Here is a 57471-nt window from a genome sequence, read left to right as displayed (position 1 = left end):
CAGCGCCGCCACCGCTTTCATGGTGGGGGAGTCCTCTTGCCTCGAGGCGAACCGCGCGAACAGCGACGCGGCGATCACCGGCATCGGCACACGGTGGTGGATCGCCTCTTCGACAGTCCACCGGCCTTCGCCGGAATCCTCTGTGTAGCCGGTGATCTCGTCGAAACCGGGGTCTTCCTTGAGCGCCTTGGCCAGGAGTTCCTGCAGCCACGACCGCACCACCGTACCGTTGGACCAGGCCTGGATCACCGCCTGCGGGCTCTTGATCAGGTCCTCGGCCGCCAGCAACTCGTAGCCCTCGGCGTAGGCGTGCATCAAGCCGTACTCGATGCCGTTGTGCACCATCTTGGCGTAGTGCCCGGCACCCACCGGCCCGGCGTGCACGAATCCGTCGGCGAGTTCACCGGCCGGGCGCAGGGTGTCGAAGATCGGCATGGCCCTGGCCACATCCTCATCGCTGCCGCCGACCATCAGGCCGTAGCCTTCGGTCAGGCCCCACACGCCACCGGACACCCCGGCGTCGATGTAAGCAATACCCTTCTCGCCCAACAGCTTTGCGTGCGGGCCATCCTCGGTGTAGCGGGAGTTGCCGCCATCGATCACCAGGTCACCCGGGCTGAGCACGTCGGCCAGCGACACGATGGTCTGGTCGGTAATGGTGCCCGACGGGACCATCACCCAGACCACTCGAGGCGCGGTGAGCTCCGCCGCCAGGTCCGCCAGGCTGGCCACATCGCTGACCTCGGGGCGCGGGTCGTAGCCGATGACCTCGTGACCGCCCTTGCGGAGTCGCTCACGCATGTTGTAGCCCATCTTGCCCAGGCCGATCAGCCCCAGTTGCATGTGGGTTCCTCTTTCGCCGGGCCGGTCAGCCAGGAAGGCGCACCGGCATCAACAAGTACACGTAATCGGTGTGCGCAGCCGGGAACGGCAAACAGCGCCACGCTGGATACTGTTACCTCACAAGCTCTTGCGATGAGTGATCGAATCGTATCGCGTGTCCCATTTTGTCGCGCTTGGTCATCAGATACCGTGCATTCTCCATAGTGGGCACACAGGGCACTGACACAACTTCGACATCAAATCCACGCTGCCTCAGTGTATTTACCTTCTGCGGGTTGTTGGTCATGAGCCTCACCTTGGACACACCCAAATCCTCCAGGATGTGAGCGGCCACTTCGTATGACCGCGAATCGGTCGGAAGTCCCTGGACGAGGTTCGCTTCGATCGTGTCCAGCCCCGTCTCTTGCAGTGCATAGGACCGGATCTTGTTCGCCAATCCGATGCCTCGGCCCTCATGCCCACGCATGTAGATGATGACACCCGACCCTTCTTCGAAAATCTGCTTGGCCGCATGGTCGAGCTGCGTTCCACAGTCACAGCGTCTCGATCCCAGTATGTCTCCCGTCAAGCACTCACTGTGCAGCCTGACCAATGTCGGAGAAGATGTGGTGAGGCTGCCCGATTGATCGTGAGCGACCAGAGCAAGATGCTCGATGTCGTCTTCGGGGTCTACGTAGACGATCGCTTCGAACGTGCCGTATCGAGTCGGAATATGCGCTGCTGCAATGGAAGTCACAGAAGTGACCACAGATTCGGTTTGTCGTCTGTACTCGATGAGCTCATCGACGGAGATCGTCGGAAGGTCATGCTCCGTCGCGAATTCGGCGACCGCGTGACCGGTCAACATCGCACCGTTGCGATTCACCAATTCGGAGATGACGGCGACCGGCCTCTTGCCAGCCAACTTTATGAGATCCACCGCGGCCTCCGTGTGGCCGGCTCGCTCGAGGGTGCCCCCACGTCGCGCCCGCAAGGGAAAGATGTGTCCAGGCCGGCGGAGTTGCTGGGCTTGAGTGTTCGGATCTGCCAGGGCCCGTGCTGTCAGCGCCCGAGCAGCCGCCGACACCCCGGTCCCCGCCTCAACATGGTCAACGCTCACCGTGAAAGCGGTGCCGTGAGCATCGGTGTTCGTTTCGACCATTTGAGGCAGGAGTAATTCCTCACACCGCTTTGCCTGCATCGGCACGCAGATAATCCCTGACGTGTGCTCGACGAAGAACGCCATGGTCTCCGTATTGACGTCCTCCGCAGAGCAGACGAGATCTGCCTCGTTCTCCCGATTCGCATTGTCAGTGACAATGACTACGCCTCCTTCTGCCAGACGTTCCACGGCACGCTCGACAGCGTGCGCATTGGGAATCGCGTCGTCCATCGCCATCTCAAACCTCCACTCTCGCGGTGACATCGGTACCTTCATGATCTGAAATCGTTGTGCTGCAACTATTCAGTTGTGTTCGTCTAGAAAATGCTCCGTAGGCCCCGCATCGCCGCAACTCCCATCAACGGACCGGCTAAGAGCACAAGGAATGCGTACCGCCAGCCAACGGCGTCGGCGATGATAGGCACGATCTGTATCGTCACCACCGTCAGCAAAAAGCCAATCGCAGTCTGCGCCGTCAGCGCAGTGCCCACGTAGCGGCTGTCCACAGTCTCGGACAACATGGTCGAGAACACTCCGGAATCCGCAATCACCGCGGCACCCCAGATCGCGAGAAACAGCACAAGTACTGCCCATGCTGCGTCAAATGCCAACGGCGACAACAGACAACACGTCCCACTGATCGCCAGCGCCATGCCCGCAGTCATCGCCCGCCCGATCTTGTCCGCAAGCCAACCGCCGACGAGACACCCGAGAAGTCCAAAAATTCCGATCGTCACGAATATCGTGGCGCTGGACGCGCTCGACGATATCGCCCGCTGGTGCTCATTCACCGAGGAGACCAGGAACGTTCCAACCCAGGCCCACAGGGCATAGAGCTCCCACATATGACCGAAATAGCCGATATTGGCTAGCCTGGATTCCCGGTTTTTGAACATCTGCCATATGTATCGGGGATTCGCCTGCACGCGTCCCGACCCGGCGCCCGGGCCCGGCCTGAGGAACAGCACGGACAGCAGCCCGCCGGCTGCCGCGACACATGCAGCCACGGTCATGACGGATTTCCACGGCAACGTCTCGATACCATTGATGAGATGCGGCAGAATCGATCCCACTGTCAGCGCGCCGATCAACAATCCGAAGGATGTGCCACGATTCGCGCTTGTTGACCATGACGCCATGAGCTTCATACCGACGGGATACACACCGGCGAGGAGCACACCGGTGAAGAACCGCAGGATCATCGCCGTGGTGAGGCCCTCCGCGAACCATGCGAACGCCAACGTCAGCCCCGCCGTGCCGCAGGCACTCACTCCCAGCAGAACCTGGGGACGGATACGGTCTGCCAGGTTGGCGACTGCCGACACAATCGCCCCGATGGCGAAGCCGATCTGGACGGATGCCGTGAGCCAAACTGCCGCCGCGCTGGAGATCCGCCATTCGATCGTCAGGCTCGGCACCACGGACGTCGCCGAGAACCAGACGCTGAGAGCCATGACCTGAACCGCAGCAATGAGAAGCCACTGCCGTCGGGCGGCCCACCCCAAAGCCGGGGTCTGGACGGGCGCCCCGATGGGGCGCCGATCACTGTCCACACTTGATTCCATGGTTGATTCACCAATCACTCGTGGAGAAGACCGCGGCGGCCACCACACCAGTACGGTCTGATGGCCGCCGCATCGGTCGCATCTCGCAGATCCGGCTACCTAGGAGCGCTTCACTGCCAGCAGGTCCACCATCTGGATGCTCGGAGGCGTCTCCAGAAGCTCCGGCGTGATCTTTGCCAGCAGCTCGGGAATCTCACCGTGCAGGTGTTCATCGCGGCCGCTCTGCGTCAGGAAGGTGTCATAGATCCCGTAGGTCGATTCATCGATCTTGAAGGCGTACCAACTGCTGGTGTCGGGTTCGCCCTGCACGATCTTCTTGCCGTCGCGCAGCCACTGGGCCAGCTCGTTCTCATTGCCCGCCTTGGCAGTCAAGGTGACCAACAGGCCAACCTGCCGAGGCGACCGCTGGATTCCTGCTGCCGTCGATTCCAGCGTGAAGGGACGTTCGCGAGCCGGTGTCTTATCCGCACCCTGCCGATACTGCGCGGCGGTGTGCTCGGCGGGCACCCGCGGCTGTCCGGTGAACCGCTCCCGCAGCGTCATGGCCCCAGCAGGAACCTCGGGGATATGTCCCCGGCGGCGCAACTCGGGAACGACGAGGTCCACGAAGTCCTCCATGGTCCCCGGGGCCAGCACGCGGGCGAAGTTGAACCCGTCGACGTCGGCGATCTCCGTCCACCGCTCGAGTTCGTCGACCACCGTCGTCGGTGAACCGATGACAGCTGCGCTCATGCCGCCGACGCAGACCCATTCGGCGAGCTTCTGCGTCGTCCAGATCACCTCACTGTCGACCCGGGTGAGCATGTCGTTCATCGCCTGCATGGCATTGCCCTTGACCTTCGCCAGGGGTTCGTCCGGTGCGGTCGTCGACAGGTCCATGCCGGTCCAACCGCCCATCAGGGTCAGCCCGCCCTCGGGACTCGCGTACTTGTAGACGTCGGCGAGTTTGGCTTGTGCCTCTTCGTCTGTGGGCGCGGTGACCGTCGTCATCATCATGATGATCTTGATGCTGCGGGGATCGCGGCCCTCTTCGGCCGCCGCCATACGAATTTGATCGACCACGGGGCGCACCTCGTGCGGATCGGTGCCGATCAAAAAGACCGCCTCGGCGTGCTTGGCGGCGAAGCTCCGGCCCCGCGAGGACGCCCCCGCCTGGAACAGGAACGGCGTGCGCTGCGGGCTCGGTTCGCTGAGATGCGACCCCGGAACGGTGAAGTACTTGCCCTTGTGCTCGATGTCGTGCACCTTGGCCGGATCGGTGAAGACGCCCTTCTCTCGGTCCCTGACGACCGCGTCGTCCTCCCAAGACCCTTCCCAGAGCTTGTAGCAGACCTCCATGAACTCGTCGGCCACGTTGTACCGCTCATCGTGCGGGATCTGGTCATCCAAGCCCAGGTTCTTCGCGGCGCTGGATTGGTAGGACGTCACGATGTTCCACGCCACCCGCCCCTTGGTCAGATGGTCCAGGGTGGTCATGCGCCGGGCAAAGGAATACGGCAGTTCATAGGTCAGCGATGCCGTGCACCCAAAGCCCAGCCGCTCCGTCGCCGCCGCCATCGCCGAGACGGTCAGCAGCGGATCGCCGACCGGTACCTGAATCGCGTTGCGCAACGCGGAGTCGTTCGAACTCCCGTACACGTCGTAATACCCGAGCACATCGGCCATGAACAGGCAGTCGAATCCACCGCGCTCGAGCAGTTTCGCCAGGTCCACCCAGTAATCGAGATCCTTGTAGCGCCAGGACTCATCTTCTGGATGCCTCCACATCCCCGGAGCCTGGTGCCCAACGCAGTTCATGTCGAACGCGCTGAGCAACATGTGCTTCTTGGCGTCGCCTGCAGCCATGGTCGCTGACCTTTCCTTAAGTCTGAATAGTGTTGTGCTTCAATGTCTTTAAGCACCTGTCCGAGGACAGGCGCCGTGATGTCACTTGGAGGCGAGAACTTCCAGGGGCTGGATCTTGGGCGGCGAGGCCAGGAGCCCCTCGGCCCGCGTGCCGAGCGTCTCGGCTACCTTCCCGACAAGCTGGGCCTGGCGACCGGACTCATGCGCGAAGGTGTCATAGATCCCGAACTGGGACTGATTGATGCGAAATGCATACCAGGATGACGAACCCTGTTCTTCCACAACAGATTCCAAAGAATCGGACAAGAAACTCGACAGTTCCTGCTCTTTACCCCTGATTGCCTCGAGAAGCACCAGCAGCCCGACTGAACTCGACACAGATCAATCTCCTTCTCATGCGATAGCCACTCCCACCAGCTGGAGATGGCGTGATGCAGACCATATTGACAACGCCGGCACGAGCACATCCGTGGTCACCACGGAACTTCCTACGGTCTTGCCACTGAAATGTCATGAAACGGCCCCCGGGCACCTGCGTGCACCGCCGATCACGAACGCGCACCGGCGCACCGGAGGCCTCGCCAGCGGCATGCGGTTGTCGCTGCAGATCTTCGAATCTGAACTCTTGCACGGGATTCCGTCGGCCGAGGGCGCGCGCCCCGGGCGTCGGTGGAATTTGCATGCCAATTCGAGTAAGTCTCACGATGAATGCTTGACCGGCGGCGCGCGCTGTAGCACCATCTCCTCAGGCGCCCAAGAATGCACATCCCGAGACGCGCGAGCTACGCGGCCCGGAGCGCTTCCAAACCAATTCAGGTTGACCGGCGTCTTCTCACCGACGGGCGCAACACGCTCATTCGTTGGTCCCTCGGCCCCTTTGAGAGTTCAAGACAATTGCAGGAGGTCCCAGTGAAAGCCCGTGTGATGACAGAAGAAAGCTCTTCAGTCACAACAATGGATCCGTCGGTGCCCTTCGGCAGCGGCCTGGACAGGTTACAACCGGCTGAGGCTCACTCTGATGAGATGCGAATGGTCTTCAGCAGATTTCCGGCCGCAGTAGCCGCCTTGTGCGCGACAATCGACGGTCAGCCCTACGGCCTGGTCGCGACGTCCCTATCTGTCGGCACCTCGTATGCCCCACCCATGACGTCGTTCTCGGTGCGCAACCAGTCCACCACGTGGCCCGTCTTGCGGTCCTCGCCTCGGATCGGGATCTCGATTCTCGCCCACGGGCAACACGAGGTCTGCCGCCAGATCAGCTCGAGGACAGGAGAACGGTTCGGCGGCGTGAACACCATAGCGACCGAGCAGGGCGCGCTGTTCATCGATTCAGCAGTGACGTGGCTTGACTGCGAGGTGGTGGCCGAACTTCCCGCCGGGGATCACACGGTCGTGATATTCGAAATCCACGGGGCCAGTCATGACCGGGCGGTGGCTCCGCTGGTCTTCCACGATGGCTCATTTCCGTCGTTGGCCGTCGAACCGATGCAGTGAAATCTGGCTCCTGTCGCTCCGGCAAAATCGTGGAGGGTTTCCTATGTCGCTTCTCACCCTGGCTCCCGACAATGTGCGCAACATCTCCTACCCAACACCCAACGCACGTCAGATCCGGCACAACAACGAGACGCTGCCGCCCCACGTCATCGTGCTGTTCGGGGCGGCGGGTGACCTGGCGAAACGCAAACTCCTGCCGGGTCTGGCCTATCTGGACCAGTCGGCGTTCTCCCCGGAGATTCGGGTAGTCGCCACGTCCCTAGAGGATTTCCGCGACGAGGAGTTCCTCCAGCACGCCAAAGCGGCCATCGACGAGTTCGGCCATCGTCACCCCACCGATGAGCAGTGGGCCAACTTCGCCGCCAAAGTGCACTACGTCCCGCAGAGCGCGGGCCCGGCAGCACTGGCAGCGGCTGTGGCGGCCGCCGAAGTGGAACTCGGCAGCGAAGCCCGTCGGCTGCACTATCTATCGGTGCCGCCCAAGGCCGCCCAGGCCGTCATCAGCATGCTCGAGGATGCCGATCTGGTGAAGCGCTCCAAGGTGGTGATGGAAAAGCCGTTCGGCACCGACCTGGACAGTGCAGTCGCGCTGAATGCGTTCGTGCACAGGACATTCAAGGAATCTCAGATCTTCCGCATCGACCACTTTCTGGGCAAGGAGGCCGCGCAGAACATTCTGGCGTTCCGGTTCGCCAACGGCCTGTTCGAGCCCATTTGGAATCGCAACTTCATCGACCATATCCAGATCGACATTCCAGAGAAGCTCGGGCTGGACAAGCGGGCCAATTTTTACGAGAGCACCGGGGCTTTCAAGGACATGGTGGTCACGCACCTGTTCCAGGTGATGGCGTTCGTGGTGATGGAGCCGCCGACAGCGTTGGAGCCACGCGCCATCAGTGAAGAGAAGGACAAGGTGTTCCGATCGATGCTGCCGCTCAACCCCGACGATGTAGTGCGGGGCCAGTATCAGGGCTATCGCGACGAGCCGGGGGTATCGGCCGAGTCCGAGACTGAGACGTTCATCGCGCTCAAGGTGGGCATCGACAACTGGCGCTGGGCCGGGGTGCCGATCTACCTGCGCACCGGCAAGAAAATGGCCGAGGGCCAACGCATCATCTCGGTCGCGTTCAAAGAAGCACCACGGACCATGTTCCCGGCCGGTGCCGGAGTCGGCTCGCAAGGGCCCAACCACTTGACCTTCGACCTCGCCGACGACTCGAAGGTGTCGTTGTCGTTCTACGGCAAGCGGCCCGGGCCCGGAATGCGCCTGGAGAAGCTGTCGATGCAGTTCTCCACCGAGCAGAGCGGGGCGGTGGCTGATGTGCTGGAAGCCTACGAGCGGTTGTTCCTCGACGCCATGCGTGGCGACCACACCTTGTTCACCACGGCTGAGGGCATCGAGGCGCTGTGGGAGCGGTCGACGCCACTGCTGCGGGATCCGCCCGCGGTCAAGATGTATCCGGCAGGGACGTGGGGACCGAACGCGATTCACCAGCTGATCGCGCCGAACGCCTGGCGGCTGCCGTTCGAGCGGATGTGGCGGGAGTAGGACCGCGCCAAGGCGAGCCCACACTCAGCGCCGGCGCGCTACGCAGCCGCCACTGATTCCACGGCACATTCCAGCCGCCGTTAGCGGTGCAAAGGAGATCGCACCCTGGGATCGGCTCTCGGACCAGACTTTTCGGATTTCAACGGCACTACCCAAGGCGCGGTCGAACAACAATGACGAGAAAGTAACTGACCCGAGCCATCGAGTCGGCTACATCATTGGCAGCCCTTTCACAGCCCGGTGGCCTCGGTGATCTTGGCATCAGCCAGGGTGTCGTCGGTGCGGTCGCCGGGGACTGACCGAGCTCGGTATCGGCAGGACCAACTGCTCTGTTCGCACTACAGCCGCGACTACCACGCCGACTATCCGCCTGCAGGGACGGAACTCAAAGAAGCGATCGCTTCTGTCGACACGATTGCGCCAGTATGGCCTATCCTTTGCGCGCACCCTCGTCGTTGACCTCGAAACGATGGTGCTGTGACCACAGAGGTGTTGTAGCCCAACATAGTGACCGCTCGCTCGCCATCGCTCGTTGGCGCCATGCCGTTTCAGGAGCCACGCAATCAATCCAACAGGTGCCGGTCGTGGTCCCATCGTTCCAGCCAACGCTGCAGGTCGTAGACGCCGAGTGCGGCAACTACCACCGGCACTGCTGCCAGCCAGACGATCACAGCTGTGCCATCTCACGAAACATCCGCGCCGATTCCAGGTGATCGCGAACACTCGAATAGCTGCACCTGGGCGGGGACACCTGGCTGGCCGACGGCCAGACGGCGACGGAAATCGAGAACATTGTTTCATTCTCGACGTGCAACAAGCGTTTCTTGGCTTCGTCTGCACCCATGGTTCCTGACCATTCTGTGAATCTCAATAGTGCTGTGTGTCAATGGTTTTAGGGACTGTCAGCCGACGGGGCATCGTCATGTCACTTGAAGGCGAGAACTTCCAGGGGCTGGATCTTGGGCGGCGAGGCCAGGAGCCCCTCGGCCCGCGTGCCGAGCGTCTCGGCTACCTTCCCGACAAGCTGGGCCTGGCGACCGGACTCATGCGCGAAGGTGTCATAGATCCCGAACTGGGACTGATTGATGCGAAATGCATACCAGGATGACGAACCCTGTTCTTCCACAACAGATTCCAAAGAATCGGACAAGAAACTCGACAGTTCCTGCTCTTTACCCCTGATTGCCTCGAGAAGCACCAGCAGCCCGACTGAACTCGACACAGATCAATCTCCTTCTCCTGCGACAGCCACTCCCACCAGCTGGAGATGGCGTGATGAAGACCATATTGACAACGCCGGCACGAGCACATCCGTGGTCACCACGGAACTTCCTACGGTCTTGCCACTGAAATGTCATGAAACGGCCCCCGGGCACCTGCGTACACCGCCGATCACGAACGCGCACCGGCGCACCGGAGGCCTCGTGGGTTTCCGTTTCAGCACTGTGATATCAACTCCTGCAACGTATTCCACTTCGAGAAAGTCTCCCGATCATTGCTTGACCGATGGCGCGCCGAACGCTTGGCGACTGCCGTGCGAACGGGTGTGGCGGGAATAGCGCCGGTGCCAACGCGAGCTGATCTGCTACTCCGGCCAGCCGTTGTCGAGGATGATCTGGACGAAGTCGTCGCGGACGAACGAAGGGTCGTAGTGCTCGAGCACGTCGGCGTTGACGTTGCCGAATGTGCTGCGCGGACGATGCTTGTTGCCGTCGGTGAAGGCCTGCAGGATCTGGCGTTTGAAGTCGGGCCGCGGGTGGGCTGCGGTGACTGCGGCCAGCGCCTCCGCCGACAGGTCGTCACGGCCGATCCCCAGCACGTCGGTCTCGACACCCGCTGTGACCAAGGCGATTTCCGGCTCGAGGAACTCGGGCACACTCGGCGTCGTGTGTAATGCGATGCCCAGCCACACCTTTCGCGCGTCGGCCTCGTCGACACCACGCGCCAACAGGAACTCCCGCGCCGCGTTGGCGCCGTCGACCTCGAACCGCAGCTGAGAGTCGCGGTAGCGCTCGGTCAGCCCGATGTCGTGGAACATGGCGCCGACGTAGAGCAGTTCCAGGTCGGGCTGCAGCCCGCGGCGACGGCCTTGCAGTGCACCGAACAGGAATACTCGGCGCGAGTGATCGAACAGCAGATCACTCTCCGCGTCGCGGATGTACTCGGTGACATCCCGCACCAGCTGGGTGTCGGGAATGACGATGTCGGCAACGGATTCGATCGATGTATTGGTCATGAAGCAAGTGTGCGGAGAAGACCGGTGATCGAGCCGTGTCCTTTCGGCCATGAATCACACAGTTTGCGACATGGTTTCAGCCGGGAATGGCACCGGATAAGGCTCGCTGAAGTCGGCGGACCGGCTGACCTCACGCCACTTGCGGTCATCGCTGAGCAGTCGCTGATCGAGGGCGATCGAACCTTCCGCGGCGTTGACTCCGAGCGGAAGATGATACGGAATATCTTGGCGCCGAGTCATTTTCACCAGAATCTCGGCAGCGCGCTGCGGATCGCCCGCCATGATGGCTCCGCTCTGGCTCGCGGCGGCGCGCATGGCCCCGACAGTCTCGGCATACGCGTCGGGCGCCTCGTGGACGGTCATCGACGCCCCGGCCCAGTCGGTGCGGAATCCGCTGGGCTCGACGACCAGCGCCCGCACGCCGAACGGAGCCGTCTCGACCTGCAGCACCCGGGAGAATCCGTCGATCGCGAACTTGGCGGCCTGATACGACGCGAGCCCGGGTGAGCCGCCGACCCGACCGCCCATCGAGGAGAACTGGATGACCAGGCCGCCCCGCTGCTCGCGCAGGATCGGGATGGCCGCCTTGGACACGTTGTAGACGCCCCAGAAGTTGGTCTCGAACTGCTCGCGGAAATCGGCGTCGTCGGTGGTCTCGATGGGCGACACGTTGGCGTATCCGGCGTTGTTGACGATCACGTCGAGGCGGCCGAACCGCTCGCGGGACGCGGCCAGCGCCGCAGCGGCGGCGGCGGGGTCGGTGACGTCGAGCGCGAGCGAATAGATCCGCTCGCCGAACTCGTCGGCGAGGTCGGCGAGCTGCTCGGGCCGGCGTGCGGTGGCTGCCACACGATCACCCGCCTCCAGGGCCGCACGAACCAGGGCACGGCCCAAGCCGCGGGACGAACCGGTGACGAACCAAACTTTGCTCATGAAGTTAGTAAAACATCGTTGCGTTAATAACGCAACGATGTTGCGCTAGACTCGTCCCGTGTCGAGCCCCGACTTCCAGCGCGCCCGCAGTTCGGCGGCCAAACAGGCCCGCGAAGCGGCGATTCTCGAGTCCGCACGTCGGTTGGGCGCCGAACAGGGCATTCGGCAGATCACCCTCACCGACATCGCCATGGCCGTCGGCATGCACAAGTCCGCAATGCTGCGGTACTTCGAGACGCGCGAGGAGATCTTCCTGCGGCTGACCGCCGACGGCTGGCGGGAATGGTCGGCCGCGCTGCGCGCACGGCTGGACGCCGCCGAAGAGATGTCGCCCGCCGCGGTCGGTACCACCTTCGCCGCAACCCTCGCCGAGCGTGGGATGTTCTGCGATCTGCTCGCCCAGGCGCCGATGAACCTCGAGCGCAACGTATCCGTCGAGGCGGTGCGCACATTCAAGCTCGCGACGCTCACGGAGGTCGACGCGATCGTCACCGCCACGCACAGGTTGCTGCCAACCCTCACCGAGGAGGACGGCGTCGACCTGGTGGCCGCCGCGACGTCGCTGTCAGGCGCGTTCTGGCAGATGGCCACGCCCGGCCCCGAGATCGCCGCGCTCTACCGCAGCGAACCCGGCCTCGCGCATGCAGTTGTCGACGTCGAATCACGGGTCGCGCGAATACTTTCCGCGATGCTGACCGGAATCCTCGGCCGGCGCTGAGGCGATACCGCCCGCTACCTGACGCGGTGCTACGAAGCTCTGGCCTGAGAACGCGAGGTCAGCAGGCGCTGCACGTCGACGCCGACGGCCCGCAGATCCTGGCCCGGCGCGGCCGCGACGAGCGTCACCCCGTCGGCCACACCGGCCGCCTCGATGTCGGCGACCAGACCCGCCAGCCCGAGCACCGTACCGACGTAACGCACGTTGGCGTCGTCCGTCGCCACCTGCAGCGCGCGGCGGGCTGACCGGAAATCAGCGCCGACCGCGACCGTGACGTCGAGGATCACCGCCACGTCCCCGTCGACACCGGCCCGGATCCGCCGGGCCCGCGCCAGGTCAGGCGCGGTGATCCGCACCACCGGCGCGCCGCCGTCGGTCAACTCGGTCCAGTCATCCGCATCCGCATCCGCCACGAAGATCCGCACAGGCTCGACGTTACGGACGCCGGACGCGCCGCCGAAGGGTTGTACTCAAGGCGAATACAAGGAAATGACCAACGCCAGGTGTGAGTGGGTGCCGTTCTGGGTATGCAGGGCGCGGCGGCGGCGATGCCGCTTGTCCTTGTACTGTCGCCATAGGCGCACGAACACGTCGGAGGTGACCCTATGACCAGCCAGCCAATCCCCACCGAGGGCCCGAGCAGTGCCGCAGCGGCGGTCAGCTGCGCAGTCGAAGAACACCGCGACGGTGAGATCAGCGTGGTGGCGGTCTCGGGAACGGTGGACATGCTGACTGCGCCTCGACTCGAGGAGGCCATTCGTTCCGCCACGAAGAGTTCACCGACGGCAGTGGTGGTCGATCTGACTGGAGTTGATTTCCTCGCGTCCGCAGGCATGGGCGTGCTCGTCGCCTCACACAACGCGATGCAGCCCGCGGTGCGGTTCGCAGTGGTGGCGGACGGTCCGGCCACCAGCCGGCCTCTCAAACTCGTCGGCATCGACGACGTCGTGGAGTTGTTCGCGACTCTCGACGACGCACTGGCTGCGGTGAGGAATTAAACGGGACTCAACCGGGTAGCCAAACAACGCCATGTCGGACCAACAACAGCCAGCGTGCTTCGCGAAGGTCGGTGTCACTGCCGTACCAGAATCGGCGGCCCGGGTTCGGCATGAGTTCTCGGACTGGTTGCACAGCCATCTGATGCTCGACTCGGTCAAGGCCAGTGACGTGCTGTTGGCGGTGAACGAGGCATTGGCCAATGCGGCGGAATTCGCTTATCTGAGCTCCTCACGGCCCGGCGTCATGCATCTGCGTGCCGACTACGATCCGACCGCGGCGGTGCTCACCGTCACCGTTGCCGACCAAGGCATCTGGCGGTCCGCCCGACCGCCGACGAACGATCCCGCGCGTGGCCGCGGCATACCTCTCATGCGGGCACTCAGCGACCACGCGATCATCGATTCGTCACCGGTCGGCACGGAGGTGCGGTTGCAGTGGGACCACATCTCCGGCTCCCTGTGACCGGTCAGGACTGAGGCAACCGCACGACCTGCACAAAGAACTCGTCGATCTGTCGCACCGCATTCATGAACTGGTCCAGGTCAACCGGTTTGGTGACGTAGGCGTTGGCGTGCAGCTTGTAGCTGCGGAGAATGTCTTCTTCGGCCGACGAGGTGGTGAGCACGACGACGGGAATGTGGCAGAGGTCCGCGTCAGACTTGACCTTCTCCAGGAGCTGGCGGCCGTCGTACTTGGGCAGATTGAGGTCGAGCAGGATGAGGTCGGGGGTCGGCGCGTGCTCGAACGCACCCCGGCGGTACAGAAAGTCCAGCCCTTCCTCGCCGTCGCGGGCGACGTAGAGATTGTTCTCGATCTTGTTGTGCTCGAACGCTTCCCGGGTGATGAGTTCGTCACCGGGATCGTCCTCGACCAGCAGGATGTCGATCGCGCGGCCTTCGGAGCCTGATGTCATTCAGAGTTTCCTTCCATTCGGGGCAGAGTGAAATTGATCCGGGTCCCGCCCGAGTACGTCGTGTCTATCCAGATGTTGCCACCGTGGTGTTCGACGATCTTCTTGCACAGCGCAAGCCCGATACCCGTTCCGCCGTAAGCATCCCGCCCATGCAAGCGCTGGAAGATGACAAAGACCTTCTCGGCGAATTCTGCACCGATACCGATGCCGTTGTCCGACACGGTGAACAGCCAGGCATCCTCGTCGGGCCGACATTCGATCGCGACGTGGGGCACGAAGCCGTCCCGTCGGAACTTCACCGCGTTTCCGATCAGGTTCTGCCACACCATCGTCAGCAGTGTCGGGTCACCGTCGACGTGCGGCAACGGTTCCGACGGAAGCACGATCTCCGCTCCCGAATCCTCCACAGCGGCCGACAGATTGCTCAACGCGGACGCCAGCGCCGCTCCGAGATCCACTTCTGCGCGCGTGGCGCCCAGCCGTCCCACCCGGGAGAACGTCAACAGGTCGTTGATGAGTACCTGCATGCGTTTGGCGCCGTCGACCGCGAAACCGACGTACTCGATTCCGCGCTCATCAAGCTTGTCGCCGTACCGCTTCTCCAGCAACTGGCAGAACGAGGCAACCTTTCTCAGCGGCTCCTGCAAGTCATGCGAAGCCACATAGGCGAACTGCTCGAGCTCGGCGTTCGACCGGCGCAGCTCGTCGGCCTGCTCATCCAGCGACGCCTGCGCGGACCGCGAGGCTTCGAGCTCATCCACGATGCGTTGCCGCATGTCCTCGACGTCGACGGAGATGGCCCGAATGTCCTTGGGGCCCTTCGGGGTGATGCGGTCACCGAAGTTGCCCTGGGTGATTCTGCGGCACGCTGCCGCGAGTGCGTCCAACGGGCGTATCACCGCGCCACGTACCCAGACCGCGAGCAGCAGCGCGGTGACGACGAATGCGGCGATCACGGCAATCAGCATCCCGTCACGCCAAGCCCGGCTGCGGTTCAGCTCATCGCGCGCCGTGTTCCTGACCTGCTCGAGGTGCGAATTCTGGGCATCGAAAAGGGCCCGCATACTGTCGAATTCGATCTTTCCGCGCTCGGCGGTCCGCTCGTCGACGACGGTGGGCCGGCCCGGTGTGACACTGACGATGAGCGGAGCGGCGTAGGTGCTGCGCCACCTGTCCGCCGCCCGCTGAATCGCATCGAGATCGGCCAGTTGCTCCTTGCGGTCGCCCACCAGCGACCGGATGTCCGCGGCGGCCGCGGTAGCGACGCTCTGTCCGTCGTCATAGGGCTGCAGGAACTGGCGGTCTGCCGCGATGGCGTACCCGCGGACGGCCGTTTCCTGATCGCGTAGCGCCGCCTGCAGCCGGTAGGCAGCCACCCGGGCGGGTTGAAGATGGTTGATCAGATCATCGGAGACCTGGTCGGTCCACCGGATCATGAGGACTCCGGCCACCGCGCCCGCGAGCACGATGCCGCCCATGGTCGCCAAGACCACGTTGAGCCAGCCCTGGACGGTGAGCTTCATCGTGGAGACCGCTCCACCCGGATCACGGCGATGTCGTCGGTGAGGCCTCCGTGTGGTTGGGCGTAGGTCTCGGCCTGGCTGATCAGTGCATCGACGAACTCCCGCCCGGGCAACTCGGCCAAGGTGCGCGCCACCTTGAGCAGACCGGCTTCGCCGAGCCGTTCGTCACCGCTGCCCACATGGCCCTCGAACAACCCGTCGGTGAGCAACAGCAGGCCCTGCCCTTCCGGCAGCTGCAGTTCGTTGACCGGCCACTCCTCGGCGCCGAGGCCGAGCGCGGGGCCGGCCGGGGGCTCGATCCATTCGACGGAGTTTCTGCCATGGCCGAGCATCCCCGGATGCCCTGCGCGCACGGCCGCGTAACGGCCGCTGTCAGGATCGATCGCCAAGCTCAGCAGCGTTGCGAACACTCCGGTCCCGGGACGTTCGGTGGTCAGTATCCGGTCCAGCTGGCGCATCCGCTCGTTACCCCGCAGCCCTGCGAATGTCAGTGCGCGCCAGCCGATACGCAGGGCCACTCCCAATGCTGCGGCATCCGGGCCGTGGCCGGCGACATCCCCGATCATCACGTGGACGGTCCGATCGGAGGTCTGGACCACATCGTAGAAATCGCCGCCGATCAGGGCGTCTTGGCGGCTGGGCAAGGATTGCGTGATGATTTCGACGCCCGGGTCACCGAGGAGCAGCGGAGAAGGGAGCAGCCCGCGCTCGAGCCGCGCGTTCTCCTGTGCGCGCAGGTGGCTGGCGTGCAGGGCCACCGCGGTGAGTTCGGCACGTTTGCGCTCGATGGCGTAGCGCACCGCGCGCACCAGCACCTCGGGCTCCACCCGACCCTTGACCAGGTAATCCTGTGCACCCGACGCAACCGCCGAAACACCGAAATGCTCGTCGTGCAGACCCGTAAGCACCACGATCGGAATGGTGCTGTCCAGCTTGCCCAACCGGTGCAAGGCGTCGATCCCGATGGCGTCGGGCAGGTTCAGATCGAGCAGCACACAGTGCGGCCGGGTAGCGGACAGTGCCTCTTCGGCGTCGGAAAGCGACTGCGCCCAACGAAACTCGATGTCATCGTCGGCGTCGGCGATCAACTCCTCGACCAGCAGCGCATCGGCTCGGTCGTCCTCGACGAGCAGCAGCGACAACCGCTGCTCACTACCTGCAGGCACCGATGGTGCGCGCATGGGCCATCACATCCTTAATGTAATGAGGTCACCCAGGTCGCGCTGACCATTTGCTTTAGTGACAACTCCTCGACACTACCGGGCGTCACGCACCCGGGTCTTGTAGAGGCTCGCCACCGTGGTGATCGCCAGCGTGGCGATGATCACGCCGAGACTGACCAGTGTGGGAATGTCCGGGACCGGCACGGGCTCACCGCCGTTGATGAACGGCAGCTCGTTCTCGTGCAATGCGTGCAGCACAAGCTTGACGCCGATGAAGAACAGGATGACGGCCAAGCCCTGGGACAAGTACACCAGCCGCTTGAGCAGATCGCCGAGCAGGAAGTACAGCTGGCGCAAGCCCATCAGCGCGAACACGTTGGCGGTGAACACCAGGTAGGGCTGTTGGGTGAGGCCGTAGATCGCCGGAATCGAATCCAGCGCGAACAGCAGGTCGGTGGTGCCCAGCGCGACGATCACCAGGAACATCGGCGTCATCAGCCTCGCCGCGTTCGCGCTGTCGTCTTTGACCCACAGCCGCAGACCGTCCCAGCGATCCGTCGTCCGCAGGTGCCGCCGCGCGAACCGCACCACGAAGTTGTCGGCGTCGTCGTCGTGTTCGGTGTCGCGCACCAGATTGATCGCGGTGTACAGCAGGAACGCCCCGAAGATGTAGAAGACCCAGGAGAACTGCTCGATGGCCACCGCACCGAGCGCGATGAAGATGCCGCGGAAGATCAACGCCAAGATGATGCCGACCAGCAGGGCCTGCTGCTGGTAGATCCTCGGCACTTTGAAGCTCGCCATGATGATCAGGAAGATGAACAGGTTGTCCACCGACAGGCTGTATTCGGTGAGCCACCCGGCGAAGAACTCCAACCCGAACTGGCTGCCGTGGAAAAACCACACGAACACCCCGAAAGCCACGGCCAGACCGACGTAAACCGACAAGGCGATCGCGGTTTCGCGGGTCGTCGGCTCGTGGGGCCTGCGGCCGATCACCACGACGTCGAACAGGAGCACAGCGATCGTCACGGTCAACGTGATGATCCACTCGAGCTGGGTTACATGCATAGGAATCCTCCGGCCGTCACAAAACGCCGGAGGTCTCTTCCACCCGCCTTACGGCCGGGCCCGCAGCACCGATCGGCTTCATGTCAGCCGATGTGATGACGACACTGTGGCGAAGGAATACTCCCCTCCAGGGACAAGTGTGCCACGCCGTGCGCTTGATCCGGCCACCGGGACCGCGGCTTAGTAGTTTGTACTCGTGACAGCTGCGGATGAAGCACCGGCCGAGCACGCGATCCCTGCCCAATACGTGCTTTCCTCTGCGGCGCCCGAGCCACGGACGCTGGTGGACATCCTGCGCGACACCGCGCGCCGGTTCCCCGACGCGCCCGCGCTGGACGACGGGTCGGTGCAGCTCACCTACTCCGAACTGCTCACCGACATCGAAGACAGCGTGGCCTGGCTCGCGGCGCGCGGCATCGGCCGCGGCGACCGGATCGGGATCCGGATGCCCTCGGGGACCTACGCGCTCTACGTCGCGATCCTGGCCACCCTGGCGGCCGGCGCGGCCTACGTCCCGGTGGACGCCGACGACCCCGACGAACGCGCCCAGTTGGTGTTCGGCGAGGCCAATGTCGTGGGCGTGATCACCGAGGCCGGCCTGGTGCGGGGCCCCGGATCATCGCGGGGCTGGCGCGCGGCGGCACCGCTGGTGCGTGACGACGCCTGGATCATCTTCACCTCCGGATCGACGGGAACACCCAAGGGCGTGGCGGTGACGCACCGCAGCGCAGCCGCCTTCGTCGACGCCGAGGCGCGAATGTTCCTTCAGGAGAACCCGATCGGCCCCGGTGACCGGGTGTTGGCCGGTTTGTCGGTGGCGTTCGACGCATCGTGCGAGGAGATGTGGCTGGCTTGGCGGCACGGGGCCTGCCTCGTGCCTGCACCCCGATCGCTCGTGCGCAGCGGCATGGATCTGGGTCCGTGGTTGGTGAGCCGCGACATCACGGTGGTGTCGACGGTGCCGACGCTGGCCGCGCTATGGCCCGCCGAGGCGCTGGAAGCCGTACGACTCCTCATCTTCGGTGGCGAGGCATGCCCGCCCGACCTCGCGCAGCGCCTCGCGGTGGACGGCCGCGAGCTGTGGAACACCTACGGGCCCACCGAGGCCACCGTCGTGGCGTGCGGAGCCAAGCTGGACGGGCAGGGGCCGGTGAGCATCGGTCTGCCGCTGCCCGGCTGGGATCTGGCGGTCGTGGACGCGAACGGCCGGCAGGTCGCCTTCGGTGAGGTCGGCGAGTTGGTGATCGGCGGCGTGGGACTGGCCCGGTACCTGGACCCGGAGAAAGACGCCGAGAAATACGCGGCGATGCCGACGCTGGGCTGGAGCCGCGCCTACCGCAGCGGTGACCTGGTGCGCCTGGAGGCAGACGGCCTGTACTTCCAGGGCCGTGCCGACGATCAGGTCAAGGTCGGCGGCAGGCGCATCGAGTTGGGCGAGGTGGACAACGCGCTGGTCAACCTGCCCGGCGTCAGCGGCGGCGCGGCGGCGGTCCGCAAGACCACCAGCGGTACCCCGCTGCTGGTCGGCTACGTCGCCAGCGCTGATCCGGACTTCGACCTCGCCGCGGCCCGGGCCTCGCTGTCGGAGGCACTGCCCGCCGCACTGGTGCCCCGGCTGGTGCTGCTCGACGAGTTGCCGACCCGCACGTCGGGCAAGGTGGACCGCAACGCACTGCCCTGGCCGCCACCCGGCGAGACCGAACAGGACGCTCCCGACCTCGGCGGCACCCTCGGGTGGCTCGCCGGGCTGTGGCGAGATGTCCTGGGCACCGCCGTCGACGGTCCGGAGGCCGATTTCATCGCGCTCGGCGGCGGCTCACTGTCGGCGGCGCAGCTGGTGGCCGCACTGCGGCAGCGGTATCCGCAGGTGACCGTCGCCGACCTGTACGACCACCCGCGGCTCGGTTCGCTCGCCGGATACCTCGACGAACTCAAGCCGCCGCCACAGGTGGAGACCCGCGTGGTGAAACCGACGCCGTGGCTCGCCCAGGCCGCTCAGGTGGCGTTGTCGCTGCCGTTGGCCACCCTGACCGGCGTGCAATGGGTGGTGTGGCTGGCGCTGCTGAACAACATCGCCGCGGCAGCGGGAATCGTGCCTTGGGCGACGCCGGTGAACTGGTGGTGGCTGCTGGCCGGGTTCCTCGTCTTCATCACGCCCGTGGGCCGCATGGGCATCGCGGTGCTGTTCGCGCGGATGCTGCTGACCGGGCTGGAGCCGGGCACATATCGCCGGGGCGGGGCCGTGCACCTGCGGGTCTGGATCGCCGAGCGGCTGGCCGACGCCAGCGGCGCGGAGAACCTGGCCGGCGCGCCGTGGATGGTCTACTACGCCCGGGCGCTGGGCAACAGCGTCGGCAAGGGTGTCGACCTGCACTCGGCGCCGCCGGTGACGGGGATGCTCAAGATCGGTCACCGGGCTTCCGTCGAACCCGAGGTTGACCTGACCGGGCACTGGATCGACGGGGACCTGTTCCACGTCGGGCCCGTGTCGATCGGCAACGACGCCACCATCGGCGCGCGCACCACGCTGCTGCCAGGCGCGACGGTCGGCAAGAACGCCGACGTGGCCCCCGGTTCCGCAGTGGTCGGCAAGGTGAAGAACGGCCAGTTCTGGAAGGGCTCGCCTGCGGTCAAGTCCGGCAAGGCCCGTCATCCATGGCCCGATCACCGGCCCGGCCGGGCCCCGGTGTGGGTGGGGGTCTACGGCGTGACCTCGATATTGCTGGGCAGCCTCCCGCTGGCCGCACTCGGCGTCGGGCTCGCCGTGGTCGGCTGCGGTGTGCGCGGCACCGCGTCCCCCAAGGACGCGATCCTGCCGGCCCTGGCGTGGACGCCGGTCGCCGCGCTGGCCGCGATGGTCGTCTATGCCGCGCTGACCGTGATCGGGGTGCGGCTGCTGTCGCTGCGCCTGTCCGAGGGCTACCACCCGGTGCGCAGCCGCGTGGGTTGGCAGCTGTGGGCCACCGAACGGCTGATGGACGCGGCCCGCAACTACCTGTTCCCCATTTACGCCAGCCTGCTGACGCCGTGGTGGTTGCGACTGCTCGGCGCGAAAGTCGGCAAGGGCACGGAGATCTCCACGGCGCTGTTCACCCCGAAATTCACCGAAGTCCAGGACGGCGCGTTCCTGGCCGACGACACCATGGTGGCCTCCTACGAACTCGGCGGCGGCTGGATCCATGTCGCGAAGGCCACCATCGGCAAGCGGGCATTCCTCGGCAACTCGGGCATCACCCAGCCCGGCCGCAAGGTGCCCGACGGCGGCTTGGTCGCGGTGCTCTCCGCGGCGCCGCACAAGGCGAAGGCCGGGTCGTCCTGGCTGGGCAGTCCCCCGGTCCGGTTGCGGCGCAGCCCGACCGCGGCCGACGCGCTGCGCACGTTCCACCCGTCGAACCGCCTCAAGATCATGCGCGGCACCGTCGAGACCTGCCGCATCATCCCGGTGATCGTCACGTTCGCGATCGGTGTCGCGGTGCTCGGCGCCCTGCAGGCCTCGGCCATTCGCATCGGGTATCTGTGGACCGCGCTGGCCAGCGGCGTGGTGCTGTTGGCCGCGGGCGCTGTCGCGGGCGCCATCGCGGTGGTGGCGAAGTGGCTGGTGATCGGGCGGATTCGCGCCGTCGAGCACCCGTTGTGGTCGTCGTTCGTGTGGCGCAATGAGGTGTCGGACACCTTCGTCGAGACCGTGGCGGCGCCGTGGTTCGCCCGCGCTGCCAGCGGCACCCCGGTGATGAACCTGTGGCTGCGCGGGCTCGGCGCCTCGATCGGGCGCGGCGTGTGGTGCGAAACCTATTGGCTGCCCGAGGCCGATCTGGTCACGCTGGGCACCGCGGCCACCGTGAACCGCGGCTGCGTGGTGCAGACCCACCTGTTCCACGACCGCATCATGCGGTTGGACAGCGTGGTGCTGGAGGACGGCGCGACGCTCGGGCCGCACTGCGTCGCGCTGCCCGCGGCCCGGCTGGGCGCCGGGGCAACGGTGGGCCCCGGCTCGCTGGTGATGCGCGGCGACGAAGTCCCGGCGTCGACGCGCTGGCAGGGCAACCCCATCGCGCCGTGGAACCTGTTCGGCAAGAAGCGCGGCGGCTCGGGTCCGGACAAGGGCTCCAAGAACCCCGAGGACACCGCCGCGTGACGCGATCCGACAAGGCGGTCAGCAAGGCGGCCAAGAAAGCCGCGAAGAAGGCGTCCCCCGCTCCCGTCATCGACCCGTACCTGCCGGGAAACGGCAACTTCGGCTACCGGGTGTCGCGCTATGAACTCGAGCTCGAATACAAGGTGTCGGCCAATCGGCTGGCCGGGTCGGCCACCATCACGGCGGTAACGCTGGCTCAGTTGCGCACGTTCACCCTCGACCTCGCGCACACCTTGTCAGTGTCGCGGGTTTCGGTGAACGGCCGCAGACCCGCCCAATTCCGATGTTCCAACGGAAAACTGCTCATCACGTTGGCAGCACCGCTGCCGGCGGGCGCCGCGATGACCGTGCTGGTCCGCTACAGCGGCAACCCCCGGCCCATCGACACCTATTGGGGCGAAGTCGGATTCGAGGAGCTCTCGAACGGCGCCCTGGTCGCCGGGCAGCCCAACGGCGCGGCCACCTGGTTCCCTTGCGATGACCACCCCAGCGCCAAGGCCAGCTACCGCGTCGAGATCAGCACCGACAGCCCGTACTACGCAATCGCCAACGGCGACTTGGTTTCCCGCAGGGTCCGGGCCGGGCACACCGTGTGGACCTACGAGCAGGCCGAGCCCACCTCCAGTTATCTGATGACCCTGCAGATCGGCATGTACGAGCGGCACCGGCTGGCCAAGTCCCCGGTACCGATGCACGCGGTGCTGCCGCCCCGGCTCAAGCGCGACTTCGACCACGATTTCGACCGGCAGCCGCAAATGATGAAGTTGTTCGTCAAACTGTTCGGGCCGTACCCGCTCGCGACCGGTTACATCGTGGTGGTGACCGATGACGACCTGGAAATACCCCTTGAGGCCCAAGGCATTTCGATCTTCGGCGCCAACCACTGCGACGGACACCGCGGCGCCGAGCGGCTCATCGCCCACGAACTCGCCCACCAGTGGTTCGGCAATTCGGTGACGGCCAGGCACTGGCGCGACATCTGGCTGCACGAGGGCTTCGCGTGCTACGCCGAATGGTTGTGGTCGGAGAACAGCGGCGGGCCCAGCGCCGCGGAGTGGGCCGGTCGCTACCACCACAAACTCGCGGACCTGCCGCAGGATCTGCTGTTGTCCGACCCCGGCCCCAAAGACATGTTCGACGACCGCGTGTACAAACGCGGCGCATTGACGCTGCATGTGTTGCGCAACCGCATCGGTGACAAGAATTTCTTTGCGCTGCTGCAGGATTGGACGACCAAGTACCGGCACAGCACCGCGTTCACCGACGACTTCACCGGGCTGGCCGCGCGCTACACCGACGAGTCGCTGCAGCCACTGTGGCAGGCCTGGCTGTATTCGAAAGCCCTGCCACCGCTGTGACCGACGGCGGCGGTACCGGCTCATCGCCAGGCCCCGTGACGCGCAGCAGCGTCGCCACTGTCGGGGCGGCGACCGCGATCACCGCGCTGTGCGGCTACGCCGTGCTGTACCTGGCCGCCAGGGCTCTCGAACCGGCGGGCTTCTCGGTGTTCAGCGTGTTCTGGGGCGCGTTCGGCCTGGTCACCGGAGCCGCCAACGGCCTTTTGCAAGAGGCCACCCGCGAGGTGCGTGCCGTATCGGTTAACCCCTACGTCGGACCGGGGCCCCGCACCCACCCGCTGCGGGTGGCCGCGTTGGTCGGGCTGGTCGCGGCGCTGGTGATCGCGGGTACCTCACCGCTGTGGGCTCGGCATGTGTTCGTCGAATCGCCCGTGCTCAGCGTCGTGTTGCTCAGCGCGGGCCTCGCCGGGTTCTGCATGCACGCGACGCTGCTGGGCATGCTGGCCGGGGTGAACCGCTGGTCGCAGTACGGCGAGCTGATGGTGACCGACGCCGTCATCCGCGTCGCCGTCGCGGCGGGCACCGTGGTGCTCGGCTGGGAACTCGTCGGGTTTCTGTGGGCCACCGTGGCCGGTGCGGTGGCATGGCTGATCCTGCTGATCGCCTCGCCGGCGACCCGGCTCGCGGCCGAACTGGTCACCGCAGGCGGCCCCGGGACCTTTCTGCGTGGCGCCGCGCATTCCATCGCCGCCGCGGGCGCCAGCGCGATCCTGGTGATGGGCTTCCCGGTGCTGCTCAAGGCCACCTCGGCGGACCTCGGTGCCGCCGGCGGTGTGGTGATCCTGGCGGTGACGCTGACCCGGGCCCCGCTGCTGGTGCCGCTGACGGCGATGCAGGGCAACCTGATCGCGCACTTCGTGGACCAGCGCAGCGCACGGCTGCGGGCCCTGGTTGCGCCGGCCGCCGTGGTCGCGGGGCTGGGCGCGGTCGGGGTGCTGGCCGCCGGGCTGCTCGGGCCCTGGCTGCTGCAGGTGGCGTTCGGCCCCGAGTACCGCGCCGACGGCGCACTGCTGGCCTGGTTGACCGCAGGCGCCGTGGCGATCGCGATGCTCACGCTGACCGGCGCGGCGGCCGTCGCGGCGGCGCTGCACCGGGCCTACGCGGCGGGCTGGATCATCGCAACCGTGGCGGCGGTGGCCCTGTTGCTGCTGCCGGTCGGTCTGGATACCCGCACGGTGATCGCCCTGCTCTGTGCACCGTTGGTCGGAATCGCCGTGCATCTGGTGGCGCTGGGCCGGGCATCGGCAGGACAGGAGTAGTAGTTTGGTGCCCATCGACACGAGCTACCACGACGTCTGGATCGTCATCCCCGCCTTCAACGAGGCGACCATCATCGGCGACGTCATCTCCGACGTTCGCTCCGTTTTCCCTCACGTGGTCTGTGTGGACGACGGCAGCCGTGACGACACCGCTCAGCAGGCCTTCGCCGCGGGCGCGCACGTCGTACCGCACCCGGTGAACCTGGGCCAGGGGGCCGCCATCCAGACCGGGGTGGAGTACGCCCGCCGCCAGCCCGGTGCCGCGGTGTTCGTGACGTTCGACGCCGACGGTCAGCACCAGGTCAAGGACGTGGTGCGGATGATCGACCGGCTCAGTGCCGACGACGTCGACCTGGTCATCGGAACCCGCTTCGCCGGTGCGGTCACCCACACCCCGCCGCTCAAGCGGATCATCCTGCGGGCCGCGGCATTTCTGAGCCCCCAGAGCCGGGCGCTCGGCCTGACCGACGCGCACAACGGTTTGCGGGTGTTCGATCGCAAGGTGGCCGATTCGCTCAACCTCACGATGAGCGGCATGAGCCACGCAGGCGAATTCATCGCGTTGGCCTACGAAAACCAGTGGCGGGTGGCCGAAGAGCCGGTCGAGATTCTCTACACCGACTACTCGAAGTCGAAGGGGCAGCCGTTGCTCAACGGCGTCAACATCGTCTTCGACGGGCTGTTACGCAGGAGGTTGTCCCGGTGAACTGGATTCAGGCACTGCTGATCGTCGCGGTGCTGGCACTGTTGATGTACCTGTTGAACTCGCGCCGCAGTGCCCGGTCCAAGGCGTGGGTGAAGGTCGGTTTCGTGCTGTTCGTGGTGGCGGGCATCTACGCGATCCTGCGGCCCGACGACACCACGGTCGTCGCGAATTGGCTTGGCGTCAAACGCGGTACGGACCTGATGGAGTACGTGCTGATCATCGCGTTCGTGTTCGTCACGCTCTCGGCGTACCTGCGCTTCAAGGATCTCGAACTCAAGTACGCCAGGCTGGCCCGCTCCGTGGCCCTGCAGAACGCGCGCGTGCCTACCGACGACTGAACAGCTCGGCCAAAAGATCGATCCGGGCATCCTCGAGCTCGGGCTGTGGCAGCACCCGCCGCACGATGGCCGCACCGTCGAAGGTGTTGAGCACGACGGCGAGCACCACGGCCAACGCGTCGTCGGGGATCTGCTCGGCGCCCGGGGCGCTCTTGGCGGTTTCGTAGATGTTCTCGACGTACTCGGCAAGCACCGTTTGCAGTGTGCCCCGCAGCTTTTCGTCAGTGCGGGCGGCCACCAACAGCTCGTGCCACACGGTGTTGGTGTCGCTGCCCGCGATGTCCCGCAGAATCGTCAGCACCGCATGCAGCGGCGGCTGTTCGGCCGGGATCTGTGCGACGAGCTTGCTGCCCAACTCCAACTGACGGCGCGCCACCTCATGTGCGGTCGCCGCCATGAAGTCACTCATGGTCGGAAAGTGCCGGAACAGCGCGCCGTCGGAGACCTTGGCGCGCCGCGCGATCACCGACGCCGACGCGCGGGCATACCCCACCTCGACGATGGTGTCGATGCCGGCGTCGAGCAGCCGGGCAACGGTCTCCTCACGACGTTGCTGCTGGGTTCTCGCCATCTCAAACCGCGTGTGCCACAGGGCGTTCGGCGCTGCGAGCGCGCAGATAGCGACCAGACTTCACAGTGGCGCCGTAGCCGTCACGGAATTGTCCGTTGCGGTACACCACGGCACCGCCCACCGCCGTCGCGACGACAGCGTCGTCGTTGCGGTTCACCATCCGGCTCAGCCCGCCGTAGAACGGCACGGACTCCTCGTGGTATTCGTCGACCTGATCGCCCAGCCCAGCCGGGTCGATCACCACGAAGTCAGCACGCTCACCTTGCCGCAGAGTGCCCGCGTCCACACCGAACCAGTCGGCCACCTCGGCGGTCAGCCGGTGCACGGCGTGCGTCGTGGTGAGGAACGGCCGGCCCGCCAGCTGGGCATCACGAACCCGCTTGAGCAGTCGCAGCGGATAGTTGTAGAACGCCATGTTGCGCAGGTGCGCACCGGCATCCGAGAAGCCCATGTGCACCGAGGGCTCCTTGGCCAGCTTGTCGAGCTGCTTGGGCCGGGCGTTGGCGACGATGGTGGTCCACCGGACATTGCGTTCGCCATTCTCGACGAGCACGTCGAGGAACGCGTCGAGCGGGTGGATGCCCCGCTCATCGGCGATCTGCCCGAACGACTTGCCGATCAGCGTCTTGTCGGGGCATTCGACGATCCTCGCGTCGTGGAAATCGCGGTGCCACAACGTCGGACCGAGCTTGCGGCGGTCGAACGACCTGCGGAACCGGCGGCGGTACTCCGGGTCTGCCAGCAGCTTGTTGCGGTCCAGCTGATCACGCAGGTGCAGGGCGGCGGTGCCGGCACCGAACTCCTCGAACACGGGTAGATCGATTCCGTCCGAATACAGCACGAACGGCACCGGCAGGTGCTGGAACCGCACCTTGGCGTCGAGGATCCGGTTGAGCAGGCGCGTTCCCGGCCCCAGGACGTGCACTGCGCCGGGCGAAGACTTCGCGTCGGCCGAGACCAGCAGGCTCACCCGCACGCCGCGGCGGCGGCCGAACCAGCTGCTGCTCTCCAGGAAGAAGTTCAGCGCCTCCTGCGCCTTGGCGACGTTGGGCGCGCTCTGCAGCACCCGGCCACGCTTGCGCAGCACCTTGATGAGCCTGCGGCGTTCCCGCCAGGTGGCGAAGGTCGAGGGCAACGCGCGGGACCGGAACCGGTCGCCGTCGAGCTTGTCGATCGCGGCGTCCATCCCCGACATGCCGAGCATGCCCGCGGCGAGTGCGTCGTCGAGCTTGGCCGCCATGGCCTCGAGCTCGGCATCGGTCGGGGTGACGTTTCTGGTGGTGGCGCGGTCCAGACCGAGCACGGAAGCCCGCAGATCGGAATGGCCCAGCATGGAGGCGATGTTGGGGCCCAGCGGCAGGTCATCGAGGGCGTCGATGTACTCGCTCGGATTGGTCCACGTGCGGTGCTGTTCGAGCGCACCCAGGACGAACTTGCGCGGCACCGCCTCGACACGGCTGAACAGGTCGGCGGCGTCCTCGGTGTCCGCGTAGACGGTCGAGAGCGAGCACATGCCCAGCAGCACCGTCGTGACCCCGTGCCGCACCGATTCGCGCAGGCCCGGGTCCAGCAGAACCTCGGCGTCGTAGTGCGTGTGCACATCGATGAAGCCGGGGACGACCCACTTACCGGCCGCGTCGATCACGTCGGGACAACCCGTCTCGTCGAGCGCCTTCACCGAGACCGTCGCGACGATGCCGTCGCGGATACCCAGCGTGCGGACCTGCGGGGGCGCGCCCGTGCCGTCGAACCACAGACCGTTGCGAACGATGACGTCGTAGGACATGACGTCACGCTAGCTTAGAAAGTGAGCGCTCACAATCTTTTTGTGGACTCGTTCTGGCGCACCCGGAAAAAGTCCACGGTCCGCTCCACCCCGGTCGCAAGCTCGACCTGCGGTTCCCACCCGAGCACAGTCTTCGCCCGGTTGATGTCGAGCTTGGACCGGCGCAGGTCGCCCAGTCGCGGCGGATGCATCTCCGGCTCGTCGGGCACCCCGACGGCTTTCGCGATCACCGTGTGCAACTGCCGCGTCGAGGTCTCGATGCCCGTGCCGACGTTGAACCGCAACCCGCCACCGTCGACGCCGGACGCCCTGACGAAGGCGTCGACCACATCGTCGACGTACACGTAGTCGCGCGTGTCGGTGCCGTCACCGAAGATCTTGGTGGGCCTGCCCGCCAACATGGCCTGCGCGAAGATCGCCACCACGCCGGCCTCACCGTGCGGATCCTGCCGCGGGCCGTAGACGTTGGCCGGCGCGATGTGCGAGCAGTCCAAGTTGTACAGATTGCGGAAGGTATTGAGGTACACCTCGCCGGCGACCTTGCTGGCCGCGTACGGCGAGGCCGGGTTGGTCGGAATCTCCTCGCTGGTGGGGTACGTCGGCGGGGTGCCGTAGATGGAACCACCAGACGAGGTGTGCACCACCTTGCGGACGCGCGCCTTGCGGGCGGCCTCGGCGAGCCGGACGGTGCCGACCACGTTGACGGTCGAATCGAGCTGCGGATCGTCAACCGACCGTTTCACCGAGATCTGCGCGGCCAGGTGGAAAACCACCTCCGGCTGGAACTCGGCCAGCAGAGCGCCCAGATCGGCGTCGACGATGTCGGCCTTCACGAATTCGAAGTCGTCGCTCGTCTCCGCACCCTGCAGGTTCTCGACCCGCCCGCTGCTCAGATCGTCGAGACCGATGACGCTGTGGCCGTCGGCCAGCAGCCGGTCCACCAGCGTCGATCCGATAAAGCCCGCAGCGCCCGTCACCAGTGTTCGCACGATGACACCGTACAGTCGGCAAGAGTGAACTGGGTCGCGCGCACCGCAGCCGCACTGATCGTTGCGCAGCTCGTCGTCCGTTGCGTACTGGCCTTCGGGGGCTATTTCTACTGGGACGATCTCATCCTGGTCGGCCGCGCAGGCACCCAGAACCTGCTGTCCGCCGGCTACCTTTTCGACGATCACGACGGCCATGTCATGCCGGGCGCGTTCCTGGTCTCCGGCGTGATCACCCGGGTGGCACCGCTCAATTGGATTCTTCCCGCGATCAGCCTGGTGGTGCTGCAACTGCTGGCCTCGCTGGCGCTGTTGCGGGCGCTGTGGGTCATTCTCGGCTGGCGGCCGGTGCTGCTGGTGCCGCTGACGTTCGCGCTGTTCACCCCGCTGGGCGTGCCGGGGTTCGCCTGGTGGGCCGCCGCACTCAACTCGCTGCCGATGCTGGCCGCGCTGGCCTGGGTGTGTGGTGAAGCGGTGCTGCTGGTGCGCACCAGGAAGCCCCGGCACGCGGTGATCGGGACGCTGGTCTACTTCGGCGGGCTGCTGTTCTTCGAGAAGGCCGCCGTGATCCCGTTTGTCGCCTTCGCCATCGTCGCCCTGCTCGGGTACGCGACGTCGACCTTCGGGCTCCGGGATGCCTGGCGGCGCGGGTTCCGGTTGTGGACGGCATGCCTGGCGCTGACCGTCGCGTGGATCGGCGTCTACCTGCTGGTCGTCAACCAGAAGCGCTGGAGCTTCGACCTGTCGATGACGTGGGACCTGCTGAGCCGGTCGTTCACCCACGGCATCGTGCCGGGCCTGGCCGGCGGACCGTGGGCGTGGCAGCGCTGGGCACCCGCGTCACCGTGGGCGACGCCCCCGGTCACCGTGATGGTGCTCGGCTGGCTGGTACTTGTCGCCGCGGTGGCCGTGGTGCTGCGTCGCAAGACCCGTATCTGGCCCGTGCTGGTGGTGGCCCTGGGCTACGCGGTCGCCTGTCAGATACCCATCTATCTGATGCGCTCGTCGCGGTTCACCGCGCTCGAGCTCGCGCAGACGCTGCGCTACCTGCCGGACCTCGTGGTGGTGCTGGCCCTGTTGGCGGCGGTGGGTTTCCGTGCGCCCAACCGCGAGTCCCCTCGGCTGGACGCCTCCCGGGCGCGAACGGCCGTATGTGTCGGTGTGGCAATTGCTTTCGTGGGCAGCAGCCTGTACTCGACCGTCACGTTCCTACGGGTCTGGCGCGACAGCCCGGTGCCGGCCTACCTGGCCAATGCTCAGGCCGGGCTCGCGATGGCGTCGTCCGCACCGCAGCTGGACCAGGAGGTCGACCCGCTGATCCTGCAACGGGTGGCCTATCCGGAAAACCTGGCCAGCCACATGTTCGCCCTCGTCCGCGCTCGTCCCGAATTCGCCTCGGCAACAACGGAACTCCGCATGTTCGACCGCTCCGGCAAGCTCCTGCCCGCGCTCGTGACCTGGGTGCGCAGCATCGCCGAAGGCCCTGCGCCGCATTGCGGCTTCCTGGTCCAACCCGACGCACCCGTACGCATGCCGCTGGATGGCCCACTGCTGCCTGCGGATTGGACCGCCGAGATCAACTACCTCGCCAACAGCGACGGCTCACTGACGATGTCCCTGCCCGAAGGGCCTGAGGTCAAAGTGCCCGTGCGGCCCGGGCTCAACCGCGTCTTCGTCCGCCTGCCCGGTGCCGGCGACGCAATTCTCGTGCAAGCCAACACCGCTGCGCTGTCGGTCTGTATCTCCCCCGGGCCGGTCGGATTCCTGGCACCGAGGTAACACGCGCGAACTTGTCGGTGGCCGTTGGTAGCATCAGGAACGTGTTCGAAAGTTTGTTCGAAATCGATCCGGAGGCCAGCGAGGCTGAGCTGCGCGCCCAGGTCGAGAAGCTCGAACAGGTCAAATCCGCCGCGGCCGCCGCCCAAGCCCGCGCCACCGCATTGTGGGCCGCCAAACGCCGCGCCGCCGAAGCCGCCGCCGCCATACCGGCCAGCCGCCGCGGCCGCGGTCTGCCCACCGAAGTAGCCCTGGCCCGCCACGACGCCCCCGTCTGCGGCGGCACCCACCTCGGCATGGCCCATGCCCTCGTCCACGAGATGCCCCACACCCTGGCCGCTCTGGAGTGCGGCGCACTCTCGGAATGGCGGGCCACCCTGATCGTGCGCGAATCGGCCTGCCTCAGCGTCGAACACCGACGCCAGCTGGACGCCGAAATATGCGCGGACGTATCCCGCCTGCAGGGTTGGGGCAATTCCCGGATCACCGCCGAGGCCAAGAAGATCGCCGCCAAACTCGACGTCGCCGCGGTCGTGCAGCGCTGCGCCAAAGCCGCCGAAGACCGGTGTGTGACGATAAGGCCGGCTCCGGACACCATGACATACGTGACGGTGTTGCTGCCGGTCCACCAAGGCGTCGCGGTGTATGCCGCCGCCAAACACGCCGCCGACACCACCTTCGACGAACGCACGCGTGGGCAAGTCATGGCCGACACCATCTACGAACGCGTGACCGGCAGGCCGGCTGATCAGCCGGTGCCGATCGAGCTGAACCTGGTCATGGCCGACACCACATTGGCCGGTGACGACGACGCCCCTGCATGGGTCGGCACCTACGGACCCATCCCCGCCGGGTTCGCACGCACCCTCATCACCGACGCCGTCACCGCCGCCGACGTGAAAGCCACCCTGCGGCGCTTGTATCGCCATCCCCGCAGCGGACGGCTAGTCGCGATGGAATCCCAGGCCCGGCTCTTCCCGAAAGGCCTGGCCACCCTGCTCGAACTGCGCGACCAGCTATGCCGGACCCCCTACTGCAACGCACCCATCCGCCACCACGACCACGCCGTACCGCACCACCGAGGCGGCCCCACCAGCGCACTCAACGGACTCGGCACCTGCGAAGCCTGCAACTACGCCAAAGAAGCACCCGGCTGGTCCGTCAGCACCCAAGACATCGACGGCGTCCACACGGCCGAATACACCACCCCCACCGGAGCGGTCTACCAATCGACCGCCCCACCCCTACCCGGACCACCAGTGCGAACCATCAGCATCGTCGAAGGCCAGTTCAGCATCGACCTGGTCACCTTCGACGCTGCCTGACATGTGCCATGAGCCGCGACCCGTCAGACGTTGATGTCGAAGCCCAGATCAATGTCACAAGCTGCCTGACCGCCCCGCACACCCCAGTTCTCAAGCGCACTCTCACGCAGCAGTATCGTGATGTGGTCGGCAGGAATTCCAAAGGCACCCAAGCGATTGACGATCTCGCCGTAGAGATTGCGCTTCGCCTGCACCGAGCGGCCCACGAAGCAGTCGATGGTGACGAGCGTGTACAGATCGGGAGCCGCGAGCTTCGGTGAATACGCGAACCGATGCGGCTCGTGGCATACCAGCCGCACGTGCTTGTCTTCCTCGGGAATCTGGAAGGCAGCGACGAGCGCGGCATGCACCGCATCGATGAGAGCCACCTCTTCGGCTGCGGTGTAGCCCTTGCGGACCTCGATCAGAGCGCTCGGCACGGCGAAATCGTCACACACTCTGGGCCGGGCAGTCATCCGAATATTCGACGCGCACTGGCCGGCGGTAGGAGCAGGCTTGGCGCCATGGACCTCGAATGCTCCCCACGTCCGCCGACCCCGAGGATCAGTCGCATCAACCCCGACCAACTGCACAAGCCACCGGGTTATCACCACATCACGATCGTCGAGTCCGGGCGAACCGCCTTCCTGGCGGGGCAGTGCCCGCTCGATGTCTCCGGCGCACTGGTCGGCGCTGGTGACATCGCCCTTCAAATCGACCAAGTGGTGGCCAACTCGGCGATCGCATTGGCGGCCGTGGGGGCCCAGCCGAGCCACGTCGTTCGCTCCGTGGTCTACGTGGTGAGCGACGACACCGCAGTTCTCGCCGCCGCCTGGCGACGGCTCACCCGCTCGGTCATCGCGCCGGCGTTCACCACCGCGAGCACCCTCCTCGGCGTTTCACGGCTCGGATTCCCGGGGCAGCTCATCGAAATCGACCTGACGGCAGCCCTTTTGGACAAACCGATGGACTCAGGCGGAGACGAGCACGATAGGTAAAGGAACCACACATCGGTCCGGGATGGAGCCACCTAGGAGAATCGAACTCCTGACCTATTCATTACGAGTGAATCGCTCTACCGACTGAGCTAAGGTGGCGTGCCCTACGGGCGGCATGAGTCTACGACAGGCCGGCGCTAGCTCCAAAGTCGATCCCCGACTCGCTGCATCCCGCCGGCCGTCAGCCGCGCAGCGCCTGCCCGACCGTGGCGACCATAGCGTCGACCGCAAATTTCGGCTTGACGTTGACGGCCAGGGCCTCACGGCATTCCAGCACCGCCTCGATGCAGCGCAGCAACCTGTCCGGTGACGCGTGCGCAGCCATCGCCGCCACCTTGTCGGCCATATCCGGGTGGTTGGCCGTCACACCGGTCGCCCCCGACGACACCAGCAGCGCATCGCGGAAGTACGTCGCGAGGTCGATCAACGCTCGATCCAGCGCGTCGCGCGACGCCCGGGTCTGCCGAGATTTCTGGCGTTTCTCCAGCTCTTTGAGCGCACCCGCGGCACCTCGCATGGTGCCCGCGGTGCCCTTGCCGGTACCGCCGGCTCCGAGCGCCGTCTTGAGCTCCTCGGCCTCGGTCTCGTTGCGGCCCGCGGTCAGAGCCAGCGCCTCGGCCTCGGCGACTGCGACCATCTCTTCGGCGGCCGCATAGGCGCGTGCCGGGGTGGCCGCGTCGCGGGCCAGCCCGAGTGCCCGCTTCCGGCGCTCCCTGGCTTCGGGATCGGTCGCGAGCCGCCGGGCCCGCCCGACGTGCCCGCCGCTGACCGAGGCGGCCCAGCGAGCGTCTTCCTCGGGCAGGCCGTCGCCGCTCATCAGCACGTCGGCGATGGCGTCCGCGCCCGGCGTCGTCAATGCCACGTGCCGGCAACGCGACCGCAGGGTGATCGCGATGTCCTCGGGATCAACCGAGGGCGCACAGAGCAGGAACACGGTCGACGGCGGCGGTTCCTCCACCACCTTGAGCAGCGCATTGGCGGCGCCCTCGGTGAGCCGGTCCGCGTCCTCGATGACGACGATCTGCCAGCGTCCGGTCCCGGGCCGCCGCGAGGCGATCTGGACGATGTCGCGCATCTCCCTGACCGCGATGGACAACCCCTCGGGGATGATGCGGCGCACATCGGCGTGCGTACCGGCCATCGTCGTCGTACAGGCGCGACACTGCCCGCATCCGGGGGTCCCGTCCGACGTGCACTGCAACGCGGCAGCAAAACACAGTGCCGCCACCGAGCGGCCCGAGCCCGGAGGCCCTGTGATCAGCCACGCATGTGTCATGGATCCTGTCGCGGTGCCGTTGTGCGCGGAATCACCCCGCGCCGCCGCGGCGGCCGCCACCAGCTCCTGTTCAACCGCGTCCTGGCCCACCAGCCGCGAAAACACACCGCTCATCACGGCCAACAGTAGTGGTCCAGGCCGACACAACCTGCGTACAGCGGCGCTGAACGTCCCCCGGGACCGATACGGTGAACGGGTGAGCACGGGGGCAGACCCGATCGGGCGAATCAGCGCATTCGTCCGATGGGTCGCGCGTACCCCCTGGCCGGTCTTCACGCTGGGCATGCTGCAGTCCGACATCATCGGCGCGCTGTTCGTTCTCGGCTTCCTGCGATTCGGTCTGCCGCCCGAGGATCGCATCCAGCTGCAAGACCTACCGGCCGCCAACTTGGCGGTCTTTCTCGGCTACCTGTTCATCGCGTTCACGGTCGGCGCCTACCTGAGCCTGCGCCTGCTGCTGCCGGTCATCCGCTGGCAACGCCGCGACACCCTGATGACCGACGGCGACCCGGCCATCACCGAGCTGGCCCGCACCCGCGCACTGCGGATGCCGTTCTACCGAACGCTGATCAGCGTTACCAACTGGTGCCTGGGTTCGGTCGTGTTCATCGTGGCGAGCTGGCCGGTGGCCAGCCGGTCGGCACCCGTGGTCGCGGTGGCCACCGCACTGGGTGCCACCGCCACCGCCATCATCGGCTACCTGCAGTCCGAGCGCGTGCTGCGCCCCGTGGCGGTCGCCGCGCTGCGCGGCGGCGTGCCGGAGAACTTCCACGCACCCGGCGTCATCCTGCGTCAGGTGCTGACGTGGGTGCTGTCCACCGGCGTGCCGCTGCTGTCGATCGTGCTGGCCCTGGTCGCCAGCAAGTTCTCGATCTTGACGGCGACGGCGGATCAGCTGACCACCCCATTGCTGCTGCTCGCTGTCGCTGCGCTGGTGATCGGCTTGGCCGGCACCGTGCTGGTGGCCATGTCGATCGCCGACCCGCTGCGCCAGCTGCGCTGGGCGCTCGGCGAGGTGCAGCGCGGCAACTACAACGCCCACATGCAGATCTACGACGCCAGTGAGCTGGGCCTGCTGCAGGCCGGGTTCAACGACATGGTGCGCGACCTGGCCGAACGGCAGCGCCTACGCGATCTGTTCGGTCGCTACGTCGGCGAGGACGTCGCCCGCAGGGCGCTCGAACGCGGCACCGAGCTCGGCGGCCAGGAACGCGACGTGGCGGTGCTGTTCGTCGACCTGGTGGGCTCCACCCATCTGGCATCGACCATTCCGGCCGCCGAAGTCGTGAACCTGCTCAACGAGTTCTTCCGGGTGATCGTCGACACCGTCAACCGCCACGGCGGTTTCGTCAACAAGTTCCAGGGTGACGCCGCGCTGGCCATCTTCGGTGCCCCCATCGAACATCCCGATGCCTCGGGCGCTGCGCTGGCGGCCTCTCGCGAGCTACACGACGAACTGCTCACGGTCCTCGGCAGCGACACCGAATTCGGTATCGGCGTCTCTGCCGGTCGCGCGATCGCCGGGCACATCGGCGCGCAGGCCCGGTTCGAGTACACCGTGATCGGCGACCCGGTCAACGAAGCAGCCCGCCTGACCGGGCTGGCCAAGATGGAAGAGGGCCACGTGCTGGCCTCGGCCATCGCCGTCAGCGGTGCACTCGACGCCGAAGCGCTGTGCTGGGACGTGTGCGAGATCGTCGAACTACGCGGCCGCACCGCACCCACTCAGCTGGCCCGCCCGGTGAACCTGGTCACGCCTGCCGAACTCGACGCCGAACGCCAACTCGTATCGGAGAATTCGCCCGAATCTGGGGCGTGAGCCCGCGGGTTTGCTCAGGCCTTCTTGGCCGCAGCCTTTTTCGCAGGTGCCTTCTTGGCCGCGGCCTTCTTGGCGGGTGCCTTCTTGACCGGGCCGCGGGCCCGGCGGTCGGCCAGCAGTTCCGAAGCCCGCTCGTCGGTGATGGATGCGACCTCGTCGCCCTTGCGCAGGCTCGCGTTGGTCTCGCCGTCGGTGACGTACGGACCGAACCGGCCGTCCTTGATCACCATTGGCTTGCCAGATGCCGGGTCATTACCCAGTTCTCGCAGCGGTGGAGCCGACGCGGCCTGGCGGCCACGGCGTTTGGGCTCGGCATAGATCTTGAGTGCCTCATCGAGGGTGATGGTGAACATCTGCTCCTCGTTGGCCAACGAGCGAGAGTCGGTGCCGCGCTTGAGGTACGGCCCGTAGCGGCCGTTCTGCGCGGTGATCTCCTCATTGTTCGACGGGTCGACGCCCACCACACGTGGCAGCGACAGCAGCTTCAGCGCGTCGTCGAGCGTCACCGTCTCCAGGTCCATCGAGCGCAGCAGCGACCCGGTGCGCGGCTTGGGGCCGGTCGGCTTCTTGCCCTTCTTCGCCGTCGCGCCTGCGGCGCCGTCGTCGGGTTCCTCCGGCTCGGGCAGGATCTCGGTGACGTACGGGCCGAACCGGCCGTCCTTGGCCACGATCTCGTGCCCGGTAGCCGGGTCGACACCCAGCACGCGGCCCTCTTGCGGTGTGGCGAACAGCTTTTCGGCGAGCTCCAGGGTCAGCTCGTCGGGCGTCAGCTCGTCCTTGAGGTTGGCGCGCTGCGGCTTGAGCTCACCCGGATTGTCGGGATCCTCGACCATGCGCTCCAGGTACGCCCCGTTGCGGCCCACCCGGACATTGATGGCACGCCCCTCGGAATCGTCAAAGAGCTTGATGGAGTTGACTTCCCGAGCGTCGATGCCCTCGAGGTTGACACCGACGAGCTTCTTGAGCCCACCCGCGCGGGCCACCGAGCCCTCGACACCGTGATCGCCGCCGAAGTAGAAGTTGTTGAGCCAGTTGGTGCGTCGCTCCTGGCCGTTGGCGATCTCGTCGAGCTCGTCCTCCATGGCCGCGGTGAAGTCGTAATCCACCAGCCGGCCGAAGTGCTGCTCGAGCAGGCCGACGACGGCGAACGCCACCCACGACGGCACCAGGGCGCTGCCCTTCTTCTGCACGTAGCCGCGGTCCTGGATGGTCTTGATGATCGAGCTGTACGTCGACGGGCGGCCGATGCCCAGCTCTTCGAGCACCTTGATCAACGAGGCTTCGGTGAAGCGCGCCGGTGGCGACGTGGTGTGACCGTCGGCCGTCAGATCGGCGGCGTCGACGCGCTGGCCCTGCGTCAGGTTGGGCAACCGGCTCTCGGCGTCGTCGGACTCGCCGCCGGCAAGCTCGTCGATGCTCTCCACATAAGCCTTGAGGAAGCCCGGGAAGGTGATGGTGCGGCCGCTGGCGTTGAACACCACCTGCTCGCCGGTGCTGGCCGCTCCGGAGATGCGCAGCGACAGCGTCGTACCGCGGGCGTCGGCCATCTGCGAGGCGACGGTGCGCTGCCAGATCAGCTCGTAGAGCCGGAACTCGTCGGTGTCGAGCTGCGCATGCAGCTGACCGGGGGTCTGGAACACGTCACCGGCCGGACGGATGGCCTCGTGGGCCTCCTGGGCGTTCTTCACCTTGCGGGTGTACTGCCGGGGCGTCGGGTGCACGTATTCGTCGCCGTAAAGCTGGCGGGCCTGGTTCCGTGCGGCGTTGATGGCCGACTCCGACAACGTCGTCGAGTCGGTACGCATGTAGGTGATGTAGCCGTTCTCGTACAGCCGCTGCGCGATGCTCATGGTGCGCTCGGAGGAGAACCGCAGCTTGCGCCCCGCCTCCTGCTGCAGCGTCGAGGTCATGAACGGCGCGTACGGGCGGCGGGTGTACGGCTTCTGCTCGACCGAGCTGACGGCCAGCTGGGCCCCGCGCAGGCCGGCCGCAAGACCGGACGCAGCGGCCTCGTCGAGCACCAGCACCTCGTCGGGCTTCTTGACCTGGCCCAGCGAGTCGAAGTCGCGGCCGGTCGCCACCCGGCGGCCGTCGACGGTGTTGAGCTTGGCAGTGAACTTGGGGGGCGACGCCTCCGGATCGGACACGCTGGCGTCCAGCTCGGCGGTGACGTCCCAGTACCCCGCGCTGCGGAACGCCATGCGCTCACGCTCGCGGTTGACGATGATGCGGGTCGCCACGGACTGCACGCGGCCTGCCGAGAGCTTCGGAGCGACCTTCTTCCACAGCACCGGGCTGACCTCGTAGCCGTACAGCCGGTCGAGGATACGGCGGGTCTCCTGGGCGTCGACGAGGGAGATGTCCAGGTCACGCGGGTTTTCGGCGGCAGCGCGGATGGCGGGCTCGGTGATCTCGTGGAACACCATCCGCCGGACCGGGACGCGCGGCTTCAGCGTCTCCAGCAGGTGCCAGGCGATCGCCTCTCCCTCGCGGTCACCGTCCGTCGCCAGATAGAGCTCGTCGACGTCCTTGAGCAGGCCTTTGAGCTCGGCGACCGTGGTCTTCTTGTCGGGGCTGACGATGTAGAGCGGCTCGAAGTTGTCGTCGACATTGACCCCGAGACGGGCCCACGGCTCGGATTTGTACTTCGCCGGTACGTCCGCGGCGTTGCGCGGCAGGTCCCGAATATGGCCGCGCGAGGACTCCACAACGTAGTTGGAGCCCAGGTAGCTGGCTATTTTGCGCGCTTTGGTCGGCGACTCGACAATGACGAGTCGCCGGACATTACCGGTCCTACCGCTACTGGCCCTTTTCGGGTCGTCGCCAGCCAACTGTGCCTACGCTCCACTTCTGTCAACGCCCCGACGTGCAGGGCAACTGACAATTTCGCATTCTGCGCGAGCCTACGCAAACTGGCTCCCCCATGGGCAACCATTAAATACGTGGCCAGTGCGCTAACGCAGCAGGCTCCCGCGGTGGTTCCCCCACGTTTTCTACCAGGCGCGATAGTCGGCGCCTGCCGCTGACCCGCAACGCCGGGTGCGAGCCGCGGGTCCCGATGAGCGTCGGGGCGATGCCGACCCGCATCATCGCCGCAGCCAGGACAGCGTGCGTATCGGGTGCGTGCGGGTCCAGGCCCAGCAGGTAGCGGTCGTCGGCCTCGGGCGTCCCGGCCGCGAGCGTCCAGGCCCGCAGCTCCCGCGCACCGGGCAGCCAGACCGCCGGAACGGTCTTGACGGCGCCCCTGGTCCAGTCCCGGGCGATCGGCAGCAGCTGAGGATCCACCGCGGTGCGCACCAGCGGCGTGTTCTCGTCAGTGCGCGCGATCTCCGGCGCCAGCCCAGCCTGGCGCATCATCTCGGCCAGCGCGGTGGCCCGCCAGAGTTCGTCGACCACCACGGAGATGCGGGCCGCCTGCTGCCCGTCGACGTTCACCAGCACGATCTGTCCCGGGCCGGCGAGCAACCCCGTGAGATCGGTGACCGTAGGGGGCACCGACTCCGCCGAGAAAAAGGACAGCTGGCTCACAAATCGACAGTAGGCCAGCCGACGTCAGAAAGCAGAACACCCCCGCGGGTGTCCGGTGTGGGACTGTCGCGGGGGTGTCCTTTCAGGTTTGGGTTGGCTCAGACTGCCCGAACACCCGTGGCCTGCGGCCCCTTGGGGCTCTGGCCGACCTCGAACTCAACCTTCTGGTTTTCCTCCAGGGTGCGGAAGCCGCTGCCCTGGATTTCCGTGTAGTGGACAAACACGTCGGCGGAGCCGTCCTCGGGGGCGATGAAGCCGAAGCCCTTCTCCGCGTTGAACCACTTCACAGTTCCCTGTGGCATCTCTCGTTCTTTCCTTCTCTTCTTACCGGGTGCGGTCCACCGACTTCCGGCGTACCGGGCCCGTTCCGACCGCCATACCTTCGTGGAGTCGTCGGAACTGACCCGACCTACAACCCTCGCAGGAACCGCGATCGCAACGACGATCCTGCGAGTGCGAGTGACAAACACAGAAGCTGCGACCGTCGTTAGTCAATCACGTTCTCCGCTGGTGCGACAGTCTCGACGTGCACTGTGTGGTGAACAATTCGTTTACAGAGCCGGGTGGGTAGCCCCGGGGGACGTTTCAGGAGGTCACGGAGTGTCGGATCGCGGGTCGGATTTCGGCCGCGGACGTGAGGAGCAATCGGGCAGAGGACGTGAGGAGCAATCGGGCAGAGGACGTGAGGAGCAATCGGGTAACGGGTTCGGCCGGGAGCTGCTGGCCTGCGCGGTCGACGGCACGCCCGCCGACGAGCATCCGCTGCGGCACGTCGCCGACTTGCCCCCGCGTCAGGGACACCCGGCCGAATGGCCGGCGTGGGCTCATCCAGATGTGGTGCGGGCGTTCCATGATCAGGGCATCACCGCACCCTGGGCACATCAGCTGGCTGCCGCTCAACTCGCTCACGAGGGCAGGCACGTGGTCATCTCGACCGGCACCGCGTCGGGCAAGTCGCTGGCCTACCAGCTGCCGATCCTGTCGGCCTTGGCCACCGATCCACGCGCCCGGGTGCTGTACTTGTCCCCCACCAAGGCCCTCGGACACGATCAGCTGCGCACAGCTCATGTGCTGACCGAAAGCATCACCGCGCTACGGGATGTCGCGCCGGTGTCCTATGACGGCGACAGCCCCACCGAGGTACGCCGCTTCGCGCGCGAGCGGTCGCGGTGGATCTTCTCCAATCCCGACATGATCCATCTGTCGCTGCTGCGCAACCATGCCCGCTGGGCGGTGTTCCTGCGCAATCTGAAGTTCGTCGTCGTCGACGAATGCCATTATTACCGCGGTATTTTCGGATCGAACGTGGCGATGGTGCTGCGGCGGCTGCTGCGGTTGTGCGAGCGCTACGCGCCGGGTGGTGTCAGTCCGACGGTTATTTTCGCCAGCGCCACCACCTCTGCCCCCGCCGACACCGCCGCCGAGTTGATCGGTCAAACGGTCACCGCTGTCACCGACGACGCGTCGCCCCAGGGCGCCCGCACCATCGCACTCTGGGAGCCGGCACTGCTACCGGAACTGACGGGTGAGAACGGCGCTCCGGTACGACGCTCGGCAGGTGCCGAGGCCGCCCGGGTGATGGCCGATCTGGTCGAGGAGGGCGCCCGCACCCTGACATTCGTGCGGTCGCGCCGCGGCGCCGAGCTCACCGCCCTTGGCGCCAGGACCCGATTGGCCGACACCGCACCGGAGCTGGCCGAGCGGGTGGCGTCCTACCGCGCCGGATACCTCGCCGAGGACCGCCGCGAACTCGAGCGGGCACTGGCCGACGGACAGCTGCGCGGCCTGGCCACCACCAACGCGCTCGAACTCGGCATCGACATCGCCGGCCTGGACGCGGTGGTACTGGCCGGCTTCCCCGGCACGGTCACGTCCTTCTGGCAGCAGGCCGGACGCTCCGGACGACGCGGGCAGGGCGCATTGATCGTGTTGATCGCGCGCGACGATCCGCTCGACACCTACCTCGTGCACCATCCCGCCGCGCTGTTGGACAAGCCAATCGAGCGGGTCGTCATCGATCCCACCAACCCGTACGTACTGGGACCCCAACTGCTCTGCGCCGCAGTCGAACTCCCGCTGACCGACGCCGAGGTACGCCGGTGGGACGCCGAAGCGGTGGCCGCGACGCTCGTCGACGACGGTCTGCTGCGGCGACGGGCAGGCGGCTACTTCCCCACTCCCGGCGCCGATCCGCATCCCGCAGTGGACATTCGCGGCTCCATCGGCGGGCAGATCGCCATCCTCGAGTCCGACACGGGCCGGATGCTGGGCAATACCAGTGCGGGCCAGGCGGCCACATCGATACATCCGGGCGCGGTCTATCTGCACCAGGGCGAGAGTTATCTGGTCGACTCACTGGAATTCGAGGACGGCATCGCGTTCGTGCACGCCGCTGATCCCGATTACCGCACCTACGCCCGCGAGATCACCGACATCAACGTCACCGGAGAGGGCGAACGGGTCACCTACGGACCCGTCACCGTGGGCCTGGTGCCGGTTTCGGTGAGCAACAGCGTGGTCGGCTATCTCCGCCGGGGCCTCGACGGCGAGGTCATCGATTTCGTCGAACTCGACATGCCGACCAGCACCCTGGAAACCATGGCCGTGATGTGCACCATCACTCCGGAGGCATTGCAGGACAACGGGATTGACATGCTGGCGACTCCGGGTGCTTTGCATGCCGCCGAGCACGCCTCGATCGGCCTGCTGCCACTGGTCGCCAGTTGCGACCGCGGCGACATCGGCGGAGTGTCAACGGCGGTGGGCCCTTCCGGCGTCGGCGGACTGCCCGCCATCTTCGTCTACGACGGCTATCCGGGCGGGGCGGGATTCGCCGACCGCGGATTCCGCCAGCTGAGCACATGGTGGGGCGCGACGGCCGCGGCGATCGAGGCATGCGAGTGCCCGCACGGCTGCCCCTCGTGCGTCCAATCGCCGAAGTGCGGCAACGGTAACGATCCACTCGACAAAGCGGGCGCGGTGCGGGTACTCCGTCTGGTGCTCGGCGCGCTGAATGATGCCTGAGCGTGACCCCCGACCGCGACGACGACCGACCCCTCGACGGTCGACTGCACGGATCGACATCTCTTTGCCACGTTCGGGCACGCCGAACACACAGACGTTGCAATGAACGGTCGGACAACGCGATCCGTTCTCAATCCCGGAGGCCGGGTGCAGTGGCAAAGTACTTGAATCCACTCATGTTTGCAACTCACTTGCCCGCCGGAAGAGCGCCCATAGCGGTATCCGGGCGCCGACCGCTACGGATTTCGTTGCCGCTGGGGCGATAACCGGCCCCGAAACCACCGGTAAAATGCCCGCCATGACCCACGACTGGCTGCTCGTGGAGACACTGGGTGGCGAGCCCGCCGTGGTCGCCCGAGGTTCTCAGACGAAGAACCTCGTTCCGATCAGTGTTTTTCTGCGCCGCAACCCCAATTTGATGGCCATCCAGAGTGCCATCGGGGCGACCGTGCGGGCTGGTCAGGGCCTTAGCAGCATCACGCCGAAGAACGACCGCGTGATCCGCACCGAAGTGGTGCAGATGTCCGACGGACGGATTCACGGCGTGCACGTCTGGATCGGTCCACCCGACGTCGAGCCACCTCAACGCCCCATTCCGGGCCCGCTGAAATGGGACCTGACCAATGGCGTCGCGACCGATACTGCGGAATCCATACGTAACAGCGGCATGGATCCCGAAACCGAGGCCACGCACGGGCGGGCGTTCGCCGACGACCTGCCGACCCGCGATCTCAACGCCGGGGAAACCAAAGTGTTGTCGATGGCAATAAAACCGGAACCGGGCAACACCCTTTGCACCACGTGGGATGTCACCGATTTCCGGGGCGAGCCGATCACCGTCGGATTCGTGGCCCGCGTCGCGTACGAGCCGGATGACGACGGCACCGAGAACCTGATCTGCCGGGCGATGAACTGGCGCAGCGAGCGCGACGGGACCGTGGTCGCCGCGGACTATCTGGCGCAACGCATCCTCGACGGCCTCGCGCGGCCCGGTGTGCATCGTGCGCTGATCGACCTCAAGAACTGGAAGTTGTTGAAATGGCTCGATGAACCGGCGCCTTTCTTCGACTGGCGCAGCAGCGACGGTGGACCCGCACGCGTACATCCCACCGACACGCGCCACATGGCCAGGATGACAACGGAATTCGCCAGCGGCATGACGGCTGCGGTACTTCGGATGCGCGCGACCGACGGCAGCTGGCATCCGATCCACCTGACGATCAACCGGATCGAACTCGAGCCAGGCACCTTCGCCGGCCTGGTGGCTCTGCGGGCGCCGACCGAAGCCGAGATCGCCGCCGCCGACCTGGACGACATCGAATAACTAAGCAGCCGAGGCTGTTTCACTCGGTCCCGCTCGCGCTGCGGCTGTCGCCGGACCGACGCCCCACCGACCGAGCCGTACCTCGGCGTGCACCGTGAGCACCACGTCGAGGCCGTCCACCCGGCACTGCGCCACCGTCGCGCGCATCGCCGACGCGACCGCGGCCGCCCGGGCGCACGCCGCATCGGGTCCCGCGATCAGCGCGCCCGCCGCCGCGAGCGCACCCAGATCCGCTGCCGCCTGGGCCCGATGCCGCGCGATCACCGCCGCACCGAGACTCGCACCCGCCGCCGCGAACGTGACGAGCACACCGATCATCGCGGCAGCCAGCACGCTGGCCGACCCGGTGTCACCGCACACCTGGCTCGATCGCTGCGGCGGCCTCGGCGGCGATGGTGAGCCCCGGCATCTCAGCGGCCACGCTGACCCGCGCCACCACCAGGGAGCCGTCGCGTCGCAACTGCACCACGGCTTCTCGGGGAGCGATGCGCTGAGCCACCTCGGTGGCCGAGCGATCGTCGCCGCGGGCTGCCAGCCGAGCCGCTTCCCGTGCTGCGTCGACACAGCGCACCTGCATCGACACCGCACTGAGGCCGGCCAGGCACAACGCAAGAACCACCACCAGGGCCGCGATCGCGAAAGCCGCCTCGACAGTGACCGCACCACGGTCGCCTAGACCTTGGTACTCAACGCGCGGCTGATGATATTGGTCAACGCCGTGACGATCGAGTCGCCGGTGACCACCGTGTAGAGAATGGCTCCGAAGGCTGCCGCGGCGATCGTGCCGATGGCATATTCGACCGTCGACATGCCATCGTCGTCGACCGCCAGCACCGCCAACCGCGTCTGGATCTGCGCAATCATCTTTCCCGCCATGATGTTTCCTCCCGATGTGTGCCGATGTCACCACAAACCTGAACTCAGAACGTCTCCCGCGAGCCCTGCCACGACAGGAATGATTCCCAGGCACAGAAAGGCCGGGAGGTAGCACAGACCGAGCGGCCCGGCGATGAGCACACCGGCCCGCTCGGCGGCAGCCTCGGCTGCCGCCGCGGCTTCGTGGCGTGACTGGTCGGCCAACTCTGCGACTCCACGGGCCAGCGCCGAACCCGACGATGCCGACCTGCGCGCGAGCCGCAGCAGCGCTTCGGCATTGCGGTCTTTCAAGCCGACATCATTCGGCCACGCCGTCACGGGATCCGCTCCCAGAGCGAGGAGATCGGCGGAACGGGTGAGCAACCCGGCGAGCGGTTCGGGTGCCGACGGCGCCGCGGCGGCCGCAGCACTCGCCACCGCCATGCCCGCGGACAGGCAGGCGGCGAACAACTCGAACGTCGATGCCGCGGCCAGCGGGTCCTCGGCCGACGGTCGCGGCGGCAGCCGGCGCTCCCCGACCGTCGGGTGCACCCGCAGCCGCGTCACGGGCCGATCCGCCGACACCAGCAGCGCGGCCGCCAGAAGTATTGCTGCCCAGCTCATCTCAGCACTCCGGCCACGATCCGGTCCGACCACAACAGGCCGCCGCACGCCAGCAGCACTCCGATGACCAACAGCCACCCGCCCGCGCCGGGAGCGAGCAAGAACGCCACAGGCTCCGCACCGATCAACTGTCCGAGCGCGATACCGATCACCGGCAGTCCGCCCAGCATGGCCGCGGTGGTGCGGGCACCGGCCAGGGCGGCGGTGACCCGTGCGGAAAAGCGCTCCCGCTCAACGATGTCCTGCGCAGCGGTCTGCATCAGGGTGGCGACGGCCAAACCGCGGGCCTCTGCCAGTCGCCAACACACCGCGAGCCGGTGCCAGTGCGTCGGCAGCGGCGACACCACGGCGACATCGTCGAGCCCGGCGGCGACATCGGCACCCAGCCGCGCCCGCGCCGCCACGGCACGCATACCGTCGGCCACCGGGCCGGAAACCTCCTGCGCTGCGACGGTGAACGCGGCGACCGGGTGCGCCCCGACGCGCAGTTCACCGACCAACACCTCCAGCGCTGATTGCAGGGCAACGGATTCGGCCGCTCGGCGTCCCTGCACGGTTCGGCGATGACGGCGCAGCGTCACAGTGCCCACCATCGCGCCTGTCGCCACCGCGACCGGGATCGGCACCAGCCACGCCAGCACGATCAGCACCGGGACGAGTAATGCCCACGGACGTCGCCGCGGCGGGCGGGGCAGCGCGCGTATCCGCCGGGGCGCCGCGGGCCACACCAGCAGCGCCGCAGCGAGGGCCAGCGCTGCGGCGGTCACGCCACACCCCGTTCGGTGATCATCCGATGCAGAATGCCTGCGCCGGTGGCCAGCCCGGCGTCCGCGTGCCATGCGGTGCGCACGTCGAGAACCCCGTCGACGCCGCGTTGCAGCACGGCGATCTCCGCGAGCCGGCGCCGCCCTTCGCGATCCCGGCCGACGTGCAGCAGTACCTGGCGCGGTTATCAGTAGTTAAGTACATATTGTGAGCACAATATGCGTGTTGAACTGCATATTTATCGTCGGGTACATGTACCCTAAGATGGTGCGTAGCAATATCAACCCTCTCGCCACGCCGGTGCGGCGTGTTGCTTGCGCTCTCTGTTTTTGTGTGCGAAATTCGCCGTGTGAACCTACAGGAGCGGTTGCGCAAGGCGGTGTCGGATCATGGGCCGTCGTTGGCGACTCTGCGTTACGACTTGGAGGTGGTGATCCCCAAGGTTGGCCAGATGTGGCAGCCGTTGTTCGAGGATCCGTTGGATATTCACGGTCAGGCGTTTTGTACGTGTGTGCGCCAGATGGTGTTGAGGATGCGCGAGCTTCGCAAGCCGATTCCGGGGGACACGTTGTTGACTTCTCGTGGCAGTGGGTTGTCGGTGCAGATCGCCGATTCGCGGGGGATGGATTTTCGTGCGCGACGGTGGCCGTCGAAGGTGTTGCACGGGGAGCGAGTTCGGGTGGTGACGCATCCAACGGGGGGCGATCTTCGGGTGCTGCGGCCGCCGAAGGCTCAGGTCGACGAGCAGATGTTGTTGGACGAGGACGAGCCGGCGCAGTTGTTTCCGTCGCCGATTGTGACTCCGGCCGGTACACCGGATATCTTCGCCCTGTGGTGGCCGACCGACGATGGGTGGGGATTGTCGGAGGCGGTGTTGGCGTTCGTGGTGGATGTGGACAATGCGTCGCGGGTGCAGATTTTGGCAACCGAGCCGCTGCCTCCGGTCACGGACTCTCCGCTGGTGACTCCGTCGGCGCAGGGTCAGGGGCCCAGGGACGACTTCGGCGAGTACGAGCCGCCGGCGCTGGGTACGGGCGAGGATCCCGAGGAGCCGGCTTAAGGGGTCGTGGTGTCGGGGGTCGATGCGAATGTCGGCGGGTGGCTGTTGAATCGAGGTCGCAATGACGACGACCGTGGACGTGTATGGGTTGCGGGTCAACCAGGCCCGGGTCATGCGCGCGATGACTGCCACTGCGGTGATGGAAGCGTTGGGCTGGAAGCATTCTCGGCTGAACCGGTTGGAGAAGTCGACCACGACGGCGTTGCCGATCGAGGATTTCGACCGGCTGGTGGCGGTGTTGCGGTTCCCGGCGAAATTTTTCACCACCGCTCCGACGTCGCGGGTGCACCAGTCGGATCTGTTGTTCCGTGCGCCGCGGTCGATCACGGCGACCGAGCGGGAGTATTTGGCGCAGTTCGCGGCATTGGCTGGGGAGTTTCTCGACGAGCTCAATGGCCGCACTCAGTTACCTGCGGTGAAGTTGCCGATACTTCCGATCGACACCGCGGTGACCCAGGCCGCTGCGGCGGTGCGTGCCAGTTGGGGGTTGGAGCACGATCAGCCGATCGAGTACCTGACGCATGAGATTGAGCGCAGCGGTGTGGTGGTCGTGGTGCGCCGGTTGCTGACCTCCTCGTCACGGCGGATCCTGGGTGACGGGGATTCCACCGGCAAGATCGACAAGCATTTGGGTTATTCGGTGCGTGTCGGGGAGTTCAATACCCGGCCGTTGATCGTTGTGCGGCAATCGAATTCGTGGGAACGGACCCGCTGGACGCTGGCTCATGAGGTGGGTCATCTGGTGTTGCATGCCTCGGGCAGCGTCACCGAGGCCTGCGAGGAGCAGGCGTCGCAGTTCGCGTCGGAGTTGTTGGCGCCGGCGGCGGTTCTGGCCAAGGAAGTGTCGCGGGCCCCGTCGCTGGCGGAGTTGTTGCCGGTGAAAGCCAAGTGGGGTGTGTCGCTGGGGGCGTTGATCAAGCACCTGCATACCTCGCAGTTGTTGACTGGGGCGCGGTTTGAGGCGTTGCGCCGCCAGCTCTACACCCGGGTCAATCCGGATACCGATACGACGTGGGGTCGGGTGGAGCCGGGCTGGAATGACCGTGAGGTGGAGCGGCCACGATTGATCAGCAAGTGGCTGGAGATGGCGTTTTCGGCGCGGTCGGCGGCGATGCTGGCCCCCTATGACTTGGTGTGGCCGCAGGATCTGCTGGAGGACTTCATGGCCGGGCAGCGGGCCGCCCCGGGCGCGGCGGCGGTGCGGGTGGCGGCCGGCAGCGGCAGAGCGACGGTCGGACCCGCGACAGCGGCGCCCAGTACGGGCAGCAATGTGATTCCGTTGCGGCAGCGAAGCCGGCGCGGCTAAAACACAAGGGGGTCGGGGGCCGGTGGCGCGAGTGCAGCGGGTGATCTTTGCCGACCAGCCTGTCACCTACACGATCGTCGGCGCCGATCATCTGCCGGTGGCCCCGGCTGCGGAGTATCTGAGGTTTCTGCGTGAGGGGGGCGCGTCCCCGCACACGGTGCGTGGCTACGCCGCGGGGTTGGCGCGGTGGTTCACGCTGCTCGAGCACACCGGCCATCGTTGGGATGACTTCCCCACCACCCTGTTCGGGCAGTACTTGCAGTATCTGCGGACTGGTGATCTGCCCGGGACACCGCGCCTGGGTGCCCCCGAGACCAAGATGGTGACCAGTTCTTTGCAGCCACGGGCGGCTGCGGTGTTGTCGATGTATCGCTATCACGCTGATGCCGGCACCACCGAGGTGCCGTATCGGCGTTTGGTCACTCAGCGGGGCAGCTGGCGGCGCCACACCCGCTACGTCGGGTTCCTCGACGGCGTCGGGCCCCACCGCGACGGTGAGCATCCGATCTACCCGGTGCGCACCCCGCGGCGATCGGCCACCCCTGTCTTGTCGCCTGCCCAGGTGGCCACGATCCTCGATGGCTGCTCGGTGCAGCGCGACGGGGACTGGTCCGGTGGGGCCGCCGGGGTGCGCAACCGGTTGTTTTTCGCTGTGCTGGCTGAAACGGGAATGCGTCTGGGCGAGGCCTTATCGCTGCGGCACAACGATTTTCATATCGGCGCCGGTGCGACCCCGTGGATCGACATTGTGGAGCGCCAAGATCACCCCTACGGTGCTCGGGTCAAGACCGGGCCGCGGCGGATCTATGTCGGAGATGACCTGGAGGCACTGTATTCAGAGTATGTGTGGCAGCTGGTGGCGATGAACGCCGACCAGGCCGTGGCGGATCTGTCGAATCATTTTGTGTTCGTCAATCTGCAACGGGGGCCGCGGTTTTCGCCGATGCGCCAGGAGAATGTCTACGAGAAGGTCCGCGGCCTGCGCACAGCGCATCGGAGTCTGCCGCCGGATTGGTCACCGCACTGGCTGCGCCACACTCACGCCACCGCGCTACTGCTGGCGGGGGTGCCTGAGCATGTGGTGATGCGGCGGCTGGGGCATGCCGATGTGCAGACCACGCTGTCCACCTACGGCTGGGTCACCCAGGACGCGGCGATGCGCTCGCTGGCCGAGTGGAAAAACTATGTCGCCGGTTGGAAAGGGCTTCACGATGGCCAGCAATGAGGGCCACCTGGCCAGGCCCACGGGGAAACTCAACGCCTCAGTGTGGCAGGCGCAGTGGGCCCAGGTGCCCGCCGAATGGCGCCGCCCGGCGTATCAGGTGCATCTGCCCCCGGCAGATCGGGTGTTCCTGTCCCGCAAGAACGATGTGCCGCCCGCTGCGGCCGCTGGGGTGTACGACTTCACCCCGCAGGCCACACCGGCGCGGTTCGCCGACGAGATCGCCTGGTGGGTGTGGGTGTGCTACCACGAGGGGCTGCGCAAGATAGAGCATTCCCTGCTGCGCTGGGCCACCCAGGCCATCAGCGCCGCCGCGGCCGAGTACCGCAGTGCGCACGGCCGCCACCCGGTGAGCATCACCGACCTGGCGGTCAACGACATGGTGCGCCACGCGGTCGTGGTGTTCGAGCGGCGCAATGCGCGGCTGCCCGCCGGCGGCACACGCCGCAATATTGTGGGCCTGATCGAGCATCTGCACCTGTTTGTGTCGGTGCGGGCCAGCGCCATCGACTGGTGGGCCTATGACACCTGGGATCTGCGGGCCGATCCACGGATCCCGCAACGCGAACACGAACCGTGCCACGAGAAGACGGTGCGCATCGGGGCGATCGAACCAGCGTGGCTTCGCGAAGGGGTGCGGTTTTGGCTGCGCACCTGCCTGGATGCGGAGTTGCTGCGCTGGTCCTCGGCAGTCGATCGTGCCCGCGAGATGGCGCGCCATTTCGGTGCATTCGTGATCGCGCGTGGCTACACCGATCCCGTCTTATCCGATGACCCGGCGCAGCTACGCCTGATTTTCACTACCTACAACGAATACCTGCGCTCCCCGGCCGCGGCTGCCCGACATGACAAGCCGTTGTCTGCCACGGCGATCGGCGACAGCCAATCTCAGATCCAGAGCTTCTACACGTTCATGCTCGACCATGCCCCCGAGGCCGCGGCAGCCACCGGCGATGCGCGTTGGGAGAACCTAACTGCGGCGCACACCCGGTTGTGGGGGCCGGCGTTTCGCACCCGCCGCGCCCACCGCACCCGGGAATTGACCTGGTACTCCACTGGAGAACTGCAGCAGATGCTGGCCTACCTCGACGTGCTCGCCGCCCAACGGGGCGCCCTGGTGTCGGTGACCCATCCCGATGGCACCGTGTCACTGATCAAAGGCCTCGGCGACCCCCAGGCCGCCCGGATCTGGCTGCTGCAAGCACTGACTGGGCGGCGGGCCTCAGAAATCCTCATGCTCGATCACCACCCGCTCGAAGCGATCCCCGGCGCGGCGCGGCCCACCGCCACCGATGACCCCGATGTGTTCGTGGCCAAACTGCGCTACCAACAGACCAAAGTCGACGGGGTCATCCCCACCATCCTGGTCGAGCAGGCCGTGGTCAACGTCATCGCCGAGCAACAGCGCTGGCTCGCCGACACCCACCCCAGCCTCACCCCGAAATACCTGTTCATCGCGGTCAAACAAAACCTAGCCGGGCGCCGGCCCCGCCCGTATGCGACGTATCGGGCCTCCCTGGACAAGCTCGATGCCATCCATGGTCTCACCGATGCTGCGGGAAACCCGTTGCGGTTCACCCAAACGCATCGGCTGCGCCACACCCGGGCCACCGAACTGCTCAACGACGGCGTGCCGATCCACGTCGTCCAGCGCTACCTGGGCCACAAGAGCCCCGAGATGACCATGCGTTATGCCGCGACACTGGCCGCGACCGCCGAAGCGGAGTTCCTCAAACACAAGAAGATCGGCGCTCACGGCACCGACATCGGAATCAGCCCGTCTGACATGTTGGACATGACCCAGCTCTCAGTGCGCACCGACCGGGTCTTGCCCAACGGGGTGTGCCTGCTGCCGCCACTGAAAACCTGCGACAAGGGCAACGCCTGTCTGTCGTGCGGGCATTTCGCCACCGACGCCACCCACATCGACGAACTCAAAGATCAGCACGCCAAGACCACGGCGCTGGTCGAGATCAGACGTCAGCAGTACCGCCGGCGCACCGGCCGCGAACTCACCGATGACAACGTATGGGTCGCCCAACGCCTGCGCGAATTGCATTCCCTGCAAGCCATCCTGGACCGCCTGACCGCAGATCAACGCACCCATCAGGAGGCGATCGCCGGGGCCGGGACGGCCAACCGCATCCCGCTGCAACCTGTGGCCACCCGCGGTGCGCACGATTCAGCACTGCGCAAAGCCGATCCTCACACACCCGCATGACCGTCACCCCCGCCTCCCTCACCGCCCTTGAGGCCAGCGCCCGCAAACGCAGCGCCGACGTCGAGGCCCGTATCGATCGGGCCCTGAAGAAGATGCGCAAGCAGGGCCTCGACATCAACGTCAGCAGCCTGGCCCGCCACGCCGGAGTGTCACGCAGCGTCATCCACCGCCGCCCCCAACTGCGAGAACAGATCCGCACCACCCAGCCGCTGGCCGCCGCCCCCGATCCACCGCCACCACCGGCTACCAACACCGAGAGCAGCATCATCACCGCACTACGGACCCGCCTGAAGGCACGAGACGCCCAGATCGCCGACCTGAAAGCCCAACTGCGCGAACGCGACCACATCATCGCGACCCTGCACGGGCAACTGGCCCGCAAACCCCACCCGGACACCACCCCTAGCTGGCTGGTTGTGCGGGTCGCTGCGTGGTTTGCGCGGTGATGAAGTCGTCGACGATGCGGGTGCAGTCGTGGTGGCCGATGGCGCGCAGGCCGGTCATGCGGGCAAAGACCAGGGGGCCGACCAGTTGGCACAGTGCCAGTTCGATGTCGAGTTCACCGAGTTGGTCGAAGGTTTCGGGACTGTGCAGGATTTCGTCGAAAGGCCGCCGGTACTGCTCGATCACCCGGGTGCGCAGCATGCTGGCAGTGGCGTGGTGACCGGTATCGCTGTCGCTGTCGTGCGTTTCGGTGGGGCCCAACGCGGCCCAGGCCAAGGTGGTGACGTGCAGCGGCGCTTCGGCGAACAGGTCGGCTTGGCGCGAGAGCAGTTCGACGAGCCGCTCACGCAGGGTGCCGCTGGTCGGGGCGGGCGCGATGACTTGGGGCAGCAGTGATGGCGCTAAGTGAAAGTGCTCAGTCTCGCTAATTGAAAGTGCCCAGTTGGCAGCGGTGGTTCGGCGTGTCGTCGGACTGCTTGTCGGGGTTCTGCTCATCGTCAGCGGAGTTGTGTTTCCGCTGATGAATGGGAGGGCCGTCGTTTGCTGTCGCTGGAGGGTGATGTGGAAGCGCATGCGCTTCGGGAGCAGGGTTGGTCGATATCGGCGATCGCTCGCCATCTCGGGATCAATCGCCGAACCGTTCGGGCCTATCTGGCTGGGGAACGAGTACCCGGGCAACGCCAACGCTCTGAACCGCTGGTGATCGATCCGTTCGTCGAGTACTGCCGGATCCGCCTGGCTGACGATCCGCACCTGTGGGCCTCAACCCTGTTCGACGAACTCGTCGAGCTAGGTTTTACCGGCTCGTATCCGTCGCTGACCCTGGCAATCCGAAACCTGGGGCTGCGACCGCATTGCGAGCCGTGTCAGTCGGTCAAGGGCCGCGACGTCGCGGTCATCGATCATCCGCCCGGGGTCGAGACTCAGTGGGACTGGGTCGAGCTGCCCGATCCACCAGCATCGTGGGCGGCTGACCGGCATGCCCACCTGCTGGTCGGGGCGTTGGCCCATTCGAGCCGCTGGCGCGGGGCGCTGGCCCCGGCCGAGGACTTCGCGCACGTCGTGGAAGCGATCGAGGCGGTCAGCATCCGGTTGGGTGGGGTCACCCAGCGGTGGCGGTTCGACCGGATGGCCACGGTATGTCATCCCGAATCGGGCCGGATCACCGCGGCGTTCGCCGGGGTGGCCAAACACTACGCTGTCGCCGTCGATGTGTGCCCGCCACGACGGGGCAACCGCAAGGGTGTGGTGGAGAAGTCCAATCACGCTGCCGCCCAACGCTGGTGGCGCACCGTCACCGACGACACCACGATCGAGCAAGCCCAGGCGTCGCTGGACCGGCTGTGCGTGAAGCTCGACGGGCGCCGCCGGCGCCGCGACGGGCAGGCCACCACCGTCGGCGCCCTGGCCGATGCCGAACCACTACGGTCACTGCCGACGGGTTCGTATCCGGCCGAGTTGACCGAACACCGCATCGTCACTCCACAAGCGTTGGTGTCCTGGCGGGGCAATCAGTACTCGGTGCCGCCGGGGCTGGCCGGGGCCACGGTGACCGTCACCCACCGCCTGGGCTCTGACACCGTGCAATTGACCACGGCATCGGGAGCCGTTGTTGCCGCGCACCGCCGCGCGGTCGACGGCAGCGGCGCGGTGGTGCGCGATGCCGGTCACGTCGTCGCGCTCGAACAGGCAGTGCTATCGGGGTTCTCGACGGCCAGGCCTTGCACTCATAAGACCCGGCGACCGCCCTCGGTGGCCGCCGTTGCCGAGGCCGCGCGGCTGCGTGGTGCCCCGGCGAACGATCCCGCCCAGAAGGTAGTGATCGATCTGGCCGTCTATGCGGCGACCGCAGCACGGCTATCCGTTGTTCCCCAACACCATCCAACCGAACAGAACCAGGAGTAACCCCCTTGAGCAAAACCGTCCCACAGATGAGCGAAGCCCGCCGATACCAACAACTCCGGGCACATCTGTCCTATCTGAAACTCGGCGACGCAGCCGAAGCGCTACCCCGCATCCTCGATGCCGCCCGCGCCGAAAACCTGTCCCTGACCGCCGCTTTGGAGCGGCTGTTGGAGATCGAGGTCAACGCCACCGAAGCCCGCCGGCTGACCTCACGGTTGCGGTTCGCCTGTCTGCCCGAACCCTGGACCATGGCCGATTTCGATTTCGCCGCCCAGCCCGGGGTCGACGCCAAACTGATCAACGACCTGGCCAGTCTGCGCTTCCTCGACGACGCGGCCAACGTGCTGTTCGTCGGCCCACCCGGGGTCGGCAAGACCATGCTGGCCGTCGCGTTGGCCCGCGGCGCGGTCGAGGCCGGCCACCGGGTGTATTTCACCACCGCCGCCGACCTGGCGGCCCGCTGCCACAAAGCCGCCCTGGAAGGCCGCTGGCACACCTGCATGCGGTTCTTCGCCGGACCGAAACTGTTGGTGATTGACGAACTTGGCTACCTTCCGCTGCCCGGCGATGGGGCATCCGCGTTGTTCCAGGTGATCAACCAACGGTATCTGAAGTCGAGTACGATTCTGACAACCAATGTTGGGATCGCTGACTGGGCAACCGCTTTCGGAGACGCCACCGTCGCAGCCGCCATGTTGGACAGGCTACTGCACCGCGCCACCGTGGTCGGTATCGACGGACCCAGCTACCGGCTGCGCAACCACCAAGCCACCGCCGAAACGATGCGTAAGGCGGTCGCCGCCCATGTCAGCTGAGACCCGTTCCTGCCAAGCCTGCTGGACCGAATTCACCGCCACCACACCGACCAAGATCTACTGCTCAGACCGCTGCCGCAAACACGCCTGGGAGCAACGCAAACACAGCGACACCGCCGCCACCGTCACCGAGGCCCGGCCACCCGCCCCACAGCCGGCCGCCACCCGTTCCTGCCCGCATTGCGGCGAACCCATCACCATCGTCGCTTTGCTGACCACTCCAGAAGCTGCCCGCCCCAGCACCCCCGGCGACGGCACAATCGTTCCCCTGCAACGACGAACCTGCTAACCTTAGCCACTCAAGCCAACTGGGCAATTTCGCTTAGCATCTCTGGGCAGTCTTCTTTAGCGCCATCAAGCAGTCGTTCGAAGGTGGCCGCGAGCAGTTGTGAGGAACTGTTGAAGTGGCGGTAGAGGGTGGTGCGGGCGACCTTGGAGGCTTTGGTGACCGCGTCGATGGTGACGGCTTCGATCCCACCGGTTTTGAGCAGGTTGGCCGCGGCGTCGAGCAGCCGGGTGCGCGATCGGGTGCGGCGCGGGTCGACGTCGTCCTCGTCGTCGGGTGCCGCCGCGGGTTCTGTCCCCACCTGACCTCCTGGTGTGTTGCCTCGTCGGTGCATTGCGGCCGCTCTCCCGGTTATGGTACCGATAGTATCGCAGCGAAACTGCTAGTACCGGCGGTCCCGGGTCGGGACGCGGTGGCGGGGCTGCCCGGGTGTGAGGAGGCCGTGATGGGTGCTGATCAGCCGCAGCGGTTGCCGTCGCACACGCCGACCTGCATGGGCTGCGGGCCGGACAATCCGCACGGTTTGCAGCTGGAGGTGTTTCGGTGCGGTGATGAGGTGTTCGCTGATCTGGTGTTCGATGAGCGTCATATCGGCGCGCCCGGGCTCGCGCACGGTGGTGCGATCGCCGCGGCGTGTGATGACGTGCTGGGTTTTTCGTTGTGGATCGCGGCCACCCCGGCGGTGACGCGCCGTTTGACGGTGGACTATCTGCAGCCGGTGCCGTTGGGGTGCACGCATCGGCTGACCGCGCGGATCGCCGCACGCGAGGGCCGGGCCCTGCATGTGGAGGGGGTGGGGGTCGGTGTGGACGGTGTCACCCGGTTCACCGCCTCGGCGGTGTTCATCACGGTGGATGCGGCCCATTTCGCCGCCCACGGTGACATCAGCGGTTTCGGGGAGTTGTTCGCCGAGCTGACCCGCTACGGCGGCCCCGACGCGGGGTCGCGGTCGCGATGAGCGCACCCACCGCGACACCCCGCAGCCGAGCTCGGCGCCCGCGCCGGCCGGCGGCCGCGGTGCTGGCACGGCGCGAGGCGATCCTGGATGCCGCGTGGGCGGTGGCCTCAGCACACGGTTTTGACGGGGTACAGATGCGTGCGGTGGCCGCGCAGGCCGGCATTGCCGCCAGCTCCCTGTATCGGCATTTCCGATCCAAAAGTCATCTGCTGGTGACGGTGCTGGCCCGCGAATTCGAACGTCTCGACACCGAATTCGACTGGAGTACCGGTGATCTGGCGCCGCAGGCCCGGCTGGGGCGGTTGACAACGCACCTGCACACGGCCTGGCAGGCCAACCCGCACCTGACCGAGGCGATGGTGCGTGCGTTCGTCGTGGCCGACACCGAGGCCACCGGCGCGATCGAGCACGCTGTCGCGGTGATCGAGGACATGCTGGCCCGCGCCCTGGGCGGGCCCGCACCCACCGCACATGACCGTGACGTGGCCAGCCTGATCGCCGACGTGTGGCTGGCCAACCTGATCGCCGTCATCAGCGGCCGCATCGATGCAGGCCAGGCCCGCGAGCGCATCGACCGGACCGCCCGGCAGCTGACATCCGGACCCGGCGCCACCGGTTAGCGAGACTAGTAGTATCGCTGCGCTACTCCCAGTACCATAAAGCGACACAATGACGTGTCGAAGGGAGCCGGGCATGCATACCCCCTGGATCGAGCGGTGCACCGTTCAGCGTGTCTCGTTGCGCGACGGATTGGTGCTCGACCTCGACGATTACAACGAATTGGTGATCGCCACCCCGATCCCGCTGACCCTGCCGCCGATCGGACCGT

The 57471-nt window shown here is 66.4% G+C and carries 53 protein-coding genes, 1 tRNA gene and 2 pseudogenes (2 of these 56 running past the window's edge); 27 read left to right on the top strand and 29 right to left on the bottom strand.

Features of this window, described 5'->3' with window-relative positions; translation table 11 throughout:
* The 5 genes and pseudogenes from gnd to BTO20_RS03980 form a co-directional block, all read right to left on the bottom strand.
* On the bottom strand, positions 1-843 hold the 5' portion of the coding sequence (gnd, locus tag BTO20_RS04000) for a phosphogluconate dehydrogenase (NAD(+)-dependent, decarboxylating) (RefSeq protein WP_087073584.1). 51 nt of this gene lie to the left of the window's left edge; only the first 843 of its 894 coding nucleotides appear in the window; the start codon lies at positions 841-843; the stop codon falls past the left edge of the window.
* 112 nt (positions 844-955) lie between these two features.
* Positions 956-2221 (bottom strand): GTP cyclohydrolase II, encoded by a 1266-nt coding sequence (gene ribA, locus BTO20_RS03995; protein ID WP_087073582.1) that lies wholly within the window; start codon positions 2219-2221, stop codon positions 956-958.
* 80 nt (positions 2222-2301) lie between these two features.
* Complete coding sequence (locus tag BTO20_RS03990) at positions 2302-3438, bottom strand: MFS transporter (RefSeq protein ID WP_087081571.1); 1137 nt, start codon at positions 3436-3438, stop codon at positions 2302-2304.
* Between the two features lie 576 nt (positions 3439-4014).
* Positions 4015-5394, bottom strand: a pseudogene (locus BTO20_RS03985) (LLM class flavin-dependent oxidoreductase); the annotation flags it as partial.
* An 81-nt stretch (positions 5395-5475) separates the two neighbouring features.
* Entirely contained in the window at positions 5476-5772 is a 297-nt protein-coding gene (locus tag BTO20_RS03980) for a putative quinol monooxygenase (RefSeq protein WP_157680130.1), read from the bottom strand.
* Between the two features lie 651 nt (positions 5773-6423).
* On the opposite strand from BTO20_RS03980, the gene BTO20_RS03975 reads away from it, so the two are divergent.
* Positions 6424-6888 carry a flavin reductase family protein gene (locus tag BTO20_RS03975; protein WP_232491031.1) on the top strand — a complete coding sequence of 155 codons (465 nt, stop codon included), beginning with the start codon at positions 6424-6426 and terminating at the stop codon, positions 6886-6888.
* Positions 6889-6931: 43 nt separating this feature from the next.
* Entirely contained in the window at positions 6932-8437 is a 1506-nt protein-coding gene (gene zwf / locus BTO20_RS03970; RefSeq protein ID WP_087073574.1) for a glucose-6-phosphate dehydrogenase, read from the top strand.
* Positions 8438-9362: 925 nt separating this feature from the next.
* On the opposite strand, the gene BTO20_RS03965 is transcribed toward zwf, so the two are convergent.
* The 3 genes from BTO20_RS03965 to BTO20_RS03955 form a co-directional block, all read right to left on the bottom strand.
* A complete protein-coding gene (locus BTO20_RS03965; protein WP_087073572.1) occupies positions 9363-9659 on the bottom strand; it encodes a putative quinol monooxygenase in 297 nt (98 codons plus the stop codon).
* A gap of 363 nt (positions 9660-10022) precedes the next feature.
* A complete protein-coding gene (locus tag BTO20_RS03960) occupies positions 10023-10673 on the bottom strand; it encodes an HD domain-containing protein (protein ID WP_087073570.1) in 651 nt (216 codons plus the stop codon).
* Positions 10674-10727: 54 nt separating this feature from the next.
* Positions 10728-11606: an SDR family NAD(P)-dependent oxidoreductase gene (locus tag BTO20_RS03955; protein WP_087073568.1), complete on the bottom strand. Its 879-nt coding sequence runs from the start codon at positions 11604-11606 to the stop codon at positions 10728-10730.
* A gap of 58 nt (positions 11607-11664) precedes the next feature.
* Between BTO20_RS03955 and BTO20_RS03950 the strand changes: the two genes are divergently transcribed.
* The gene (locus BTO20_RS03950; RefSeq protein WP_087073566.1) at positions 11665-12324 is read left to right on the top strand and encodes a TetR/AcrR family transcriptional regulator; all 660 of its coding nucleotides are present in this window, start codon (positions 11665-11667) and stop codon (positions 12322-12324) included.
* 29 nt (positions 12325-12353) lie between these two features.
* Here the strand turns inward: BTO20_RS03950 and BTO20_RS03945 are convergent, their stop codons facing one another.
* Positions 12354-12749 carry a hypothetical protein gene (locus tag BTO20_RS03945; RefSeq protein ID WP_087073564.1) on the bottom strand — a complete coding sequence of 132 codons (396 nt, stop codon included), beginning with the start codon at positions 12747-12749 and terminating at the stop codon, positions 12354-12356.
* Positions 12750-12929: 180 nt separating this feature from the next.
* On the opposite strand from BTO20_RS03945, the gene BTO20_RS03940 reads away from it, so the two are divergent.
* Positions 12930-13322 (top strand): STAS domain-containing protein, encoded by a 393-nt coding sequence (locus BTO20_RS03940; RefSeq protein ID WP_087073562.1) that lies wholly within the window; start codon positions 12930-12932, stop codon positions 13320-13322.
* Between the two features lie 31 nt (positions 13323-13353).
* Positions 13354-13785: an ATP-binding protein gene (locus tag BTO20_RS03935; protein WP_087073560.1), complete on the top strand. Its 432-nt coding sequence runs from the start codon at positions 13354-13356 to the stop codon at positions 13783-13785.
* Positions 13786-13789: 4 nt separating this feature from the next.
* Here the strand turns inward: BTO20_RS03935 and BTO20_RS03930 are convergent, their stop codons facing one another.
* The 4 genes from BTO20_RS03930 to BTO20_RS03915 all read right to left on the bottom strand — a co-directional run bounded on the left by BTO20_RS03930 (position 13790) and on the right by BTO20_RS03915 (position 17993).
* Complete coding sequence (locus BTO20_RS03930; protein WP_087073558.1) at positions 13790-14236, bottom strand: response regulator; 447 nt, start codon at positions 14234-14236, stop codon at positions 13790-13792.
* Positions 14233-15759, bottom strand: a complete 1527-nt coding sequence (locus BTO20_RS03925; protein ID WP_087073556.1) for a sensor histidine kinase — start codon at positions 15757-15759, stop codon at positions 14233-14235. Before BTO20_RS03925 ends, BTO20_RS03930 begins: the two co-directional genes overlap by 4 nt.
* Positions 15756-16940: a PP2C family protein-serine/threonine phosphatase gene (locus BTO20_RS03920; RefSeq protein WP_087073554.1), complete on the bottom strand. Its 1185-nt coding sequence runs from the start codon at positions 16938-16940 to the stop codon at positions 15756-15758. The genes BTO20_RS03925 and BTO20_RS03920 overlap by 4 nt, the downstream gene beginning before the upstream one ends.
* 75 nt (positions 16941-17015) lie before the next feature.
* Positions 17016-17993: a TerC family protein gene (locus tag BTO20_RS03915; RefSeq protein ID WP_087073552.1), complete on the bottom strand. Its 978-nt coding sequence runs from the start codon at positions 17991-17993 to the stop codon at positions 17016-17018.
* A gap of 196 nt (positions 17994-18189) precedes the next feature.
* On the opposite strand from BTO20_RS03915, the gene BTO20_RS03910 reads away from it, so the two are divergent.
* From BTO20_RS03910 to BTO20_RS03890, 5 genes are read left to right on the top strand one after another with little or no spacing between them, the layout of a single operon-like run.
* Entirely contained in the window at positions 18190-22128 is a 3939-nt protein-coding gene (locus BTO20_RS03910; RefSeq protein WP_087073550.1) for a Pls/PosA family non-ribosomal peptide synthetase, read from the top strand.
* Positions 22125-23486 (top strand): M1 family metallopeptidase, encoded by a 1362-nt coding sequence (locus BTO20_RS03905; protein ID WP_087073548.1) that lies wholly within the window; start codon positions 22125-22127, stop codon positions 23484-23486. Before BTO20_RS03910 ends, BTO20_RS03905 begins: the two co-directional genes overlap by 4 nt.
* Complete coding sequence (locus BTO20_RS03900) at positions 23453-24745, top strand: MATE family efflux transporter (protein WP_408632178.1); 1293 nt, start codon at positions 23453-23455, stop codon at positions 24743-24745. The genes BTO20_RS03905 and BTO20_RS03900 overlap by 34 nt, the downstream gene beginning before the upstream one ends.
* Before the next feature lie 7 nt (positions 24746-24752).
* Complete coding sequence (locus BTO20_RS03895; RefSeq protein ID WP_087073544.1) at positions 24753-25451, top strand: glycosyltransferase family 2 protein; 699 nt, start codon at positions 24753-24755, stop codon at positions 25449-25451.
* Positions 25448-25789 carry a DUF2304 domain-containing protein gene (locus BTO20_RS03890; RefSeq protein WP_087073542.1) on the top strand — a complete coding sequence of 114 codons (342 nt, stop codon included), beginning with the start codon at positions 25448-25450 and terminating at the stop codon, positions 25787-25789. The genes BTO20_RS03895 and BTO20_RS03890 overlap by 4 nt, the downstream gene beginning before the upstream one ends.
* Here BTO20_RS03890 and BTO20_RS03885 read toward each other — a convergent pair.
* Genes BTO20_RS03885 through BTO20_RS03875 form a run of 3 tightly spaced genes read right to left on the bottom strand, consistent with a single transcriptional unit; the run spans position 25776 to position 29135 of the window.
* A complete protein-coding gene (locus tag BTO20_RS03885; protein WP_087073540.1) occupies positions 25776-26360 on the bottom strand; it encodes a TetR/AcrR family transcriptional regulator in 585 nt (194 codons plus the stop codon). The genes BTO20_RS03890 and BTO20_RS03885 overlap by 14 nt on opposite strands.
* Before the next feature lies 1 nt (position 26361).
* The gene (locus tag BTO20_RS03880; protein WP_087073538.1) at positions 26362-28146 is read right to left on the bottom strand and encodes an N-acyl-D-amino-acid deacylase family protein; all 1785 of its coding nucleotides are present in this window, start codon (positions 28144-28146) and stop codon (positions 26362-26364) included.
* A 29-nt stretch (positions 28147-28175) separates the two neighbouring features.
* Positions 28176-29135: an NAD-dependent epimerase/dehydratase family protein gene (locus BTO20_RS03875; RefSeq protein WP_087073536.1), complete on the bottom strand. Its 960-nt coding sequence runs from the start codon at positions 29133-29135 to the stop codon at positions 28176-28178.
* Positions 29136-29159: 24 nt separating this feature from the next.
* On the opposite strand from BTO20_RS03875, the gene BTO20_RS03870 reads away from it, so the two are divergent.
* Both BTO20_RS03870 and BTO20_RS03865 read left to right on the top strand, forming a co-directional pair.
* Positions 29160-30911, top strand: coding sequence for a hypothetical protein (locus BTO20_RS03870; RefSeq protein ID WP_087073534.1), 1752 nt, complete (start codon positions 29160-29162; stop codon positions 30909-30911).
* A 41-nt stretch (positions 30912-30952) separates the two neighbouring features.
* Positions 30953-32233: an HNH endonuclease gene (locus BTO20_RS03865; RefSeq protein WP_087073532.1), complete on the top strand. Its 1281-nt coding sequence runs from the start codon at positions 30953-30955 to the stop codon at positions 32231-32233.
* A gap of 23 nt (positions 32234-32256) precedes the next feature.
* Here BTO20_RS03865 and BTO20_RS03860 read toward each other — a convergent pair whose 3' ends face one another.
* Positions 32257-32652: a tautomerase family protein gene (locus BTO20_RS03860; protein WP_087081569.1), complete on the bottom strand. Its 396-nt coding sequence runs from the start codon at positions 32650-32652 to the stop codon at positions 32257-32259.
* Positions 32653-32736: 84 nt separating this feature from the next.
* Between BTO20_RS03860 and BTO20_RS03855 the strand changes: the two genes are divergently transcribed.
* Positions 32737-33210 (top strand): RidA family protein, encoded by a 474-nt coding sequence (locus tag BTO20_RS03855; protein ID WP_087073530.1) that lies wholly within the window; start codon positions 32737-32739, stop codon positions 33208-33210.
* Positions 33211-33233: 23 nt separating this feature from the next.
* On the opposite strand, the gene BTO20_RS03850 is transcribed toward BTO20_RS03855, so the two are convergent.
* Together BTO20_RS03850 and BTO20_RS03845 are read right to left on the bottom strand one after the other, a co-directional pair.
* Positions 33234-33309 (bottom strand) — tRNA-Thr (locus BTO20_RS03850).
* Between the two features lie 82 nt (positions 33310-33391).
* Positions 33392-34600 carry a DNA polymerase III subunit delta' gene (locus BTO20_RS03845; RefSeq protein ID WP_087073528.1) on the bottom strand — a complete coding sequence of 403 codons (1209 nt, stop codon included), beginning with the start codon at positions 34598-34600 and terminating at the stop codon, positions 33392-33394.
* 82 nt (positions 34601-34682) lie between these two features.
* On the opposite strand from BTO20_RS03845, the gene BTO20_RS03840 reads away from it, so the two are divergent.
* A complete protein-coding gene (locus tag BTO20_RS03840) occupies positions 34683-36305 on the top strand; it encodes an adenylate/guanylate cyclase domain-containing protein (RefSeq protein WP_087073526.1) in 1623 nt (540 codons plus the stop codon).
* 14 nt (positions 36306-36319) lie between these two features.
* On the opposite strand, the gene topA is transcribed toward BTO20_RS03840, so the two are convergent.
* The 3 genes from topA to BTO20_RS03825 form a co-directional block, all read right to left on the bottom strand.
* Positions 36320-39136, bottom strand: a complete 2817-nt coding sequence (topA, locus tag BTO20_RS03835; protein ID WP_087073524.1) for a type I DNA topoisomerase — start codon at positions 39134-39136, stop codon at positions 36320-36322.
* Positions 39137-39239: 103 nt separating this feature from the next.
* Positions 39240-39833 (bottom strand): hypothetical protein, encoded by a 594-nt coding sequence (locus BTO20_RS03830; protein ID WP_087073522.1) that lies wholly within the window; start codon positions 39831-39833, stop codon positions 39240-39242.
* Between the two features lie 98 nt (positions 39834-39931).
* Positions 39932-40135 (bottom strand): cold-shock protein, encoded by a 204-nt coding sequence (locus BTO20_RS03825; protein ID WP_006243848.1) that lies wholly within the window; start codon positions 40133-40135, stop codon positions 39932-39934.
* A gap of 415 nt (positions 40136-40550) precedes the next feature.
* Here BTO20_RS03825 and BTO20_RS03820 point away from each other — a divergent pair, with 415 nt between their 5' ends.
* On the top strand, positions 40551-42857 hold the full coding sequence (locus BTO20_RS03820; RefSeq protein WP_087081567.1) for a DEAD/DEAH box helicase: 2307 nt from the start codon (positions 40551-40553) through the stop codon (positions 42855-42857).
* Between the two features lie 298 nt (positions 42858-43155).
* Positions 43156-44181, top strand: coding sequence for a PAS domain-containing protein (locus BTO20_RS03815; RefSeq protein WP_087081565.1), 1026 nt, complete (start codon positions 43156-43158; stop codon positions 44179-44181).
* Here the strand turns inward: BTO20_RS03815 and BTO20_RS03810 are convergent, their stop codons facing one another.
* The 5 genes from BTO20_RS03810 to BTO20_RS03790 are packed head-to-tail and all read right to left on the bottom strand — an operon-like array spanning position 44182 to position 46427.
* A complete protein-coding gene (locus tag BTO20_RS03810; protein WP_269770326.1) occupies positions 44182-44541 on the bottom strand; it encodes an Rv3654c family TadE-like protein in 360 nt (119 codons plus the stop codon).
* Entirely contained in the window at positions 44531-44803 is a 273-nt protein-coding gene (locus BTO20_RS03805) for a TadE family type IV pilus minor pilin (protein WP_087073520.1), read from the bottom strand. Before BTO20_RS03805 ends, BTO20_RS03810 begins: the two co-directional genes overlap by 11 nt.
* A 50-nt stretch (positions 44804-44853) precedes the next feature.
* Positions 44854-45057: a DUF4244 domain-containing protein gene (locus tag BTO20_RS03800; protein WP_087073518.1), complete on the bottom strand. Its 204-nt coding sequence runs from the start codon at positions 45055-45057 to the stop codon at positions 44854-44856.
* A 27-nt stretch (positions 45058-45084) separates the two neighbouring features.
* Positions 45085-45660: a type II secretion system F family protein gene (locus BTO20_RS03795; protein ID WP_087073516.1), complete on the bottom strand. Its 576-nt coding sequence runs from the start codon at positions 45658-45660 to the stop codon at positions 45085-45087.
* On the bottom strand, positions 45657-46427 hold the full coding sequence (locus BTO20_RS03790; protein ID WP_087073514.1) for a type II secretion system F family protein: 771 nt from the start codon (positions 46425-46427) through the stop codon (positions 45657-45659). The genes BTO20_RS03795 and BTO20_RS03790 overlap by 4 nt, the downstream gene beginning before the upstream one ends.
* A 347-nt stretch (positions 46428-46774) precedes the next feature.
* On the opposite strand from BTO20_RS03790, the gene BTO20_RS03780 reads away from it, so the two are divergent.
* From BTO20_RS03780 to BTO20_RS03760, 5 genes are all read left to right on the top strand, one after another.
* Positions 46775-47485 carry a hypothetical protein gene (locus BTO20_RS03780; protein ID WP_003882610.1) on the top strand — a complete coding sequence of 237 codons (711 nt, stop codon included), beginning with the start codon at positions 46775-46777 and terminating at the stop codon, positions 47483-47485.
* Positions 47486-47546: 61 nt separating this feature from the next.
* Positions 47547-48791: an ImmA/IrrE family metallo-endopeptidase gene (locus BTO20_RS03775; protein WP_087073510.1), complete on the top strand. Its 1245-nt coding sequence runs from the start codon at positions 47547-47549 to the stop codon at positions 48789-48791.
* Positions 48792-48813: 22 nt separating this feature from the next.
* On the top strand, positions 48814-50016 hold the full coding sequence (locus tag BTO20_RS03770) for a tyrosine-type recombinase/integrase (RefSeq protein WP_198344246.1): 1203 nt from the start codon (positions 48814-48816) through the stop codon (positions 50014-50016).
* The gene (locus BTO20_RS03765; RefSeq protein ID WP_087073508.1) at positions 50003-52234 is read left to right on the top strand and encodes a tyrosine-type recombinase/integrase; all 2232 of its coding nucleotides are present in this window, start codon (positions 50003-50005) and stop codon (positions 52232-52234) included. Before BTO20_RS03770 ends, BTO20_RS03765 begins: the two co-directional genes overlap by 14 nt.
* Positions 52231-52680 carry a DUF6262 family protein gene (locus tag BTO20_RS03760; protein WP_087073506.1) on the top strand — a complete coding sequence of 150 codons (450 nt, stop codon included), beginning with the start codon at positions 52231-52233 and terminating at the stop codon, positions 52678-52680. Before BTO20_RS03765 ends, BTO20_RS03760 begins: the two co-directional genes overlap by 4 nt.
* Here the strand turns inward: BTO20_RS03760 and BTO20_RS03755 are convergent.
* Entirely contained in the window at positions 52637-53296 is a 660-nt protein-coding gene (locus tag BTO20_RS03755) for a TetR family transcriptional regulator (RefSeq protein ID WP_408632153.1), read from the bottom strand. The genes BTO20_RS03760 and BTO20_RS03755 overlap by 44 nt on opposite strands.
* On the opposite strand from BTO20_RS03755, the gene BTO20_RS03750 reads away from it, so the two are divergent.
* From BTO20_RS03750 to BTO20_RS03740, 3 genes are read left to right on the top strand one after another with little or no spacing between them, the layout of a single operon-like run.
* Entirely contained in the window at positions 53219-54583 is a 1365-nt protein-coding gene (locus tag BTO20_RS03750) for a Mu transposase domain-containing protein (RefSeq protein WP_087073504.1), read from the top strand. The genes BTO20_RS03755 and BTO20_RS03750 overlap by 78 nt on opposite strands.
* 26 nt (positions 54584-54609) lie before the next feature.
* Positions 54610-55398: an IS21-like element helper ATPase IstB gene (gene istB / locus BTO20_RS03745; protein WP_087072468.1), complete on the top strand. Its 789-nt coding sequence runs from the start codon at positions 54610-54612 to the stop codon at positions 55396-55398.
* A complete protein-coding gene (locus BTO20_RS03740) occupies positions 55388-55687 on the top strand; it encodes a hypothetical protein (RefSeq protein WP_087072533.1) in 300 nt (99 codons plus the stop codon). Before istB ends, BTO20_RS03740 begins: the two co-directional genes overlap by 11 nt.
* Positions 55688-55754: 67 nt before the next feature.
* Here the strand turns inward: BTO20_RS03740 and BTO20_RS03735 are convergent.
* Positions 55755-55985, bottom strand: a pseudogene (locus tag BTO20_RS03735) (TetR/AcrR family transcriptional regulator); the annotation flags it as partial.
* A 144-nt stretch (positions 55986-56129) separates the two neighbouring features.
* On the opposite strand from BTO20_RS03735, the gene BTO20_RS03730 reads away from it, so the two are divergent.
* The 3 genes from BTO20_RS03730 to BTO20_RS03720 form a co-directional block, all read left to right on the top strand.
* A complete protein-coding gene (locus BTO20_RS03730) occupies positions 56130-56642 on the top strand; it encodes a PaaI family thioesterase (protein ID WP_087081559.1) in 513 nt (170 codons plus the stop codon).
* A 59-nt stretch (positions 56643-56701) separates the two neighbouring features.
* Entirely contained in the window at positions 56702-57262 is a 561-nt protein-coding gene (locus BTO20_RS03725) for a TetR family transcriptional regulator (protein WP_087073502.1), read from the top strand.
* A 73-nt stretch (positions 57263-57335) separates the two neighbouring features.
* Positions 57336-57471, top strand: the 5' portion of a protein-coding gene (locus tag BTO20_RS03720; RefSeq protein ID WP_087073500.1) for a DUF6188 family protein. The gene runs 290 nt beyond the window's last position; 136 of the gene's 426 nt are visible here — the first part of the coding sequence; its start codon is at positions 57336-57338; the stop codon falls past the right edge of the window.

It is taken from the genome of Mycobacterium dioxanotrophicus, assembly GCF_002157835.1.
Taxonomy (GTDB): Bacteria; Actinomycetota; Actinomycetes; order Mycobacteriales; family Mycobacteriaceae; genus Mycobacterium; species Mycobacterium dioxanotrophicus.
The sequence above is the reverse complement of the archived record's forward strand: the minus strand, read 5'-3'. Positions and strand labels throughout refer to the sequence as shown.

Coding starts and splice junctions, on each gene's coding strand:
- ribA (WP_087073582.1), bottom strand. CDS start 2,221: ATGGCGATGGACGACGCGATTCCCAATGCGCACGCTGTCGAGCGTGCC.
- BTO20_RS03990 (WP_087081571.1), bottom strand. CDS start 3,438: ATGGCTCTCAGCGTCTGGTTCTCGGCGACGTCCGTGGTGCCGAGCCTG.
- BTO20_RS03975 (WP_232491031.1), top strand. CDS start 6,424: ATGGTCTTCAGCAGATTTCCGGCCGCAGTAGCCGCCTTGTGCGCGACA.
- zwf (WP_087073574.1), top strand. CDS start 6,932: ATGTCGCTTCTCACCCTGGCTCCCGACAATGTGCGCAACATCTCCTAC.
- BTO20_RS03960 (WP_087073570.1), bottom strand. CDS start 10,673: ATGACCAATACATCGATCGAATCCGTTGCCGACATCGTCATTCCCGAC.
- BTO20_RS03955 (WP_087073568.1), bottom strand. CDS start 11,606: ATGAGCAAAGTTTGGTTCGTCACCGGTTCGTCCCGCGGCTTGGGCCGT.
- BTO20_RS03940 (WP_087073562.1), top strand. CDS start 12,930: ATGACCAGCCAGCCAATCCCCACCGAGGGCCCGAGCAGTGCCGCAGCG.
- BTO20_RS03935 (WP_087073560.1), top strand. CDS start 13,354: ATGTCGGACCAACAACAGCCAGCGTGCTTCGCGAAGGTCGGTGTCACT.
- BTO20_RS03930 (WP_087073558.1), bottom strand. CDS start 14,236: ATGACATCAGGCTCCGAAGGCCGCGCGATCGACATCCTGCTGGTCGAG.
- BTO20_RS03925 (WP_087073556.1), bottom strand. CDS start 15,759: ATGAAGCTCACCGTCCAGGGCTGGCTCAACGTGGTCTTGGCGACCATG.
- BTO20_RS03920 (WP_087073554.1), bottom strand. CDS start 16,940: ATGCGCGCACCATCGGTGCCTGCAGGTAGTGAGCAGCGGTTGTCGCTG.
- BTO20_RS03915 (WP_087073552.1), bottom strand. CDS start 17,993: ATGCATGTAACCCAGCTCGAGTGGATCATCACGTTGACCGTGACGATC.
- BTO20_RS03885 (WP_087073540.1), bottom strand. CDS start 26,360: ATGGCGAGAACCCAGCAGCAACGTCGTGAGGAGACCGTTGCCCGGCTG.
- BTO20_RS03880 (WP_087073538.1), bottom strand. CDS start 28,146: ATGTCCTACGACGTCATCGTTCGCAACGGTCTGTGGTTCGACGGCACG.
- BTO20_RS03855 (WP_087073530.1), top strand. CDS start 32,737: ATGGACCTCGAATGCTCCCCACGTCCGCCGACCCCGAGGATCAGTCGC.
- BTO20_RS03845 (WP_087073528.1), bottom strand. CDS start 34,600: ATGAGCGGTGTGTTTTCGCGGCTGGTGGGCCAGGACGCGGTTGAACAG.
- BTO20_RS03825 (WP_006243848.1), bottom strand. CDS start 40,135: ATGCCACAGGGAACTGTGAAGTGGTTCAACGCGGAGAAGGGCTTCGGC.
- BTO20_RS03815 (WP_087081565.1), top strand. CDS start 43,156: ATGACCCACGACTGGCTGCTCGTGGAGACACTGGGTGGCGAGCCCGCC.
- BTO20_RS03800 (WP_087073518.1), bottom strand. CDS start 45,057: ATGGCGGGAAAGATGATTGCGCAGATCCAGACGCGGTTGGCGGTGCTG.
- BTO20_RS03795 (WP_087073516.1), bottom strand. CDS start 45,660: ATGAGCTGGGCAGCAATACTTCTGGCGGCCGCGCTGCTGGTGTCGGCG.
- BTO20_RS03775 (WP_087073510.1), top strand. CDS start 47,547: ATGACGACGACCGTGGACGTGTATGGGTTGCGGGTCAACCAGGCCCGG.
- BTO20_RS03765 (WP_087073508.1), top strand. CDS start 50,003: ATGGCCAGCAATGAGGGCCACCTGGCCAGGCCCACGGGGAAACTCAAC.
- BTO20_RS03760 (WP_087073506.1), top strand. CDS start 52,231: ATGACCGTCACCCCCGCCTCCCTCACCGCCCTTGAGGCCAGCGCCCGC.
- BTO20_RS03755 (WP_408632153.1), bottom strand. CDS start 53,296: ATGGCGAGCGATCGCCGATATCGACCAACCCTGCTCCCGAAGCGCATG.
- istB (WP_087072468.1), top strand. CDS start 54,610: ATGAGCGAAGCCCGCCGATACCAACAACTCCGGGCACATCTGTCCTAT.
- BTO20_RS03740 (WP_087072533.1), top strand. CDS start 55,388: ATGTCAGCTGAGACCCGTTCCTGCCAAGCCTGCTGGACCGAATTCACC.
- BTO20_RS03730 (WP_087081559.1), top strand. CDS start 56,130: ATGGGTGCTGATCAGCCGCAGCGGTTGCCGTCGCACACGCCGACCTGC.